We start from the raw sequence: 54613 nt of genomic DNA on the forward strand, positions 1-54613 counted from the left end.
AGGGCTAGCCGCCCGCGCAGCGCCTGGCGTTGCGGTTACTCCACGGCCTTGACCATGTCTTCGAGCACCTTCTTGGCGTCGCCGAAGACCATCATCGTGCGGTCCATGTAGAACAGTTCGTTGTCCAGCCCGGCATAGCCCGAGGCCATGGAGCGCTTGTTCACGATGACCGTGCGCGCCTTGTAGGCCTCGAGGATGGGCATGCCGGCGATGGGTGACTTGGGATCGTTCTTGGCGGCCGGGTTGACCACGTCGTTCGCGCCCAGCACCAGCACAACATCGGTCTGGCCGAACTCGCTGTTGATGTCTTCCATCTCGAAGACCTGGTCGTAAGGCACTTCGGCCTCGGCCAGCAGCACGTTCATGTGGCCGGGCATGCGGCCGGCCACCGGATGGATCGCGTACTTCACGGTCACGCCCCGCGCGGTCAGCTTTTCGGCCAGTTCCTTCAGTGCATGCTGGGCCCGCGCGACAGCCAGGCCGTAGCCCGGCACGATGGTGACGCTTTCGGCGTTGGTCATCAGGAACGCCGCGTCGTCCGGGCTGCCCGACTTGACGCTGCGCTGCTGCGCATCGCCTGCCGCCGCGCCGCCGCCCGCTTGCCCGCCAAAGCCGCCCAGGATCACGTTGAAGAACGACCGGTTCATCGCCTTGCACATGATGTAGGACAGGATGGCGCCCGACGAGCCCACCAGCGAGCCGGCGATGATCAGCATGGGGTTGTTCAGCGAGAAACCGATGCCCGCCGCCGCCCAGCCGGAATAGCTGTTCAGCATCGACACCACCACCGGCATGTCCGCGCCGCCGATCGGGATGATGATCAGCACGCCCAGCACGAAGGCGATGAGCGTCATGATGATGAACGGCGTCCATTCCTGCGTGAGCATGAACCAGAGGCCGCAACCCAGCATCGCCAGCGCCAGCGCCAGATTCAGCATGTGCTGGCCGGGGAACACCACGGGCGCGCCCTGGAACAGCCGGAACTTGTATTTGCCGGACAGCTTGCCGAAGGCGATGACCGAACCCGAGAACGTAATGGCGCCCACGAACGTGCCGATGAAGAGCTCGAAGCGGTTGCCGGTGGGGATGGCCATGCCCGGCGGCGCAATGCCGAAGGCGTGCGGCTCGGCCACGACGGCCACGGCGATCGCGACCGCCGCCAGGCCGATCATGCTGTGCATGAAGGCGACCAGCTCGGGCATCTTGGTCATCTCGACGCGCTTGGCCATCAGCGTACCGATGGAGCCGCCGACCAGCAGCCCCAGCACGACCCAGCCCAGCCCGATCGTGGCCGTGCCGCTGCGCGCCAGCCCGATGATGAGCGCCGCGGTGGTCACCACGGCGATCGCCATGCCGGCCATGCCGAAGGCGTTGCCCAGGCGCGAGGTGGTGGGATGCGACAGGCCCTTGAGCGCCTGGATGAAGCAGACCGAGGCAATCAGGTAGAGCAGGGTGACGAGGTTCAGCGAGATCATTTCGCTTCCTCCTTGCCCGGCTTGCGGTCCTTCTTCTTGAACATTTCAAGCATGCGCCGCGTCACGAGAAAACCGCCAAAGACGTTGACGGCGGCCAGCGCCACCGCGAATACGCCCATGCCGCGCGCCAGTCCGCCTTCAGTCAGCGCGGCGGCCAGCATCGCGCCGACGATGATGATCGCGGAAATGGCATTGGTGACCGCCATGAGCGGCGTGTGCAGCGCGGGCGTGACGTTCCAGACCACGTGGTAGCCGACATAGATGGCCAGCACGAAGATGATGAGATTCATCAGGGTGGGGTTGATCGCTTCCATGGTCACGTCCTCCGCGTCACATTGCCGCCTTCGCACACCAGGCAGGCTGCCACGATTTCATCGTCGCGCTGGATCGCCAGTGCGCCGTCCGCATTGATGATGAGCTTCAGGAAATCCAGGATGTTGCGCGCGTAGAGCGCCGAGGCGTCGGTCGCGACCAGGCCGGGCAGGTTGGTCAGCCCGATGATCGTCACGCCGTGCTTTTCGACGATTTGCCCTTTTTCCGACAGCGGGCAGTTGCCGCCGCGTTCGACGGCAAGATCCACCAGCACCGAGCCGGGCTTCATGGCCGCGACCGTGTCCGCCGAAACCAACGTGGGGGCTGGCCGTCCTGGGATCAGCGCGGTGGTGATGACGATGTCCGCCTGCTTGCAGCGTTCGGACACCAGCGCGGCCTGACGCGCCATCCAGGCGGGCGGCATGGGCCGCGCGTAGCCGCCCGTGCCTTGCGCGATCTCGCGCTCTTCGTCGGTTTCGAACGGCACGTCGATGAACTTGGCGCCCAGCGATTCGACCTGTTCACGGGCGGCGGGCCGCACGTCGGAGGCTTCGACCACTGCGCCCAGCCGCTTGGCGGTGGCGATCGCCTGCAGGCCGGCCACGCCGGTGCCCAGGACGACGGCGCGCGCGGCTTTCAGGGTGCCGGCGGCGGTCATCATCATGGGGATCAGCCGGCCGTAGTGATGGGCCGCAAGCAGCACGGCCTTGTAGCCGGCCAGGTTGGCCTGCGACGACAGCACGTCCAGGCTTTGCGCGCGGGTGATGCGCGGCGCGGCTTCCAGCGCGAAGCCGGTCAGGCCCGCGGCGGCCATTTGCGCCAGACCTTCGGCGTCGAAGGGGTCGAGCATGCCCACGACCACGGCGCCCGGCTTCATGCGGGGCAATTCTTCGGGGGCGGGCGCGCGAACCTTCATGACCAGTTCGGCGCCCAGGGCATCCTGGGCTGAACCGAGCGTGGCGCCCGCTGCGACATAGGCATCATCGAGATAGCGGGCGGCGGCGCCGGCTCCACTTTCCACAACGACGGTGTGCTTGCCGCCCACGTACTTCTTGACGGTCTCCGGTGTTGCTGCGACACGGGTTTCCCCGTCTCGGGTTTCCTTAGGTATCCCGATGTGCATCGACGCCTCTCCTCAGAAGGTTCGCCGTAGTTATACACGGAATGTGCGCTCTCACGCCTCCCCCGTTTTGGCCGCTTGCGCGGGGCCAAAAAAAACCCCATGGCGAACCATGGGGCGGGGGGCTTGCAACCCGGCGTCTGGACGGGCGGCGTTTCTTATGCCGTCTGCGCGCGGGTCCAGGTGATCAGCGCGGCGGTAAGGTCGCGCAGATCGGCCTTCAGCCGGCCGTAGTTGTCGGTCGGACGAAGCGACACTTCGTCCATGTAGAGCTTGCGGTTGATCTCGATCTGCAGGCTGTGGCGGCCTTCTTGCGGGCGGCCGAACGCGCGCACCAGTTCCACGCCCTTGTAGGGATCGTTCACGGTGACGTTGTAGCCGCGCTCGCGCAGCCAGGCGGCGATGAATTCGCGGAAGGCCGGATCGCTGGTGCTGCCGTCGCGGTCGCCCAGCACGAAGTCGGGATGGACCAGGCCCGGGCGATCGGTGGCGAAGGCGCCGGCCACGCTGGGCATCGAGTGGCAGTTGATGTGCCAGACCTTGCCGAACTTGCGGTGGGCGTTGTCCAGCACCTGACCAAGCGCGGCGTGATAGGGCTTCCAGCAGGCATCGATGCGGTGGCGTACTTCGTCCACCGTGAGCTTGCGGTTGTACAGCGGCGTGCCGTCATCGAGCATGCGCCAGATCAGACCCTTGCCCAGCTTGACCTTGGGCGAGGGGTTGATTGCGTCGGGCCATGCCGCGTCCAGCAGCAATTCGTCGATCTCGTCGGCGGCGCGGTTGGCGTCGATATAGGCGCGCGGGAACGCCGCGGCGATCATCGGTACGCCCATCTCGATGGCGTCGCCCCACAGATCGTCAACCCAGGTGTCCTCGGCCGTGCGCAAGGCGCCAAAGTCCACCGCGGCGGCGAAATCGGGGGGGTAGGTCGTGCCGCTGTGCGGGGAATCCAGCACGAGAGGGACCGAGATTTCCGAATCGGGATAGTGCTGCGGGAGGTCGAAGCGGTAGGACAGGGGCTGGGTAAGTCGCATAAGGGGGTACTGCGTTCGTGAATCGGAGGTCCTCGCGCGCCACGGGCACGCGAGGACCGAAGACCGGTTAGTCGATCTTCACGTTGGCTTCTTTGGCGATGCGCTTGTTCTTGGCGATTTCAGCCGAGATCTGCGCGCCGAATTCGGCCGGGGTGTTGGCAGCGGGCGAGGCGCCCAGAGCGGCGAGGCGGCTCTTGACGTCTTCTTCGGCGCTGACCTTCTGGACGGCGGCGTTCAGCTTGGCCAGCACGGGGGCGGGCAGCTTGGCCGGGGCGACCAGGCCGAACCACGAGGCGTCGTTCACGGCCGGCAGGCCGGCTTCGGCGAACGTGGGCACGTTGGGCAGCGAGGCGACGCGCTGCGGCGAGGCGACGGCCATGGCGATCAGGCGGCCGGACTGGACGTGCGGCAGCGTGGAGGGCAGGTTGTCATACATGACGTCGACCTGGCCGGCCAGCGCGTCGTTCAGCGCGGGGCCCACGCCACGGTACGGCACGTGCATCAGGTCGGTGCCCGAGGCCATCTTGAACAGTTCGCCCATCATGTGCGAGACCGAACCGTTGCCGGCCGACGCGTACGTCAGCTTGCCGGGCTGGCTCTTGGCCAGCGTGATGAATTCGGCGATGGTCTTGGCCTGGACCTTCGGGTTGATCGTCATGATGTTCGGCACGGCAGCCAGGTTCGAGACGGGCGTGAAGTCCTTCTCGCCATCGAACGGCAGGTTCGGGTAGATGGCCGGGTTGATGCCGTGCGTGCTGACGGTGGCGATGCCCAGGACGTAGCCGTCCGGCGCGCTGCTGGCGACGAAGGCGCTGCCGATCGAGCCGCCGGCGCCGCCGCGGTTTTCCACGACGACGGTCTGGCCCAGTTCCTTGCCGAGCTTGTCGGCGAACAGGCGGCCGACGATGTCGGTGGTGCCGCCGGGCGGGAAGGGAACGATCAGGCGGATGGGCTTGCTGGGATACGCATCTTCAGCGTGCGCGATACCCGAGGTCAGCGGCGTGGCCAGGGTCGCGGCGGCGACACACAGGCCCAGGACTACATTACGGCGTTGCATGAATTCCCCTACTAATGAGTGAACAGCGGATGCGCAAAGGCAGACGCAAACCCGACGATTCTTTCCTGGCGGGCAGGTTTGCGCAAACGAAAGATTCTCCGTAAGCTATGACTTTTTTTCATACCTCTTTTCGGCAGGCCATCTTGGGCGTTACTTTTCTGTAACATTCGTCGCCCCGTGCCTTTGCCGTCGTCATGCCCGCAGGGCAAGGGAGCCCCACATTCAGTGGGGGCTGCAGATGAGGCGTTTCTGTCCCTCTTTAACGGATCTCCAGGCGTTCGAAGTTGCCGCCCGGCACAGCAGTTTCACGCGCGCCGCGCAGGAATTGTGCGTGACACAGGGGGCCGTGAGTAAACAGGTGAAACATCTGGAAGAGTTCGTCGGCGTTGAACTATTCCTACGAATCAGGCAAGGCCTGGTTCTGACCGAAGCAGGCCGCAGCTATCTGGCCAAGATCCAGGCCGGTCTCGGCCAGATCGAAGCGGCCACCGTCGAGCTGATCGCGCACCAGGGGCGCGGCGGCACGCTCAATCTGACCTGTATGCCGACGTTTGGCGCGCGGTGGCTGATTCCGCGGCTGACGGCCTTCATGCGCCTGCGGCCCGACATCCACGTGGAATTCCTGCCGCATCGCCAGGGCTACGACTTCTCCACACCCGAATTGGACGCCGCCGTGCGCTTCGGCGAGGGGCTGTGGCCCGGCAGCGGCGCGGACTACATCGTGGGCCGCGAGATCCTGCCGGTCTGTAGTCCCCGCCTGATCGCGGGCGGGTGCCAGTCGCCCGAAGACCTGCTGGCATATCCGCTGCTGCACCATACGTCGGCCCTGGAAGGCTGGCGCGACTGGTTCGAGCAGGCTGGCTGCGATACGCGGCGCAGCCTGGAAGGCGCCCGGTTCGATCAGTACGCGCTGCTGTCGCAGGCCGCCGCGGCGGGCTTCGGCGTGGCGCTGATCCCGCGCTGCCTGATCGAGGACGAGCTGCGCGACGGCAAGCTGGCCATCGCGATGCAGTTGCCGATCCGCGCGCGGATGGGCTATTACCTGTGCTACCCCGAGCAGAAGGCCAATCTGCCCACCCTGCAGGCCTTCCGCGCCTGGCTGATGGAAGTGTCGCGCGCCGCCGAACCGCAGCCGCGGGAAGACGCCTTGTCCGATCTAAAATAGCCGCATCATGAGTCAAACATCCACCAAGAAAGGCCGCGTTGTCGTCGGCATGTCCGGCGGGGTCGATTCTTCGGTCACCGCCTGGCTGCTCAAACAGCAAGGCTACGAGGTCGTCGGCCTGTTCATGAAGAACTGGGAAGACGACGACGATTCCGAATACTGCTCCACCCGCCAGGATCTCCTGGACGCCGCCAGCGTCGCGGACCTGGTCGGCGTCGAGTTCGAATACGTCAACTTCGCCGCCGAATACAAGGACCGCGTGTTCGCGGATTTCCTGCGCGAATACTCCGCGGGCCGTACCCCCAACCCCGACGTCCTGTGCAATGCCGAGATCAAGTTCAAGGCGTTCCTCGACCACGCCATGGCGCTGGGCGCGGAACACATCGCGACCGGCCATTACGCCCGCGTGCGCGAAGTGCCCGCTGAGGGCGGCGGCTCGCAGTTCCAGTTGCTGAAGGCGCTGGACGCATCCAAGGACCAGAGCTACTTCCTGCATCGCCTGAACCAGGCGCAGTTGTCGCGCACGCTGTTTCCGCTGGGCGAGATCCACAAGACCGAAGTGCGGCGCATCGCGCACGAGATCGGCCTGCACAACGCCGCCAAGAAGGATTCCACCGGGATCTGCTTCATCGGCGAGCGGCCGTTCCGGGAATTTCTGAACCGTTACCTGCCCACCGAGCCCGGTCCCATCCTGACGCCCGAAGGGCAGAAGGTCGGCCGCCACGAAGGGCTTTCGTTCTACACGCTGGGCCAGCGCAAGGGGCTGGGCGTGGGCGGTGTCAAGGGCCGCCAGCGGGACGACGGCACGGCCGAGGCCTGGTACGTGGCGCGCAAGGATCTGGAACGCAACGTGCTGTACGTCGTGCAGGGGCATGACCATCCTTGGCTGCTGTCCGGCGATCTGAAGGCGCAGGACGCGAGCTGGGTGGCCGGCCACCCGCCGGCAGCGGGCGCCTACGGCGCCAAGACCCGCTATCGGCAAGCCGACGCGGCCTGCCGCCTGGGCGATGCGGCGCCCGAGACGTTTTCGCTGGATTTCACCGAGCCGCAATGGGCGGTGACGCCCGGGCAGTCGGCCGTGCTATACGATGGCGAGGTTTGCCTGGGTGGCGGGATCATTATTTAAGCAGTCCCCGCTGCACGTAACCAAGGCCCCCCGGAGCCATGCCCGCGGGGCCTTGTTCATGACAATAAAACTGAGGAGACGGTTGTGGATGTGACGATGGTGATCTGCCTGCTGGTGTTGGGCGGAGTGGTCGGCTTTGCCGCGGGCCTGCTGGGCATTGGCGGCGGCATGCTGCTGGTTCCCTTTTTGACAATGCTGTTCACCTGGCAGGGCATGCCGGCCGACCTGGTGGTGCACGCCGCGATCGCCACGTCCATGACGTCGATCCTCTTTACCTCCATTTCCAGCGTGCGCGCTCACCAGCAGCGGGGCACCATCAAGTGGCGCATCGTCGCGGCGATGGCGCCGGGCATCATCATCGGCGGGCTGCTGTCGGGCGGCGCGGTGTTCGCCGCGCTGAGCACGCTGTGGCTGTCGCTGTTCTTCGCGTTGTTCGTGGGCTACTCCGGCTGGAGCATGCTGCGCAACAAGAAGCCCAAGCCCACGCGCCAGATGCCGGGCGTGGTCGGCACCAGTGCGGCGGGGGCGGGCATCGGCTTCCTGTCGGGCCTGGTCGGCGCCGGGGGCGGCTTTCTGTCGGTGCCGTTCATGGTCTGGTGCAACGTGGCCCTGCACAATGCGGTGTCGACCTCGGCGGCGCTGGGCTTTCCCATCGCGCTGGCCAACAGCGTGGGTTATATCGTTTCTGGCCTGAACGAAGCCCAGACCTATCCGGGGATGCTCGGCTTCATCTACTGGCCGGCATTGCTGGCGCTGGTCTGCACCAGCGTCCTGACGGCGCCGCTGGGGGCGCGCATGGCCCATCGCCTGCCGGTGCAGACGCTCAAGCGCGTGTTCGCCGCGCTGCTGTTCGCGCTGGCGGCGTACATGCTGTTCAAGGCCTGGCAGACCTGGACGGTTTGATCGATATACAGAAAACCGGCCGCGGAAAGCGGCCGGACGAAAAAACGCCCGGTCGAGCCGGGCGTTTTTGCGGGCATTTCTGGCCGGCCGTCAGGCCGTCTTGGGCACCGTGTCGATGAACGACTGGCGCTGGGACAGCTTGTCGTACAGGCGGGCCAGATTAGGCTGGCCGGTGCGCCAGTCCAGGGTGGCAAAGCGCAGGTCCAGGTAGCCCAGGGCACAGCCGACCGCGATGTCCGCGAGGCTGTAGTTGATGCCCATGCAATGGGCGTTGTCGCCCAGGCTTTTGTTCATGGCGTCCAGGCTGGCGTGGATCTTGCCGTATTGGCGTTCGATCCATTCGGGGCTGCGCTGGGCCTCGGGGCGCTGGTTTTCCTTGACGATGGTCACGCAGGCGTCCAGGACGCCATCGGCGATGGCTTCCCAGCATTTGACGGCTGCGCGATCGCGCCCTTGCTGAGGAATCAGCCGGGCGACGGGAGACAAGGTGTCCACGTATTCGACGATGACGCGCGAATCAAACAGGGCGCCGCCGTCTTCCATCACCAGGCAGGGGACCTTGCCCAGCGGGTTGTACGTTTGGATCTGCGTGTCGGCGGACCAGACGTTTTCGAGTTCAAGCCGGTAGTCCAGCTTTTTCTCGGCCATGACGATACGCACTTTGCGCACGTAGGGACTGGTAAGCGAGCCGATCAGTTTCATGGAGTCACAAGCGGAGTCGGAAAGCGGCCGAAGTATAGCAGGCTGTATGACGGCCGGAATTGTCCGCAGGGCGGAATCTTCGTCAGTTTGCCACAATGTCAGGCGGCCCCGGATGATAAAATCGCCGGGTTTTCCCATCCGTCGCTTTTCCCCACCAGACCATGCAAATCGCCGATCAGCTGAGCCAACTTAATGCCCTTTCGCCACTGGATGGCCGCTACGCTTCCCGGGGCGACGCTCTGCGCGGTCTGCTGTCCGAAGCCGGCTTCATGGCGCACCGCGTCGAAGTCGAGGTCGCCTGGCTGATCGCCTTGTCGGACGCCGGCCTGCCCGAGCTGCCGGCCTTCTCCGAGGCCGCCCGCGCGCGCCTGGCCCAGTTGGTCGCCAACTTCTCCGAGGCGGACGCCGGCCGCATCAAGGATATCGAGCGCGTCACCAACCACGACGTGAAGGCCGTCGAGTACTGGCTGAAAGAAAAGGTCGCCGATGACGCCGAACTGGCCCGCGCCGCAGAATTCATCCACTTCGCCTGCACGTCCGAAGACATCAACAACACCTCGCACGCGCTGATGCTGTCGCGCGCCCGCGACCAGGTCGTGGTGCCGCGCCTGCGCGAAGTCGCCGCCAAGCTGAACGACCTGGCCGTCGCCAACGCCGATCAGCCGCTGCTGTCGCGCACCCACGGCCAGCCCGCCAGCCCGACCACGCTGGGCAAGGAATTCGCCAACGTGGCCGCGCGCCTGAACCGCGCCATCGCCGCCGTTGTGGCCGTCGAGCCCCTGGCCAAGCTGAACGGCGCAACGGGCAACTACAACGCCCACCTGTCCGCCTATCCCGAAATCAACTGGCCCGAGTTCAGCAAGCGCGTGCTGACCGGCCTGGGCCTGACCCAGAACCGCCACACCATCCAGATCGAACCGCATGACTGGATGTCCGCGCTGTTCGACGCGATTACCCGCGCCAACATCATCATCCTGGACCTGGATCGCGACATCTGGGGCTACGTGGCGCTGGGCTACTTCAAGCAGCGCCTGAAGGAAGGCGAGGTCGGTTCGTCGACCATGCCGCACAAGGTCAACCCGATCGACTTCGAAAACTCCGAAGGCAACCTGGGTCTGGCCAACGCCGTGCTGCGCCATCTGGCCGACAAGCTGCCGATCTCCCGCTGGCAGCGCGACCTGACCGATTCCACCGTCCTGCGCAACCTCGGCGTGGGCCTGGGCTACTGCCTGGTGGCGTGGGATGCCTGCATGCGCGGCCTGGGCAAGCTCGAAGTCAACACGGCTGCCATCGACGCCGATATCGACGCCTGCTGGGAAGTGCTGGCCGAGCCGGTGCAGACCGTCATGCGCCGCTATGGCCTGCCGCAGCCGTACGAGCAGCTCAAGGCCTTGACGCGCGGCAAGGGCATCACCGAAGAGGCTCTGCGAGAATTCATCCAGGGCCTGGCGCTGCCTGAAGAGCCCAAGGCCCGCCTCCTGGCGATGACCCCGCGCTCGTACATTGGTCTGGCTGCCGAGCTGGCCCGGGCGGTATAGTCGCCGTGCCGCGCGCGTTACGCGCGCGGCTTTCACGTTGTACCTACGGGAGAAATCAATGAAGAAGTTGTCCACGCTCGCTGCGCTGGCCTGTATGACGGTGGGTCCGCTGCTGGCAACGTCCGCCTCCGCGCAATTCGCCAAGCCCGAAGATGCCGTCAAGTACCGCCAGTCGGCGCTTGCACTGATCGGCTCGCACTTCGGCCGCATGGCGCCGGTGGTCAAGGGCCAGGCGCCCTATGACGCTGCGCAGATCAAGGCCAACGTCGATGTGCTGAAGACGCTGTCTGCGTTGCCGTGGGCGGGTTTCGGCCCGGGTACGGAAGGCGGTGACGCCCGTCCCGAAATCTGGAGCGACGCGGCTGGCTTCAAGCAGAAGCAGCAGGCGTTCCAGGACAACATCGTGAAACTGTCGGCAGCCGCCGATGCCGGCGATCTGGACAAGCTGCGCGCGGCCTTCGGTGACGTCGGCGCCAGCTGCAAAGCCTGCCACGATTCGTACCGCAAGAAGAAATAAGGCATCGGGCCGTTGTCAGATCCGGCCCGTCGTCCTGGCAAGCAAAAAGCCCCGTCAAGGGGCTTTTTTCATGGGCTGTTCGCTTGGGCAGAGTCAGGAGAACGACATGTCGGACACGACCTCGAGCGATCGTATCCACAGCACCAGCCCGGTCACGCAGGCGCCCAGCAACAGCGCGCGCAGCCAGATGGCCAGGCCGTCCTGAGCGGGCGGCGTGCCGGCGGGGACGTCCTTGGCATCGACGTTGCCGGTGATGATGGCGCGCACCAGACGCTTGCGGCGCACCACCACGTACCACGTGACGGCCAGCAGGTGCAGGGCGACCAGGCCGATGATGACCCATTCGTTGAGCTTGTGCCAGGACGTCATGGCGCTGGCGGTGGCTTCGGATACGTGCCCGAACAGCGGACCCTGCGTCATGATGTCGTCGGTGGTGAACAGGCCGCTGACCGCCTGAAAGCCCACGACCAGCAGCAATGCCATGACCGACAGGGCGCCCAGCGGATTGTGGCCGGCGGGCGCGGCGGCGCCCTTCAGGTAGCGGGCCACGGCGCCGGGGCCGCGAACGAAATGCGCGAACCTGGCATAGCGCGGTCCGGCAAAGCCCCACAGCACGCGGAAGATGATGAGGCCCAGCGCCGTACAGCCGAAGCGCACGTGCCAGTCCATGTACAGGCCGCCCAGCTTCACGCTGACGAACGCGCCGACGATGCAGACGACAAGCCCCCAGTGAAAGAGGCGGGTGGGAAGGTCCCAGATGCGGACCGCAAGACGATTGTTCTGCATGGTGAGATCAGCGGGCTGAAGTTGCAGGGAATTTATCACGCACAAAGCAAACCGCCGCGGGGTAAGCGCGGCGGTGTTGGGTCTGCTTAGCGAGCGTTGCGGCGCACCGGTTCGATGCGATGCACGTGTTCGTGGCGGAACCGGATGCGCTGGGCGGGCGTCTTTTGCGCGGGCGCGCCGCACGGCACGACTTCGGTGGTGTAGGTGGTGGTGCCGTTGATCGGCGCGTTGAAGATGACCGTGGCGCGGATCTCGGGGCCGTTTGCCGGCTTCAGGTAGACGATGTCGCCGATGTGGATGGGCATGTCGTCAAGCTGCGTATGGGCCGGGCGGCGGATCAGTTCGGTGGTGGTGAAACGAGTATTCATGTTGTGTTCTCTTTAGGTTCTAGTTATTGGAAAAGCTGCGTCTTGTCATGGTGCGCGCAAGCCGGGCAAATGCAGGGCACTTGGCCGGGCCTTCGCGAAGCGCCTTGTCCGCCGGATGTATTGGACAGGCGTTACATGACACTAACGCATTGCTGCTGCCGTTCTTTTGCGCATTCTCATGTTTTTTGCGCGCCGGGCCGGCGTGGTGATGCCTTCGTCCAGTCCTGGCGGGCATCGGTCGGGCTGCAGGGCGCAGGCGCGCCATACACAGGCATGGTTGCCGGCGCGGTAGCGTGCGCCGATGCAGCCCTGGGTGCGCACAGAGTGGGTTGGCTCTGGCGCTCGCGGTGGTTGGACCGCGGCATGCGTCGCTGCTTCCGGAAAAGCAGCGTGTTGTTTGGGTGTATCTGCTTCAGGCCGATCCGGACTGGCGGATGGGCGAAGGCGTGTGGTTTCCGATGGTGCTCTGGGTTTGCGTATTTTGCGTTGTACTTCGCAAGGACGCAGAGCTTACGGGTAGTGGATCTGGTTGCGGCAGCCGCTTTTTGCGGCCAGCTTGGTGTAAGCAACTTGGGATGGGCAGTTCGTGGCGGACATGGCGTACCGGGGTACGACTGCGCAGATCCAACGGGCGATAATATCGGAGAATACGCGATTATGCAAGCATTTTCGGCCGGATAGGCATCCGGCCGAGCAAATACGCGTTAGTGCGCCGCGGGACGGGCCTGGCGTTGTGCCTCGATGATCAGGCCTTCCAGACGCGGCGACATGCGCAGCGCCACTTGGGCGCTGGTCGTGCCGTCGGGCTGCGGCAAGGTTTCCAGCGCCAGTTCGATGCGCTCGTCGTCAAAGGCCTCGGGCGCCGCCTGAATCTCCACATAGCGTTCCAGCAGCGCGTCCACGGCTTTCTGGGCGTCCGCCAGCGCTTCTTCCGACAGCTTGCCGTGGCCGAGGTACTGGTTGACCACCCGCGCCAGGTCGTTCATGAAAAGGAGCAAGGCGTTCGCGCCGCGGCAATCCGGGAGCGTGAAACCCCAGGGCAGGGGAGAAGCGTTTTGAGTCATCGGGTCAGCCAGTGTGTGTTGCGGGCGGCCGGGCGCCGCCGAATCCCGTGATTTTAGAGGACGCCGCCGCCGGGGGCATGCGCGCCGCTCTCCCTGTGTCAACTCGCTTCGATGGCAACAAATTTCGCCCCATTCGGATCCAAGCTCGGGGCTACCGGATAATCTTCCCGTAATCTGCAGAATCGGAGTGCAAAAGGATGCGCATGGGTTGGGTTCGCGCGTGGGTGGCGGGCATGGCGGCGGTTTCGATGCTGTTGCTGGCGGCCTGCGTCAACAAGGAGCCGCAGGAGCGCGCCGCGTTCATACAGGTTCTGCAAGTCCGCATGAACAACGTGACGCTCGTGCCGATCGGCCTGTTGAGCAACCAGGAAAAGGACGCGATCGGGGATTACGACGACGCCTACGAAGTAATGACGGATTTCCAGGACGCCATGGCCAAGGCGGCCGCGCCGCTGCGCGAAGTGCTGTCCGTGGAGACGATCCGGTCGGTAAGTGAGATCGTGGAGCGCAAGGCCAGCCTGCAGGCGGCGCGCAAGACGCTGGCAGACAGCGCCGCGCAGGTCCAGGCGGCGCGAAGCAAGGCCGACAAGGCGCGCGCGGCCTTGACATTGCCCGCCGATCTGGCGCCCGTGTATGACGGCGTCTACGACGAGGCGGTGACAGCGCCGGCTGCCGACATGATGGAGGCCGCGGCCAGGATGGACTCGGTCGCCCGCGACGCGCTGGGCATTGCGGACTTCGTGGCTGCCAATGGCGCGGACGTCACCTTCGAGGATGGGCAGACGAAGGTGGCGAAACCGACGTTGCAACAGGAACTGAACCTGCGTCTGCAAGCGCTGAATGCGCAGTCCGACGGTCTTGAAGCCGCCCGCGCCACGCTGCTGCAGGCAGCGAGCGCCGGCTCGAAGGCGCCATAGCCGTGGATCAGCCTCGTCCCGATGCAAGCGGCGCCAGGCGGCGCTTTGTACAATGCGGCTCTCGCGGCGCATGCCGTGCCTTGGACACACCATGAGCGAATCTTCAGGCGTGCATTACAGAACCTTCGTGCTTTTGCTGGTGGTGGTCACCATCGCGTTCGGCTGGCTGTTGTGGCCTTTCTATGGGGCCGTGTTCTGGGGCACCATTCTGGCCATTCTTTTCGCGCCCTTGCAGCGCCGCCTGGTGGTGCGCATTGGCGGCCGGCGCAATCTCGCCGCGCTCATCACGCTGCTGCTGGTGCTGCTGCTGGTGATTCTTCCGTTGGTCGTGATCAGCGGCTCGCTGGTGAGCGAAGGCGCGAGCCTCTATCAAAGCATCAAGTCAGGCCAGATCAACTTTGGCGCGTACTTCCAGCAGGCAATGGACGCCTTGCCGCCGTCGGTGCATGCGCTGCTGGCGCGCTTCGACCTGGCCGATATTCCCAGCCTGCAGGACAAGCTGAGCGCCGGCGCGATGCAGGCAAGCCAGTTCCTGGCGACCCAAGCTCTGAACATCGGACAGGACACGTTCCAGTTCGTGGTCAGCTTCGGCATCATGCTGTATCTGCTCTTCTTCCTGCTGCGTGACGGGCCCCAGCTTTCGGCCCGGCTGCGGCGCGCGGTGCCGCTGAGCGACATGCACAAGCAGCACCTGTTCCGCAAATTCACGACCGTCGTGCGCGCCACCGTAAAGGGCAACGTCGCGGTGGCGGCGGCGCAGGGCGCGCTGGGCGGCATCATCTTCTCAATCCTGTCGATCCAGGGCGCGTTGCTGTGGGGCGTGATCATGGCGTTCCTGTCGCTGCTTCCGGCGATTGGCGCGGGACTGATCTGGGCGCCGGTGGCCGTGTACTTCCTGCTGACGGGCTCCGTGGTCAAGGGCGCCGTGCTCATCGCGTTCGGCGTGCTGGTCATCGGCATGGTCGACAACATCCTGCGCCCCATTCTCGTGGGCAAGGATACGAAGATGCCCGACTACGTGATCCTGATCTCCACGCTTGGCGGGATGGCGCTGTTCGGCCTGAACGGCTTTGTCATCGGTCCGCTGATCGCGGCGCTGTTCATGGCAAGCTGGGATCTGTTCTCGCCCGCGGCAAGTGATCCGACGGTCGTCCCCGCAGCGAGCGCGCCGTTGCCGGGCAACCCCGTCGCCGGCACGCCGGCGGCAGCGGGCGGCGCCACTGCCGGTACGCAGGCCGCGCTGGCCCGGGATCGCCAGTCCCGCGACGATTGACCGAGCCGGGCGCCCATGTGCGCCCGGCCGGGTGTATGGTGTAGCAGCGCCGGCCATTGCGGCCGGCCTTTCGTGTCAACTTCGCCAAACAGGAGCGCGTTGGATATGGAATGGAAACTGCATCGGTCGGGCTGGATCGAAGAACGCAACTTTGACATCGAATTTGCCGAAACGCCTGAGGGGTACCACACCCGTGTACGCGTCTTCGGCTTTCCCATCCTGGAAGACACCAAGCACGTGTTCCCCAACGAGGCGCTGGCCGAAAAAGGCGCGCTGACGCTGCTCAAGAGCCAATTTACCGGCACGCCGGATCTGGAAGAGACGTAGGCCGCAAAAGGCGGCAGCGGGCGCGTTCTGCAATAATCTCTGAGTTTCCATCCAGGCCCGGCGGGGGTGCCGGGAGGGCGTACGGGGAGGCGCATGAGCCCACGGGTGTTGTTTAGGTCGAACGTCCGCGCAATGCGGAACCTGAGTGGCGAGGCGCGCCATGTCTGACGGCGAAACGCGTGCGGGCGTGCGCCGCCGCCAGGCGCGCCGCTACTCCATGCGCACGGGTCTGCTGGCCCTTGTCTTTGCCTGTATCACCCCCGCGCTCATCGTGGCGACGGTCGCGGTCTACGAAAGCTACGTCATCCAGAAGGAACGCATCTTTCGCGACACCATCTTTCTGGCGCGCAATCTCACGGCAATCCTCGATCGCGAGCTCACGGGCGTCGAAGCCGGCTTGCAGATGCTGGCGTCATCGCCGGACCTGGTCGAAGGAGACCTTGCCGGTTTTCATCGCCGTGCGCGCGAGTCCGTGCGGTTCCAGATCGTCGACAGCTACGTCCTGACCAACAAGGAAGGGCGCCAGATCATCAACACGCAAGTGCCCTACGGCACGGCGTTACCGTCCACCGGCGCGCCAGATGAGCTGCTTCGCGTCTTCCAAACGCGCATGCCCGTGCTGACGGGGTTGTTCACCGGCGGTCTGACCAAGGATCCCACCATCGCGCTCGGCGTGCCGGTCGTGCGAGGCGGGGAGGTGGTCTACAGCCTGAATGTGGGGCTGTCGCCCGAACGCATCGGCAACGTGTTGGGCCGCCGCGCCTTGCCCGAGGGCTGGGTGGCTGCCGTGCTGGACGACGCCGGAACCATCGTCGCCCGCACCCGCGACACGTCGAAATTCGTTGGCCAGAAGGCGGTGCCCGCGCTGGCCCGCGCCGTGCAGCAGGAAGGCGAGGGGTCGCTCGAAACGATCACCAAGGAAGGCACGCCGGTCTACACCGCGTTCAGCCGGTCGGCACTGTCGGGCTGGACGGTTGCCGCCGGCGCGCCGATGCAATTGCTGACCACGGACCTTTATCGTTCCATTGCGTGGATCGGCATGGGCACGTTGTTCGCGTTCGGCCTGGGGCTGTGGCTGGCGATCAGGCTGGCGAGCCGGCTGACGTCGGCCGTGCAGGGGCTCGTCGCGCCGGCGCTGGCGCTGGGCGAGGGCCGCACCGTGGAACTGCCAGCCACACGCATCAAGGAAGCCCAGGAAGTGGGCGCCGCCATGCTGCAGGCGTCGCGCATGCTGGCGCGCGCGCAGCATCTGGCGCACTACGATCCGCTGACTGGTCTGTGCAACCGGGTGCTGTTCGGCGAACTCGTGCTGCGTGAGCTGGCGGTCGCGCAGCGCAGCGGCGAGGCGTTCTCGATCCTGGCCATCGACCTGGACGGCTTCAAGGCTGTCAACGATATGCATGGTCATGCCGCGGGCGATACGGTGCTGAAAGAGGCCGCTGACCGCATGGCAAGCGCCATCCGGGTTTCCGACGTGGCGGCACGCCTGGGCGGTGACGAGTTTGCCGTGTTGTTGCTGGGCGCCAACCAGGAGAACGCGCGGCTGGTTGCCGAGGCGCTGGTCGAGAGCCTGTCGCTGCCGTATCCCAACGTGCGCGTCGCGGTGTCGGCGAGCATCGGCATCGCCGTGTATCCGCAATCGGGCACGACCATGCTGCAGTTGCTCGAGCGCGCGGACGTGGCGTTGTATCGGGCCAAGGGTCTGGGCAAGCGGCGGGTGGCGCTGGATCAGTAATCCCGCCGCGGGGCCGGGCGAGTCAGGTGTCGTGGCGCGGCGCCAGCGCAGTCAGGACCTCGCCGGATCCCAGACGATACCGCTTGTCGTCCAGCGCGATGACGGCGTCACCTTCGGACGTTCTGAATATGTAGCGCCCGCCGGTTCGCGGCAGGATGCCGGCGCCCGCATCCTCCGCCCGCAAGAACACTTCAATGCGGTAAAGCCGCCCCGAATCCGTGCTTGCCAGCACGTCGCTCATCCTGCGTGTCGAAATAGCCATGCCGCGATTTCTCCGTTCGGTTTTCGCTAAACTTGCCGCCTTGGCGCCGGGCCAGCCCAGCTCTCGTAAAGGCCCGGCGCGCAATCGGAATCGGTAATGCAATTGAATCCTGGCCGGAATGCGGCCACTTCCCTCGGCTTGCTGGCGATCCTGCTATGGGGCACGGTCGTCGGACTGATTCGTGGCGTCAGTGAAAACTTTGGCCCGATCGGCGGCGCCGCGCTCATCTATACGGTGGGTTCGATCTTCCTGGTGTTGTTGCTGGGCTTCCCGAAGCTGCGCACGTTTCCCCGGTCCTATCTCATCGTGGGCAGCATGCTGTTCGTCGCTTACGAGATCTGCCTGTCGCTGTCGCTGGGATTCGCGGCCGATCGGGGGCAAGCCATCGAGTTGGGCATCGTCAACTATCTGTGGCCGTGTCTGACGGTCGTGTTTGCCATGCTCATCAATGGCCAGCGGGCAAGCATCTGGGTAGCGCCGGGCATCTTGTTGTCGGTGTGCGGCATCGTGTGGGTCGTGGGCGGAGCCGGCGGGCTGTCGTATGAACGCACCGTTGCCAATGTGTCGAGCAATCCTCTCAGTTATGGGTTGGCGTTCAGCGGCGCCATCATCTGGGCCGTGTATTGCAACGTGACCAAACGCTTTGCCGACGGCAAGAACGGCGTCGCGCTGTTTTTCGTGCTGACCGCTGCTGTCCTGTGGATCAAATATGCGATCAGCGCGGAACCCGCGCTTGCGTTCACGGCGCCCGCCACGATCGAGCTATGCGTGGCCGGCGGCGCAATGGCCAGCGGCTACGCATTCTGGAACGTGGGGATACTGCGAGGCAACCTGACCTTGCTGGCCACCGCGTCGTACTTCACGCCGGTCTTCTCCACCTTCTTTGCCGCGCTCTGGTTGGCGACGCCGCTCACCCTGTCGTTCTGGCAGGGCGTGGCGATGGTCACCGCCGGTTCATTGTTGTGTTGGGCGGCAACCCGCGGCAGACCGGCCCGCAACGGATAGTCCGGGCCTGGTCTACGGTGGGGGAGACTACTCGACGAGCATCGTCAGGGCCACGGCGAACCCCAACGGGACCAGCATCAGCGATGCAAAGGTGGAACTGACAATCGCCGCCGATATCTTCAGCCAGGGCTCGGGCCCAGCGCTTCGTATCGTTTGAATCACCAACGCGACGATACCCATAACCATCAAACAGCTCATGAAAACTGCCAAGTAAGTCATGTTGTCTCCGTCCTCGCCTGATTTAGGGGATTCGGCGCCGCTTTGCGGTCTTATGTTTGAGACGATTGTGCGCCTGTATTGCAGGACTGCACCCTAGGGTTTTCCTTGCAGGCAGGGCGCTTTGTGGCGGATTAGCCGCGCAGTCTGCAGCATGAAAACCGTGTGCAAGCGCAGCATTTTTCACGCGCCGCGTCCGTCCGTGGCGGGCCCCCGCGATTGCGCTACGATGGCGTCATCGAAACACGGAAGAGGCCGCCAGATGCCGCAAGAACTACGTCCCGGCACGCGCGCCACCTTGCAGGTCCGGCAGCTTGCGCCAGGTGAATTCGCATGGATCATCACGCTGCTTGATCCTGAATCTGGAAATGTGCGCAGCACCAATTACTCGGACAAGCGATACACCAGCCAGGATGAGGCCTCTGCCGCCGGCAAGGCCGCGGTCGTTGCTTTTCTTGCGGGCGAGACGCCCGATCGCGGGGTCGTGCCCGCCGGCAATCGGCGCAAGGACTGACGGCGCTTACGTTTCGCTGATGGTATTGACACCCTGATGGGGGCCGGGCACGTCACTTGCTGATGCTCATCCGAGGCGCATCTTGCGCTGCTTGAAGGAGAGGCAATCATGTCCCAGATCCCGCATCGAGAACCCGGACAGCCGGACGATCTCACGCCGGACGATCCGGCGCTTCCGGGTACCGCCCCTGCGGACGATCCGCGTCCGGACCCGGGTCGTCCCACCGACAATCCCGACGTCATCGACCCCACGCCGCCCGCGCCGGACCCCCGTGCTCCGGGCACCATCGACCTGGCCTGATTGCGGCCGGCGTCACTTCACCCATATCCATTTATCGAAGCAAGGAGGTTTCCATGCGCTCCATCCTGTTGTGGCTGCTTGGCGTGCCCATTCCCATCATCATTCTGCTGGCGCTGTTCTGGCACTGAAGGCCGGTTCGTCATTTCCGCTTTGGCACCCGCGTCCGCGCGGTTGCGTAAGACTCTGGACAAGGATCGATCATGCAAAATACGTCTTCATTGAGCCAACCCTATGCCGATGGCGTGCCTCCACGTGAGTCCTCCATTTCGGCCGTGTCGTGGGCGGCGGTCTTCGCCGGCGCGGTGATTGCCGCCGCGCTTTCGCTCGCATTGTTTGCCGGTGGCACCGGCCTGGGTTTCCTGTCCGTATCGCCGTGGGGCGACGAGGGCGTGTCGGCCCCGACCATCGGTATTGGCATCATTGTCTGGATGCTGCTCACTCAGATCCTCTCGTACGGCATTGGCGGCTATGTCGCTGGACGCCTGCGCACCAAGTGGGTCGACGTGCACTCGGATGAGGTCTACTTCCGCGACACCGCGCATGGCTTTCTGGTCTGGGCGCTGAGCGCTGTGGTCAGCGCCGCGCTGTTGGGGTCGGCCCTGGCGTCCATGGCATCGGGCGTGGCCAAGGCCGGCGCATCGGTGGCAGCCACTGCCGGCACCGCGGCAACTGCGGCCGCCACGGCCGGCGCGGCGGGTGCAGGCAGCAACGGTGGCATGGAACGCGCCACCGACTATCTCACCGACACCCTGATGCGCTCGGAACGTCCCGAGGCCAACACTGACCCGGAAGCGGCACGTGCCGAAGTGGGCCGCATCGTTGCCATGAGCATCACCCGTGGCGAGATGACGCCCGCTGATCGCGATTACGTGGTGAAGGTCGTGGCCGCGCAGGCCGGCGTTGAGCCCGCCGTGGCGCAACGCCGCGTCGACGAGGCGATCCAGAACGCCAAGAAGACCGCGGAAGAAGCCAAGGTAAAGGCCAAGGAGGCCGCGGACGCGGCGCGCAAGGCCGCTGCGGCATTCGCGTTGTGGGGCTTTGCGTCGATGCTGATCGGCGCGTTCGTGGCAAGCCTGGCGGCGACGTGGGGCGGCCGCCGGCGCGATACGGTGTATCGGACTTGATGGGCTGAGGCCTGTATTGTCCGAATGAAAATGGCCCGCACGGTGTGCGGGCCATTTTTTGTTTCACGATTGATTCGGGCTCGTCGAGCATGAGTGAACCCCGCGTCCTTCGTTCCACCCCGCCAACGAAAAAGGCCCGCACAATGTGCGGGCCTTTTGAATTCTTTGGTGGCGCATCCCTGATTCGAACAGGGGACCTGCGGATTATGATTCCGTCGCTCTAACCGGCTGAGCTAATGCGCCATCCCTTTTGCTGAACAGTTTGCGTTGCAATTGCTGCTCAACGAAGAACGAAATTCTAGCACGAAGTTTTTTGGCAGTGCAAGCGAACCGGCGCCAATTTTTTCAGATCCGGCCAATCCGGTGATCCAAACGGCTCGCCAGCGGCGCAAATCCCCTCAATCATCCCGAGCCAGCCGAATCCCTGAGAATTGCCACCGCGCCTCTGGCGGGAAGAAGTTGCGGTAGCTGGGCCGGATGTGATCGCGCGGCGTGGCGCAGGAGCCGCCTCGAAGCACGTACTGGTTGCACATGAATTTGCCGTTGTACTCGCCGACCGCGCCAGCGCTGGGCTTGAAGCCGGGGTAGGCGTCGTAGCCGCTCGACGTCCATTCCCACGCGTCGCCGAACAGCTGCACCGGACCGCGCTGGCCGTTGCGTTCGGGGGCGGGGCGCGTGTCGAGGTGGCCGTTTTCAAGCAGGTTGGCGCGGGCCGAGTAGGTGTCTTCGGACATCTGCCGGGCGGCGTGTTCCCATTCGGCTTCTCGCGGCAGGCGTGCGCCCGCCCATCGCGCATAGGCGTCGGCTTCGAAATAGCTGACGTGCGTGACGGGCGCCTCCAGTTCCAGCGCCTGCATGCCGCGCAATGTGAAGACGCGCCAGCCATCGTCGTCGCTTTCCCAATACAGCGGGGCGCGCCAGCCTTGCGCGCACACCATGTCCCAACCCATGGACAGCCACAGTTCGGGCCGCTCATAGCCGCCGTCGTTGATGAAGTCCAGGAATTCCCGCTGGGTCACGAGACGATCAGAAAGAGAGAAGGGCGTCAGCAGGACGTCGTGAGCGGGGCCTTCGTTGTCGAACGCAAAGCCGCGTCCGTCGTGGCCGATGCGCGTGATGCCGCCCTCGTAGCGGGTCCAGCCGGCGTCCGTGGCGGGCGGCTGTGCGGGTTGGCCGGGCGCCACGTAGGCGGGTTTGAGCGGATTGGCCGACAGCATGTGCTTGAGATCGGTGAGGATCAATTCCTGGTGCTGCTGCTCGTGGTTCAGGCCAAGTTCGAGCAGGGCGTCGAAGTCGGCATCGTTGCTGCCCAGCCGCGAAATCAGCGCGTGCATCGCTTCGTCGACGTATTGGCGGTACCGCAGCACCTCCGCGAGCGGCGGGCGCGACAGGAGGCCGCGCTGCGGCCGCGGATGTTTTGCGCCGACAGCGTTGTAGTAGGAATTGAACAGCATCCGGTATTGCGGATGGAAGGGCGGCGTCGATGTGTCGAAGCGTGCCAGCAGGAACGTCTCGAAGAACCAGGTGGTGTGGGCCAGATGCCATTTGACGGGGCTGCAGTCCGGCATGGATTGGACTTGGCAGTCTTCGGGGCTCAGTGGCGCGGCCAGCGCGGTCGTGGTCGAGCGCACGGCGTCGTAGCGGTCGTGCTGTCCAGCCTGTCCGCTCGCGTAGGGCGCGATGGCGGGATGGGTCAGCAGGCATGCGGGGTCCATGGCGATCCTCCGGGGGGCGTCGTGGGTGGTCCCGCGTCAGGCGCGGGCGCTGAAAACAGAAAACCAGTCTCGGGCATCCGACCAGTGTTCGACATTGCCAAAGCCTGCGCGATGGAGCAGGTCGCTGAAAACCTGTGGCGTGAACTTGTACGAGTTCTCCGTATGGATGCGCTCGCCGCGCTTGAAGTCGCGATGGCCGCCGGGCCAGGTCACGCGCAATGCGCGCTGCGCTTCCAGGTGCATCTCGACCCGCGAGCGTTCGCTATTGAAGATGGCCACATGGCGCCAGTCGTCGACATTGAAATCGCTGCCCAGCACCGCATTAACGTGGCGCAGCAGATTCAGATTGAACGCGGCGGTCAGATGCAACGCGTCGTCGTACGCGGGTTCAAGCACGCTTCTGGGCTTGACGCGGTCAACGCCGATCAGCAGCCCGCCGCCGGGACACGCTTCGCGAATCCTCCGCAGCATGGCGTACGCGCTGTCGGGACCCAGGTTGCCGATGCTGGAGCCCGGATAAAAGAAGAGGCGCTGCTGCGTCGGGATGTCGGCCGGCAACGCAAGTTCATGCGAGAAATCCTGCCCCACGGCCGTGATCCGCATGTCGGGATAGGACAGCTTTAGCCGGCGGACAGCCGCCTGCAGATAGTCGGCAGAAATGTCGACCGGCACATAGTGGCTGGGACGAAGGCTTGAAAACAGCCGCTCGGCCTTGACGCAGTCGCCGGCGCCCAGATCGATCATGGCCTGCACCGGACCGACGTGGCGGGCGATATCCGCGCCATGGCGGCGGAAGATTTCGTCCTCGCAGCGCGTCGGGTAGTACTCGGGCAGCTGCGTGATGGCCGTAAAAAGCGACGAGCCGAGGGCGTCGTACAGAAACTTGGGGTCGATGTGGGCCGGGCTGTCCAACAACCCGTCGTGCAATTCGATCTGCTCGGCGCTTTGATGCTGCGGTTCTTGCGCGACGAATTCAGGAGAAACGGCGGCAAGGAGTGCGGAAGGGGAAACCATGCGTTCAGTTCCTTTTTGGGGCGGTTGAAGCGCATTGCGAAGACCTATTGTGGCGGCCGAGGGGGTTCGGGTGTCAAGCGCCAACCCTCTGAATGCAATGGACTTTTACGAAATCGAAAACGCGTTTGGCCGGAAGCGACAAGGTGTTTGCCTTACCTTGGGCACGGGCCAGACAGCCCCATCAGCAAGTTTCGCGCCGCTGAAATATCGGTTTACGGCTGGTTGCGAAAGCTCGGGCAGTAATGGCCGTTGCTATGGACAATGGGGCTTCGGCCATGCGGAACGATGTGTCCCGCAGTCCTGGCGATGCTGCGTTGCATCAGGCAATGGTGGTGTCGCGGGTACGGTCCAAAAAAAACAAGGAGCTACCATGAATCGAAAGCACCAGCGCGCTGAAATGGCTTTGCATCGTGAACGCGTGAATGACAGCTTCCACGAGCTGCTTGCCGGAACGGAAGACCTCTTGCGTTCGACTGCGTCGTATACGGGCTCCGAAATCGAGTCGGCGCGTGCGCGCCTGAAGCGCCAGCTCGCCGATGCGCGTGAATCCGCGGGCGGCTGGGAAGTCGTCGCGCGCGAACGGGCCCGCCGGGCCACCGCTTACGCGGACGAGTACGTGCATGAGAATGCGTGGAAGTCGGTCGGCGTGGCGGCGCTGGTGGGCGCCGTGCTCGGCTGCATTTTCGTGGCAGGCAACCGACGCTAGAGGCGCATCATGAGCCCATTACCGGCCGAGAGCCGGGGTGGGCCGCACAATACCTTGCACAAACTGACGGTCGACGCGCGCCGATGGGCGCGCGCCGTGCTGTTTGCGTGCGTGGCGTCCGTGCTCGCCGCCTGCGCCAGCGTCCCCGACGCGCAGGAACGACACGCGCGCGCCTCGCAGGCGGGCCTGTCCGCGGATGCCGCGCAGGACAGTTACCGTCGCGGGCAAGGCATTGCTGCGGACCCTCAAACACCGAAGGACGACTTCCTTGCCAGGCACCTGGCAGTGGAACAGGCGGTCAGCGGTGCGCCGCTGGTCAAAGGCAACCGAGTGCGCCTTCTGGCTGATGGTCCCAGCACGTACAAGGCGATGCTGCAGTCCATTGGTCAGGCGCGCCGCTACGTCCACATGGAAACCTACATCTTCGAGGACGACGCCGAAGGCCAGCGCTTTGCCGAGGCGTTGATCGCGGCGCACAACCGCGGCGCCGAGGTCTCGTTGATGGTGGACGCGGTCGGGACGATCAAGACGCCCGCTGCGTTGTTCCAGCGGATGCGCGATGCGGGCGTGCAGGTGGCCGTCTTCAATCCCGTCAATCCGGTCAACGCCCGGGCTGGCTGGTCGCCGAACCAGCGCAATCACCGCAAGGTGCTGGTCGTTGACGGCAAGGTAGGCTACCTGGGCGGCATCAACGTCAGCAGCGTGTACGAGTCGTCGTCGTTCTCCGGCGGGGGCGGCTCGGGCTCGGGCGGCGGCTCGGGGGGCGGCTCCGGCGATAAGGCGGGCGACCCGCCGGAAGACGCCGATTCCGCGCCCTGGCGCGACACGCATCTGCGCATCGAAGGCCCGGCGGTCGCCGAACTGGAGCAGGTGTTGCAGGCGGGTTGGGCGTCGCAGGCGAAGGAGCCCATCAAGGGCGGCGATTCGCAGGTCGCGCCGCCCGTGGGCAACACCACGGTCCGCATCCTGGCCAACCAGCCCGATCGCAGCGACGGCTATACGGTCTATCTGACGCTGATGTCCGCGTTCGAAAGTGCGCAGAAATCCATCCACATCACGATGGCGTACTTCGTGCCGGACCCCGCGTTCATCGAGGTGTTGCAGTCGGCGGCGCGGCGGGGGGTGGACGTGGTGCTGGTGCTGCCGGGATTCAGCGATTCGTCGCTGGTGTTCCACGCGGGGCGGTCTCACTACACCGATCTGCTGCGCGCCGGCGTGAAGATCTACGAACGGCGTGACGCGCTGCTGCACGCGAAGACGGCGGTGGTCGACGGCGTCTGGTCGACCGTCGGTTCCAGCAACATGGATTGGCGCAGCTTTGCGCTGAACTATGAGATCAACGCGGTGGTGCTGGGTCCCGAGTTCGCGGCCGAGATGGAAGCGCTGTTCCAGCGCGATGTGGCCGATGCCGTGCAGATCACGCCCGAGGCCTGGAAGGAGCGCGGCCTGGACGACCGCTTCATGGAGTCGTTTTCGCGCATGTTCGAGCGCTGGCTGTAGCGAACGCGGCAGGCGGGCTTGGCGCGATGTGCTGCGACAGGCCCGGCCGCCGCGCCGCTCAGGAATTGCCGGCTGCGGCGGCCTGGGCGGCGTGCTCGCGCGCGAGCGCGGTGGTGATGTCGTGCGTGGGCTGGAACGACTGCGCCTGCGCCATCGCCCAGCCTGCGCGAAATACCTGATGGCGGAATTCACCGCGCAGCAGTTCGCCGGGCGCCAGTTCCGGAAACAGCGCGGACAGAAGGCGGATCTCGCTGGGCGAGATGCGGCGCGCGATATGGTGCGGACGCAGTTGGCCGGGGTGGGTCAGGCCTGCCGCGGCCAGCAGTTCGGCAAGCGCGTGCAGCGTGTTCTTGTGGAAGTTCGCCACGCGCTGCGCCTTGTCCGGCACGACCAACGCGCGTTGCCGCAACGGATCCTGCGTGGTGACGCCGGTGGGGCACTTGCCGGTGTGGCAGGCCTGGGCCTGGATGCAGCCGATGGCGAACATGAAGCCGCGCGCGGCGTTGCACCAGTCCGCGCCCATCGCCATCACGCGCGCCATGTCGAAGGCGGTGATGATCTTGCCCGACGCGCCGAGTTTGATGCGGTCGCGCAGGTTCACGCCGATCAGCGTGTTGTGCACCAGGCGCAGCGCCTCGCGCAGCGGCGTGCCGACGTGATCCACGAATTCGACGGGCGCCGCGCCCGTGCCGCCTTCCGCGCCGTCCACCACGATGAAATCGGGCGTGATGCCGGTTTCCAGCATGGCCTTGACGATGGCGAACCATTCCCAGGGATGCCCCACGCAGAACTTGAAGCCGACCGGCTTGCCGCCTGAAAGCTCGCGCAGGCGCGCCACGAACTTCATGAGGCCGATGGGGCTGTCGAACGCGGAATGGCTGGCCGGCGAGTTGCAGTCCTGCCAGGGCGCCACGCCGCGCGCTTCGGCGATCTCGATCGTCACCTTGCCCGCCGGCAGGATGCCGCCGTGGCCGGGCTTGGCGCCTTGCGACAGCTTGATCTCGATCATCTTGACCTGCGGCGTACAGGCGTTGCGCACGAAGGCTTCTTCCGAGAACGCGCCGTGCTCGTCGCGGCATCCGAAGTAGCCCGAACCGATGTTCCACACCAGGCTGCCGCCGGGCTGGCGATGGTAGCGGCTGATGCCGCCTTCGCCCGTGTCGTGCGCGAAGTCGCCTTGCCGCGCGCCTTCGTTCAGGGCCAGCACCGCGTTGGCCGACAGCGCGCCAAAGCTCATGGCCGATACGTTGAACACCGACATGGAATAGGGCTGCGTGCAATCAGGCCCGCCGACGGTCACGCGAAAGTCGGTGTCATTGATGTGCGAGGGCGACATGGAATGGTTGATCCATTCGTAGCGGTCGCCGTAGACGTCTTCCTGGGTGCCGAAGGGGCGCTTGTCGATCTCGCGCTTGGCGCGCTGATACACGATGGAGCGTTGCGCGCGCGAGAACGGCGAGGCCTGCGTGTCGTCTTCCAGGAAATACTGGCGGATCTCGGGGCGGATGAATTCGAACAGAAAGCGCAGGTTGCCCAGCACCGGATAGTTGCGGCGAATGGCGTGGCGCGGCTGGATCAGGTCGTACACGCCCAATGCGCCCAGCAGCGCCAGCGGCACTGCTGCGGCAAGCCACCACAAGGACGCGGTGACGGCCAGGACCGCGGTGATCACCGCGCCGGCCAATGTCAGGAAAAAGGCCGTGAAGCGGCCGGCTATCCAGTTCATGTGCATCTCCGTATTTCGGAATGGAGCCACCATACACCAGCGCAGCCGTCTGGCGGATGAACGGCGCGCCCCACATGCGCGCGGTGCCGCGGGTCTCGCGCAGCCATGCGGCGCGCCGAAACCCGCATGGCGGCTGGCGTTACGGCGAGCCAAAAAAAATGGCCTCCTGCATCAGGAGGCCATTGTTGGAACACAGTTTCTCAGCAACTGGACGCTGAGGGCGTCTTCTCGACGGCCAGGCCGAACAGCGGACGCAGGCGCACGCCCAGCGCGCTGCCGGCGAAGGCGGCAGGCAGCCACAGCCAGGCATGCAGGCTGCCCGACAGGATGCCGCTGAAGTAGGCGCCGATGTTGCAGCCGAAGGCCAGGCGCGCACCGTAGCCGAGCAGCAGGCCGCCGATTACCGCACCGGCGAGCGAACGCGCCGGCACCTTCCAGACGGGCGCGAACTTGCCCGCCGCGCTGGCGGCGGCCAGTGCGCCCAGCATGAGGCCGATGTCCATGACGGTCGTGACGTCCTGGCGCAGCGGCGCGGCCAGGGACGGCTGCTTGGCCCAATAGGCCCAGGTGGCGACGTCGCCGCCCACCGCATCCAGCGCCTTGGCGCCCCACAACGCGAATGCCGACGTGATGCCCCACGGACGACCGGCCAGCGCCAGCGTCGCGAAGTTCAGCACGACCAGCGCCACGCCGCCCCAGATGAGCGGCCACGGGCCCTGCAGCAACGAGGCCGGGCGGGCGGTGCGCGATGCAAAGGAAATGACGTGGCCGTGGCGGCGCTTTTCCAGCACGGTGGCGATCCATGCGATCAGGGCAAAGACGGCCAGGTTGGCGAGGATGGCGGGCGCCAGGCCCCAGGTCTTGATGAGCGAGGTGGGCGCCAGTGCGGGCAGGCTGGACCACCAGCTGAAGTTGGCTGTGGCGATGACCGAACCCACGATGAAGAACAGCAGCGTGACCACCATGCGGGTGTTGCCACCGCCCACCGCGAAGAGGGTGCCCGACGCGCAGCCGCCGCCCAATTGCATGCCGATGCCGAACAGGAATGCGCCCAGCACGACCGACACGCCCGGGGGCGACACGAAGCCGTTGACCGGTTGGCCGAACAGCGTGCCGGCGGCCAGGAAGGGGAAGAACAGCAGCACGCCCGCGGCCAGCATCAGCATCTGCGCGCGCAGGCCTGCGCCGCGGCGGTCCGACACGAACACGCGCCAGGCTTGCGTGAAGCCAAACGAAGCGTGGTACAGCGTGACGCCGAGCAGCGCGCCGATCACCCACAGCGCGCCTTGGCGCCAGCTGACGGTCTGGTTGAGATACAGCGCGCCGGCCAGCACCAGCAGCAGCGCGATCCACAGCGGCTTGCGGTTGATCTGGATGGGCGGCAGGGCCGGGGACAGGGGCAGGGAGGAAGCGTTGGCGCTCATGGGCAATCCCGAGGATCAAGACGTAAATGCAAACGGGTGCGTAGTCGCACCCGTGGGAATAGCCGTCAGTCTAGTCCTGTCGTTAAATTTCTCAAACGAAGGAATTGTGCTTTAACGATAACTTCAAGTTATATAAAGTGCTCGCGCGTTCACGAGACGGGATGCGCGCTGATCCACGCCACAAGCAGGCTGACCGTCAGCACCGACGCCACGGTGCTGACGAGAATGGCGCGCGACGTAACGCGGGCATCGCGCCCATACATCTTGGCCAGCATGAAGGGGCCGGTGCCGATAGGCAGCGCGCTCATCAGAACGGCAGTCCAGGCCCACAGCGGCGGCATCGAGAACACGTAGAACGCCAGCACCGCCGTCGCAGCCGGCTGCAGCAGCAGCTTGCCCAGCACCAGGCGCAACACGCCGGGACCGGAACTGGCGGTTTCGGTCTGCGCGAGAAAAAGGCCGATGGTCACCAGCGCGCACGGGCTGGCCGATGCGCCCAGCAAGGCCACATAGCGGTCGACGCCTTCGGGCAGCGCCACGCCGGTGGCGGCCCAGCCAAGACCCAGAACCGGGGCGGCGAGCAGCGGATTGCGTACCAGCGCGCGACCCACCTTGAGCAGCGTCGCGGGGAGATTGGGTGTCTGCTGGCGGTCGAACTCGATCAGCGCGATGGCAAAGCCGAAGAGCACGCTGGCGGTCAGCAAGGTGGTGAACGTGGCGGGCGCCAGGCTGTCGGCGCCCAGCAGCGCAAGGCATAGCGGAATGCCCATGTAGCCGGCGTTGGCGTAGGACGCCGCCAGGCCTTCGATGCTGCGGTCGGTCAGCGACTGCGGTCCGCGCTTGCGCGGCAGAAAGGACACCAGGAACGTGATGGCGACGCCGCCCGCGAACGCGCCAACGAATCCCCAGTGAGCCATGTGCGCCAGATCCACCTGCGTCATGGCGCGAAACAGCAGCGCGGGCAAGGACAGGTACACCACGTAGCGGTTCAGGGCGTCGGTCGCATTGGTGCCCAGGATGCGCCAGCGGGCGGCCAGCCACCCGGTCAATATCAACGCAAAGACCGGCAGGGCGGCGGTGACGACGGCGTTCATGGGCGAGGGCGCGAAGGCGGAAAGGCGCTCATTCTACTTGCCGCCGTCGCCGGTCTTACCCGTTTTGCGCGTGACCAGCAGGATGCCCAGCGCGGCCAGCGCCATGCCGGGCCAGGCCAGCGGCGGGATGGGTTCGCGCAGGATCAGCAGCGCGATGATCGCCGTGCAGGGCGGCACCAGGAAAAACAGCGCGGACACGCGCGATGCTTCGCCGTGGCGGATCATGGCCAGCAGCAAGGTAATGGCGACGAGCGAATTGCCGACCACCAGATATGCCAGCGAACCCAGCAACGGGCCCGTCCAGTCGATGTGCATCGGTTCCAGCCAAAATGCCAGCGGCGCGGACACGGCAAGTCCGACGCCGTACTGGACAAAGTTGGACGCGACCGGATGGATCTGGGCGCCGAAGCGCTTTTCGTAGAGCGTGCCGCCGGTCAGGCAAAGCAAGGCCCCGATCGCGAAAGTCAGTCCCAATGGCGCCAGCACATCGATCGAGGCCTTGGCCACGATCACCAGCGCGGCGCCCGTCACGCCCAGCGCCAATCCGGCCCAGCGCCGCGCGTCGACGCGTTCATGCGCGAGTGCCGGCGCCAGCAGTCCGATCAAAATGGGTTGAAGCGAAGTGATGAGGGCCACCCCGCCCGCCGACATGCCCTGCTTGAGCGACAGGTAGGTAAAGCAGAAGTAGCCGGCCTGCAACAGCAAACCGACCATGGCCAGATGACCCCATGCGCTGGCGCGGGTGGGGAGCGGCGCACGAAGGGCGAGCAGCAGGGGGGTCAGGATCAGCAGCACGCAGGCGTAGCGCAGCGCCAGAAACGTGAGCGGATCGGCGTAGGCCAGGCCCACCTTCAATACGACGAAGCCGCTGGACCACAGCACGAGAAAGAGCGCGGGTGCGGCTTTCAACCAGGCAGGGGGTGCGGCAGGCGTCATGGCGGACCAGGGGCGGCAAGGGCAAGCCGCGATCGTACCCCTTTTCGCGCGTTCTTCATCCCTGCCAAAATGCGGCGTAGGATTCAGTTATTCATTTGCTGCAACGTAGGGGGAAGGACATGTCGGCCAATAGACAAACAACGGTGCGTATCGCGCTGGGGACCTGGGATCGCTTGCGCGACGATGCATATTCGGTGCGCCATGCGGTGTTCGTGGTCGAGCAGAACGTACCGCCGGAAATCGAGATGGACGACGACGATGCCGTGTCCGTGCATGCCGTGGCTTACGGGCCCGATGGCACGCCAATGGGCACGGGGCGTCTGCTGCCCGACGGTCACATCGGCCGGATGGCGGTTCACAAGCGTGCGCGCGGCATGGGGGTGGGCGGACAGTTGCTCGATGCGCTGATCGGCCAGGGCCACGGCGACGGCCATCGCATGCTGGTGCTGCATGCGCAGACGCATGCCGCAGGCTTTTACGAGGCGCATGGCTTCAAGGCCGAAGGCGAGGAATTTGTCGAGGCGGGCATTCCGCACGTGGTGATGACGCGCACGTTGAAGTAGGGCGCTGCACGATCATGCACCGCAGCCGATGGGCTGCGGTGCAGTCCGCGAACAGCGAAAGGCCGCGCCTGCGAAACAACGAACCGCGCCAAAGAACCGTGCCAAAGACCTGCGCACGCAAAACAAAAACGCGCGCACAAAGCAAAAACCCCGAACGCTTTCGCATTCGGGGTTTTTCTTTTGGCGCATCACGACAGGTACCTCGTGATGTAGTAATTGGTGCCCAGGAGAGGACTCGAACCTCCACACCTTGCGGCACACGGACCTGAACCGTGCGCGTCTACCAATTCCGCCACCTGGGCGCTGTTGCTTCACATGTTGCGTCGCTTTCGCTTCGTTTCGTGTTCAGCAGCAGAGGAACGAGATTATGCACACTTTTTTTGATGTGTGCAAGTCGTGCTGCTTTTTTTTCACTTTTTTTTGGGCGGGCCGCGAACAGGCCGCTTTCGATATAGTGTCGCCCATGTCTCGAGCCCTCTGTACGCGCTGCCTGCGCCCACTGTCGCATTGCCTTTGCGCGTTGATTCCATCGTTGTCTTGCCGTACTCGCGTGGTGGTGCTGCAGCATCCCAGCGAAGCGCGCCACGCGTTGAACACGGCGCGTCTTGCGGTGCTGGGTCTGGCGGGGGCGCGCCGTGTGGTGGGCGAGTACTTTTCGGAGTCTGAATGGGCAGTGCCGGGTCATGCGCCGCGCCTGCTGTTTCCCGGAGAGGGCGCCGAGGTGCTGACGCCGGGTTATGGCCAGGACCTGGGCATGCCCGTCCGGCTGATCGTGCCTGACGGCACATGGGGGCATGCGCGCAAGCTGCTGCACATCAATCCGGCGCTTGCCGCGCTGCCTCGCGTGATGCTGCCGCCGGGGTTGACGACACGCTATCGGGTGCGCCACGCCGACGTGGCAGGCGCGCTGTCCACCATCGAAGCGGTGACGCACGCACTGAACGCCATCGAGGCGCCGCGCAACTTTGACGCGCTGCTTGCGCCGTTCGAGGCATTGATCGATGGGCAGATCGACGGCATGGGCGCCGATCTTTATGCGCGTCATCATTTGAATCGCAAGGTGCCCTGGCGATAACCGAAGCGAGGGCGATGCGGCGCTGATATCTGGCGCGCGCAGATTCCGGCAAGCGATCACAGAAAGAAAACACAAAAGCAAAAGCCCCGGAAACCTTTCGATTTCCGGGGCTTTTTAGCCTTATTTCACCAAGCCAGTTGAAAACTGTCTTGATTAGAATTCCGTGGTGCCCAGGAGAGGACTCGAACCTCCACACCTTGCGGCACACGGACCTGAACCGTGCGCGTCTACCAATTCCGCCACCTGGGCACTGAAAGATACTGTCAGAACTATGTGCTACGCTGCGTTCCAGTCACTTGGGTTGGTTTTAAGCGTTGACCTAATCAGCCAGCTTTGAACTAATCCATGCGTCTGAATGCAGTTGGTTTTACAATCGGTTTTTTCAAACCCGGTTTTCTCAAAACCGTTCTGACCATTTCTGCTTCAGTGTTCAGCCTTGGGCGAACCACAGAAGCTGCGCATTATATACGGAAAATTTAGCTTTGGCAAAACGATCGAATAACGAATCCAATAAGAACAGATCAACACCCTTGCCCGAAGCGCCGCCGGACTTCGACCCTGATGTTCCGTCCCGTGAAGCCATCCTGACAGCGCTGCGCGCCGCGGGTTCGCCGTTGTCTCCGGCTGAGCTGGCTGAGCGTATGGGCGTCGAGCGCGAGACGACGTTGGTGGGGTTTGAACGCCGCCTGGGCGCCATGGAGCGCGACGGGCAGTTGCTGCCCAACCGCAAGGGGGTGCTGCTGCTGGCGACCAAGCTCGACTTCGTGGCGGGCAAGGTGCTGGGTCATCGCGACGGCTTCGGTTTCCTGCTGCGCGACGACGGCGGTCCGGATCTGTTCCTGTCCCCTCGCGAAATGCTCAAGGTGCTGCATGGCGACCGCGTGCTGGTCAAGCCGGGCGGCGAATACCGGGGCAAGCCGGAAGGCACCATCGTCGAAGTCATCGAGCGCCGCACCAATAAGCTGGTGGGGCGCTTTCTGCACGAACATGGTCTGTCCATCGTCGTGCCCGAAGATCAGCGCATCAAGCACGACATCCTGATTCCGCCCAGCGACACCAATGGCGCCCAGCACGGGCAGGTGGTCGCGGTGGAAATCATGGCGCAGCCCACGCGCCATACGCAGCCGCTGGGCCGCGTGGCCGAGGTGCTGGGCGAGATCGACGATCCCGGCATGGAAATCGAAATTGCCGTGCGCAAGTTCGATGTGCCGGTCGACTTCACTGATGGCGCCTTGAAGCAGGCCGCGCGCCTGCCGGACACGGTCCGCAAATCCGACCTGAAAGACCGGGTCGATCTGCGCGACGTGCCGCTCATCACCATCGACGGCGAAGACGCCCGCGATTTCGACGACGCGGTGTATTGCGAGCCGGTGGAGCTGGGCACGGGCCAGCGCAAGCGTCCGGGGTGGCGCCTGCTGGTGGCCATTGCCGACGTCAGCCATTACGTCCGTCCGGGCGATGCGCTGGACGACGATGCGATCGAACGCGGCACCAGCGTGTATTTCCCGCGCCGGGTCATTCCGATGCTGCCCGAGTCGCTGTCCAACGGCCTGTGTTCGCTGAATCCGGACGTCGACCGCCTGGTGCTGGTGTGCGACATGGTCATTCCGGCCAGCGGCGCCAAGGCCGGCACGGTCACGGCGTACCAGTTCTACAACGCGGTCATGCACTCGCACGCCCGCACCACCTACACGAACATCTGGGCGGCCCTGCAGCAGCCGGGCGGACCGGCCGCGCATGCGATGCGCAGCGTGATGCCGCAGGTCCAGCATCTGTACGAGCTTTTCCAGCTGCTGTCGCAAGGCCGCAAGAAGCGTGGCGCCATTGATTTCGATACTGTCGAAACCAAGATCGTCTGCAACGAGCTGGGCCGCATCGAACAGATCGTGCCGTCCGTGCGCAACGACGCGCACAAGCTCATCGAAGAGTGCATGTTGGCCGCCAATACCTGCGCGGCGGACTTCATGACGCGCAGCAAGCATCCCGGCCTGTACCGCATCCACGAAGGCCCCACGCCGGAACGCCTGCAGTCGCTGCGCGAATTCCTGCGCACGATGGGGCTGTCGCTGGGCGGGGGCGACACGCCCACCGCCAAGGACTACGGCGATTTCCTGGATTCCGTGCGCGGGCGCCCCGACTACCAGCTGCTGCAGACCATGTGCCTGCGCTCGATGCAGCAGGCGGTGTACAGCCCCGACAACATGGGTCACTTCGGCCTGTCCTATCCGGGCTACAGCCACTTCACCTCGCCGATCCGCCGCTATCCCGACCTGCTCACGCACCGCGTGATCAAGGCGCTGCTGGCGGGGCAGCGGTATGTGCCCAGCCTGGACGACCACGCCGTCGTCATCGGCCGCACGCAGCGCGAACACGAACACGCCATCTGGGAAAAGATGGGTCTGGTGCTGTCCGCCAGCGAGCGCCGCGCCGACGAGGCCTCGCGCGATGTCGAGGCCTGGCTCAAGTGCTGGTTCGTCAAGGAGCGCGTGGGCGAAGACTTCAGCGGCACAGTCACCGGCGTGGCAAGCTTCGGCATCTTCGTCACCCTGGACACGCTGCACGTCGAGGGTCTGGTGCACGTCTCGGAGCTGGGCGGCGAGTACTTCCAGTTCAACGACGCCCTGCACGAACTGCGCGGCGAACGCACCGGCATGCGCTACCGCCTGACGGACAAGGTGCAGGTGCAGGTGTCCCGCGTGGACCTGGAAGCGCGCCGCATCGAGTTTCGGCTGGTGCAGGGCACGAGTTTCGACGCGCTGCGCAAGGCGGCGGCGCGCGGGCCCGATGAGCCCATGCGCCGGGTCAAGAAGGCCGCGTCCCCCAAGCCCGCGGGCCTGAAGGGTCAAACTGCAAAGGAACGGCGCGCCGCGGCCAAAAAGGCCAGCAAGCCGCCCAAGGCCACTCAGCGGGCCGCGCCCGCCAAGAAGGCCACCCGCAAGCGCCACTGAGCGGCGGCGCGGATCCTTATGGCCATGCCGTCGTTTGGCGGTGTGGCTGTAAGGGGTAACATTGCGGTTATTGCCGGTCCTGTCCGGTGGCCCGCCCCCTCTGGGGCGGGTATTCGTTTATCTAAAGGTATTGTTTTATGGCGTCGACCCAAGTCCTGGCCGGGTTTCACGCGGTTGTCGCGCGGCTGCGCCACGCGCCCGAGTCGATCAAGGAAATCTACGTCGAGGCCTCGCGCCGCGACAAGCGCATGCAGACATTCATCGAGCAGGCCGAGCGGGCTGGCTGCCGTCTGCACCCGGTTCCCATGGAGCGCCTGGACGGCCTGTCGCGCGGCACCCGTCACCAGGGCGTCGTGGCGCTGGCCGAAGAGCGCCAGTTGGCGGTGGATGTCGACGAAGTGCTCGACGTGATCGAAGGGCCGCCGCTGCTGCTGATTCTCGATGGCGTGACCGACCCCCACAATCTGGGCGCGTGCCTGCGTACCGCCGACGCGGCGGGCGTGCACGCGGTGATCGCGCCGCGTGATCGCGCGGTTGGACTGAACGCCACCGTGCAGCGCGTTGCGTGCGGCGCGGCGGATACGGTTCCGTATTTGATGGTGACCAACCTGGCGCGCACCATGCGCAGCCTGAAGGATCGCGGCGTGTGGCTCGTCGGCACGGACGATCAGGCCACCGACAGCATGCACAAGATCGACGCGCGCCAGCCGATGGCCTGGGTCATGGGCGCCGAAGGCGAGGGCATGCGCCGCCTCACGCGTGAAACCTGCGACCAGCTCGTCAACATCCCGATGCTGGGTTCGGTGGAAAGCCTGAACGTCAGTGTCGCCAGCGCCGTCTGCCTGTACGAGACCGTGCGCCAGCGCCAATCGTGATCCATCTAATCCTGTAGATACCCTTCTTTCTTGCGTCTGCCCATCATGCACCAGAACGGCTTTACCACCACGATCCTCCATTCCGACCGCAATCAATCCGTCGAGCACGGAGCGGTGCACAAGCCGATGCATCCGTCGTCCGAGTTTGCCTACGACGACGCGCGCGAGCTGGCTGCCGTGTTCCAGGGCAAGGCGGGCTTCACTTATGCGCGCCAGGGCACGCCGACCACGACCGCGCTGGAAGCCAAGATCAGCCAGATGGAAGGCGGCAAGGGCACGGTCAGTTTCTCGACCGGCATGGCTGCGCTGGCCGCCATCTTCACCACGCTGCTGCGCCGGGGCGACCACCTGGTGTCCAGCCAGTTCGTGTTCGGCAACACCAACAGCCTGTTCGGCACACTGCAGGAACTGGGCGTGGAGATCACCTTTGTCGACGCGACGGATTCGTCGCAGGTGCGCGCCGCCATCCAGCCCAATACGCGCATGGTCTTTACCGAGACCATTGCCAACCCGGGCACGCAGGTGGCCGACCTGGCCGTGATCGGCGAGATCTGCCGCGAAAAGGGGCTGGTCTATGTGGTGGACAACACGCTGACCTCGCCGTGGATGTTCCGGCCTGCTTCCGTGGGCGCATCGCTGGTGATGAACTCGCTGTCCAAGTACATCGGCGGTCATGGCAACGCGCTGGGCGGCGCCGTGACCGACACGGGCCTTTATGACTGGGCCGGCAACGAGAATATCTACGAGGCCTATCGCAAGGGGGCGTCGACCGGTTGGGGCCTCACGCAGATCAAGAAAAAGGGCCTGCGCGACATGGGCGGCACGCTGGCCGCCGAGCCGGCGCACCGCATTGCGGTGGGCGCCGAGACGCTGGCGCTGCGCATGGCCAAGCACTGCGCCAATGCACTGGCGCTGGCGCGCTTTCTGGAAGAGCACCCGGGCGTGGCGAAGGTGCATTACCCGGGCCTTGCAAGCCATCCGCAACACGCGCGCGCCGCGGCGCTCTTCGGCTCGCGGTTCGGCGGCCTGCTGGGCGTCGAGTTGGCAGATGGCGTCGATTGCTTCGACTTCCTGAATCGGCTGCGTGTCGTGCTGATGGCGACGCACCTGGGTGACACGCGCAGTCTGGCGCTGCCGGCCGCCCACACCATCTATTACGAGATGGGCGCGGAGCGCCGCCAGCAGATGGGCATTGCGGACAGCCTGATCCGCGTGTCGGTGGGCATCGAAGACGAAGCCGATTTGCTGTTTGATTTCGATCAGGCGCTCAATGGTTGCCTGAAGGGATAATGCTGCAGGCGCGGCTCCCCGCCAGGGCCGCGCCGGCAACGCAATCGGGGTAGGAACCCATGCTTATACAGATCGCAGAAGTCTTCACGCCGCAAGAGGCGGCCGACATCCGCCAGCGGCTGGATGCCGCGGACTGGGTAGACGGCAAGGTCACCGCCGGCCATCAATCGGGGCAGGTCAAGCACAACCGGCAATTGCCCGAACAGCATCCCCTGGCGCAAGAGCTCGGCACGCTGATCCTGCAGCGCCTGTCGGGCAACAATCTCTTCATGTCGGCTGCGTTGCCGCGCAAGATCTTCCCGCCGCTGTTTAATCGCTACGAAGGCGGCGAGGCCTTCGGCTATCACGTCGACAACGCCGTGCGCGGCATCGCGGGTTCACCGGAGCGCGTGCGCACCGACCTGTCCGCGACGCTGTTCTTCTCGGATCCCGACAGCTACGACGGCGGCGAGCTCGTCATCGACGACACCTATGGTCCGCGCGCCGTAAAACTGCCGGCAGGGCATATGGTGCTGTATCCGGGCACCAGCCTGCACAAGGTCAATCCCGTGACGCGCGGCGCGCGCGTCAGTTCGTTCTTCTGGATGCAGAGCCTGGTGCGCGAAGACAGCCAGCGCGCATTGCTGCTGGACATGGACGTGGCTATCCAGCGCTTGAACCAGGATGTGGCGGGGCATGCGTCGATCGTGCAGCTCACCGGCATTTATCACAATCTGCTGCGTCGCTGGGCCGACGTTTGATGAAGCTTAAAGTGTTTATTTGGGGTGTCGTGCAAACCCCGAAATTCGCGTTTTTGTTTATTGCGAAAACGGCTAAAAGCTAGTATTGACGCGGGTTGCGGTCAGGTTTTCTCTTGACAGCCGCTCTACGCCAAGGCCTAATACACCTCTGCGTCGCTGACGGTTTGCAGGCAAAAAGCCAGCAAATCCTAAGCGGCGCAGCAGTTTAAAAGTTGTGCTTTGCAGCGCAAGAAAAAAGTTTATCCACTGTCTGTTCGTCGTTTGCCTGGTCTCGCGTCCATTTGTGGCATCCATCCTGACGGCCATGAACTCCGCCCCCCGGCAGACTCCACACCTTGTGAGGGGTACACCTGCATGAACAAAACCGAACTCATCGATCACATCGCCAGCAAGGCCGATATCTCCAAGGCTGCTGCCGGCCGTTCGCTCGACGCCCTGATCGGTGCCGTGAAGACCACGCTGAAGAAGGGCGGTACGGTCACGCTGGTCGGTTTCGGCACGTTTGCCGTGTCGGCTCGCGCCGCGCGCACTGGCCGTAACCCGCGCACCGGCGAAACCATCAAGATCAAGAAGGCCAAGGTGCCGAAGTTCCGTCCGGGCAAGGCCCTGAAGGACGCCGTCAACTGATTGACGGCAGCGGATCGCAAGGCGCCTGGCGCTGCGATTTGCCCACAAGTACGCGGTCCGGTATACTCCGGCCCGCGTATTGCTTTTGAGTACCCCAAATTGGTAATTCCCGCGTGTTAATCGCGCCGGGCAATTGCACTGAAATGGGTGCTTAGCTCAGTTGGTAGAGCGGCGCCTTTACACGGCGTAGGTCACAGGTTCGACCCCTGTAGCACCCACCAGAAGCACACGATCCCGGTTGGGCAGGCACACCGCGCCTCGTTCCGGATCCGTATCTAACCCGCACACGGCGACGTGGCGGGTTTTTTGTTTTTCCGGTGGGCGTTTTCAGTGCCGCTACGCGCGAGCGTCCGCCTTTTTTCGTAAGCGTTTATTGATTCCGCTTTGATCTCCATCAGCGGTGTTACGCTGTTCCATTCGAAATACAACGTGCGAATCATTCGCATTTAAGATACTATGTCGGGCTTGTACCGGTCAGCCGGCGTCGCCGTTTTGTGCGCGTCATTTCTCTGGCTGGCCGGAAAAGTCAATGCACCCTGGCTGATTCATGCCTAGTCTTCAACCCGGTTGGAATTCTTCTTCGCGGTCTTCTTTTGGTATACGCGCAGGCGCTGGCCTGGCGGTCGTCGCGCTTCATGCAGCGGTGATCGGCGCCATCTTCATGGCGCCGGAAAGTCGTCCTGAATTGGAGGAACCCGAGGCAATCATGGTGAGCGTGGTGGATGCCCCCATCCCCCAGATCGCCAAAGCCGAACCCACTCCCGAAGTGCCGCAGCCGGTGACCGAGACGCCGCCCGAGCCTGAACCCGAGATCGAGCCCGAACCCGAGCCCGAACCCGAGTTGAAGCCCGAGCCGGAGCCGGAACCCGAGCCCGAACCGGTGGTGGAAAAGCCGCCGATGCCGGCGCCCAAGCCGCCTCCGCCTAAACCCAAGCCCAAACCCAAGCCAAAGCCCAAGCAGGAAGTCAAACCCGAGCCCAAGCCCGAAACGCCGCCGCAGCCGACGCCGCCCAGTGGTGCGCCGGAAGGCACGCAGGCGCCGCAGGGCCCGACGCAGGGACCACCTCCCGATCAGCCCGTGCTGGTCTCGAGCATCGAGTTCCAGGGTGCGCGTCCGATGCCCAACTATCCGATGGCGTCGCGCCGCATGCGGGAAGAGGGCCGGGTCGTGGTGCTGGTGGAAATCAATACCCAGGGGTTGGTCGAGCGGGCAACCATCGATGCTTCGTCGGGCTTTCCGCGCCTGGACGAATCGGCGCTGGCAGCCGCCCGCAAAGGCCGCTTCAAGCCGTACACCCGTAATGGCGTGGCTTATCCCGCCAAAGCAAAAATTCCGTTCGATTTCGTAATGAGGAACTGAGATGTCCAACGCACTGCATAGCGCCACTCTGGTGGCGCAGGCGACCACCAGCCCGGCAGCGCCGGCTGCAGGCGCCGCGCCCGCGGCCGCCGCGGCCGCACCCGCAGCCCAGCAAGCCGCCACGACGGGCGGCGATGTAGTCCAGCAGGCTGCTGGCGCCGTTCAGCAATCGGCCGACGCGCTGCACAGCGCCGCGGCGGCGCTGCCGGCCGCGCCTGCGCCCGCGCCCGTCCCCGACATGGGCTTCCTGCACTTCGTCGCCCAGAGCGACTTCGTGGGCAAGAGCCTGTTCGTCATCCTGATCCTCATGTCGCTCGTGACCTGGTATCTCATCCTGGTCAAGGCAGGCAGCAACGTCAGCATGCGCAAGCGTTCGGCAGACTTCCTGAACAAGTTCTGGAATGCCAGCTCGCTGGAACAGGTCGAACACGAAATCAACACGCACGGCGCGCGCGATCCGTTCTCGCATCTGGCCAGCCACGCGATGCACGCGCAGGCGCACCACAACAAATTCGGCGCCACCAAGCTGGAAGAGTCGGGCAGCAATTCGGATTTCGTCACGCGCACCATGCGTAAGGTCATCGACGAAGAAACGGCCAAGCTGGAAAACGGCCTGACCGTGCTGGCCTCGGTGGGTTCGACGGCGCCGTTCGTCGGCCTGTTCGGCACGGTGTGGGGCGTGTATCACGCGCTGGTCGGCATCGGGCTGTCCGATGGCGTGACCATCAACCGCATCGCCGGTCCGGTGGGCGAAGCCCTCATCATGACGGGCCTGGGCCTGGCGGTGGCTATTCCGGCCGTGCTGGCGTACAACACCTTCGTGCGCAACAACCGCGTGTACTTGTCGCGCCTGGATGCCTTTGCACATGACCTGTTTGCGTTCCTGACCACCGGCCAGCAAGTTGCGCTGTCCGACGGCAAGGTGCGCGCGCTGCGTCGCCAGAACGGCCACGCGGCTCAACGCGGGAGCGAATAATGGCCTTTGGCAGCTTTGAGGGTAAAGGGTCCGGAAGCCATGCGGTGTCCGAGATCAACATGGTGCCCCTGATCGACGTCATGCTGGTGCTGCTGGTGATCTTCATCATCACGGCGCCGCTCCTGGCGCACTCGATCAAGATCAACATGCCCCAGGTGGCTGCCGAGCAGATCGAGGAAGAACCCAAGACCGTGGACCTGGCGATCGACGCCGCGGGCGCACTGTTCTGGGACGAGAAGCCGGTCAATATCGACGACCTGCCCAATCGCTTCAAGTCGATCGCCGGCACCAAGCCGCAACCCGAGATCCGCATCCGCGCCGATCAGAACACCCGTTACGAAACGCTGGCCAAGGTTATGGCCTCGGCGCGCCGCTCGGGCATGACACGTATCGGTTTCGTCACGACGCCGCCCTCGGGTGGCGCTACGGCGGCGGGTGCTCCCGCTTCGGGCGCACCTGCCGCGGCTCCGGCCCCGGCACCGTCCGGCCGGTGAACGAATCCAGGAAGGGGGCGCATTTCGCGCCCCTTTTTTTTTGGATCGCGCTAGAATCGCGGCATGCGAGTTCTGGTAATCGAAGACGACACCACCCTGGGCCATGCGCTCCAGGAATTCCTGGCCGACCAGGGTTATGCGGTCGACTGGCTGACCGAGGGCGACCGGGTTCTGGGCGCGCTGGCGGGCCAGCCGTATGACCTCATGCTGCTCGACCTCAATCTTCCCGGCATGAGCGGCCTGGACGTGCTGCGGCAATTGCGGCAGGACGGCAATCAGGTTCCCGTGCTCATCCTCACCGCTCGCGATGGCATCGAAGACCGCGTTGCCGGTCTGGACGCCGGAGCGGACGACTACGTCACCAAACCCTTCGAACTGCCCGAGCTGGCCGCACGTGTGCGCGCCTTCGGCCGCCGTCGTGCCGGCCAGGCCCAGCCGCTCATCGAAGTCGGCCCGCTGGTGTTCGACACCGTCGGCCGCGAAGTCCGCGCCAATGGCCAGCGCCTGTCGCTGTCGGTGCGTGAACTTTCCGTCCTCGAAATGCTGATGGCCCGCGTGGGCCGCGTCGTGACCAAGCGCCAGATCGTCAATTCCCTGTCCGCCTGGGACGCGGATTTCAGCGAGAACGCCGTCGAAGTCTACGTGTACCGCTTGCGCAAGCGCCTGGAAGGCACGGGCGCCAGCATCCAGACGGTACGTGGCTTTGGCTACATGCTGGATGTGGAAACGGCCTGACGGGCCGGCCGCGGCCGGCGATCGCCGTCCGCGCGTTTTCATCCGCCTCATCGAGGGCTTCGCGCCATGACGCAGGAACGCACCCCCCAACCGTCTCCGGCTGCGCGCCCCCCCATGCTTCCCTCCCGATCGCTTGCCCGGCATCTCGTCATCCGGTTGATGCCGCCCATTCTGCTGCTCGTCCTGCTGGATCTGGCGGCAACCTGGGTCATCACCCACAAGATCGACATGTCGCTGTGGATGCTGGAAGACTTCTTCTGGCTGATGGTCGTGGGCCAGGTGGCGTTGATCGCGCTGTTTGCATGGGTGGTGATGCAGGGTGTGCGGTCCGGCCTGCGGTCGGTGAACCATCTGTCTGAAGAAATCCGGCAGCGCTCCATCGACGACATGCAGCCGCTGGAGGTTGCAGGTGTGCCCGTGGAGATCGAACCGCTGGTCACGCACACCAATGATCTGCTGCTGCGGCTGGATGCGTCGCTGGCCGCGCAGCGGCGCTTCATTGGTCACGCCGCGCATCAGTTGCGCACGCCGCTGTCGGGCCTGCGGCTGGAATCCGAACTCATGCTGGCGCGCCCCTTGCCCGACGACGTGCGGGCCCGTGCAGAGCGCATCAAGGCAGTCAGCGACCGCATGATCCGGCTGGGCCAGCAGCTGCTGGTACTGGCCCGCGCCGATCCCAATGCGCGCCCACAGGACAGCTTTGTGCGCATCGACCTGTGCGAGTGGGTGCGGGTGCATGGCGCCGAATGGTTTCCGCGGGTGCGCGAGGCGCACTACGAATTGGATCTGGCCGCGCCCGAAACGCCCATCTGGATCGACGCGGACCCCTTGCTGCTTGCGGAGCTGCTGGGCAACCTGATCGATAACGCGCTGCGCTATGGCAACCCGACGGGGCGCATCACGCTGATCGTGGGCGCCAATCCGCCCTCGCTGACCGTCGAAGACGACGGGCCCGGCATTCCGCCCGAAGAGCGCGACCGCGTGTTCGAGGCGTTCTACCGGTCGCCCACCGCGACGGCCGGCGGTTCGGGCCTGGGACTGGCCATCGTGCGAGAAATCGCGCACGCGCACGGCGCGTGGTGGAAGCTCACCAGCCGGCCCGATTTTTCCGGGACGCGGCTGTCCGTCGTATTTCCCGGCCCTCGCAAGGGGGCTCAACTCACTCGCCAAGAACCCGCATCATGAGCCAAGGCACGGTCAGCGCTGCTTCTTTGCCCCCAGGTCACCCGGGCGGCGCCCACGCCCCATCGTCGCGTGCGGCGCTGGTCCTGGGCGCGCTGGGCGTGGTGTACGGCGACATCGGCACCAGCCCGCTTTACACGCTGCGCGCCTGTCTGACCGGCCTGAGCGTGCATACCGACCTGGAGCCGGCCCATCTGCTGGGCGTGCTGTCCATCCTGTTCTGGATGCTGATGGTGGTGGTGTCCCTGAAATATGTGATGCTGGTGCTGCGCGCGGACAACCGCGGCGAGGGTGGCACGCTGGCGCTGCTGGAACTGGCGGTGCGCGCGCGCGAGGGCAAGCTGCGCTGGGTGCTGATTGTGCTGGGTATCTTCGGCGCGGCGCTGTTCTACGGCGATAGCATGATCACGCCGGCGATTTCGGTGTTGTCGGCGCTGGAAGGCATCGGCATCGTGTCGCATACGCTGGACCACTGGGTGGTGCCGATCGCGCTGGTCGTGCTGATCGCATTGTTTGCGATCCAGTCGCATGGCACGGCCGCCATGGGCAAGCTGTTCGGTCCGGTGATGTTCCTGTGGTTCGCCACGCTGGCGGCCCTGGGCGGCTGGCAGATCTGGCAGACGCCCGAGGTGCTGGCCGCGTTGAACCCGATGTGGGGGCTGCGCTTCATCGTCGAAGCGCCGTGGGTCAGCTTCGTGTTGCTGGGCGCGGTGGTGCTGGCGCTGACCGGGGCCGAGGCCCTGTATGCCGACATGGGCCACTTTGGCCGCCCGGCGATCCGCCGGGCCTGGTTCAGCATGGTGCTGCCGGCGCTGACGCTGTGCTACTTCGGCCAAGGGGCGCTGCTGCTGCGCGATCCCACCGCCATCCGCAATCCGTTCTTCCTGATGGCGCCGGAATGGGGGCTTGCCCCGCTGGTCGCGCTGGCCACCATCGCCACCATCGTGGCGTCGCAGGCCGTGATTTCGGGCGCCTATTCGGTGACGCGCCAGGCAGTGCAGCTGGGCTTCTGGCCCCGCATGCAGATCCTGCACACGTCCGCGATCGAGAAGGGCCAGATCTATCTGCCGCAGGTCAACGCGCTGCTGCTGTGCGCGGTGCTGATCCTGGTGCTGTGGTTCCGCAATTCCGACAACCTGGCCGCGGCCTACGGCTTTGCGGTGACGGGCACGATGTTCACGACGTCGGTGCTGGCGTTTGCGGTGCTGCCGCGCGGCAGCACGGGCATCAAGCGCATGATGTGGTTCCTGGTGCTGGGCCTGTTGCTGCTGCTGGACGTGCTGCTGTTTTCGGCCAACGTCTTCAAGATTCACGAAGGCGGCTGGCTGCCGCTGGTGGTGGCGATCGTGGTGTTCACGCTGATGATGACGTGGCGGCGCGGCCGTCGTCTCTTGTCCGACATGCAGCAGCGCGACCGCCAGCCGCTCAAGGAATTCATGGAGCAGCTCGAGCAGTATCCGCCGTCGCGCGTGCCGGGCACCGCCATCTTCATGACGATGAATTCGGGCAACGTGCCGCCAGCGTTGCTGCACAACCTGAAACACAACAAGGTGCTGCACGACCACGTGCTGTTCCTGTCGATCCAGTCGGCCGACGTGCCGTATATCGCGCCCGAAGAGCGCTTCGAGGTGAACAAGCTCAGCGCATCGAGCTGGGCTGCGACGGTCACCTACGGCTTCAAGGAAGATCCGGACGTGCCGGAGGCGCTGCGCCTGATTGCCGAAGCGTATCCGGAGCTGGACCTGGAGCCGATGCGCACGTCGTTCTTCCTGTCGCGTCAGACGGTGGTGGCGGCCAGGAAGCCCGCCTTGTCGCGGTGGCGGCGCGCGGTGTTCTCGTTCATGGCGCGCAATTCGACCCGCAGCACCAAGTTCTTCAAGATCCCGGCGAACCGGGTCGTGGAGATGGGCATGCAGGTCGAACTGTAGAAGCCGCGCTGCCCGCGTCGCGGCCTCGCCGCGCCGGGCCACAACAGCCAGGCGAAAAAAAACCCTCGGTGTGAACACTGAGGGTTTTTGTTTGGCCTTGAAGAATTACTTCTTCGAGGTCGTGTCCTTCAGTTGGGGCAGCGACGTGCCGCTGGAGGCGAGCAGGCCGGTCTTGACGTACGTGAACAGCTTTTCGCGCGTGTCGACGATGTCGAGGTTGCGCATGGTGAGCTGGCCGATGCGGTCCGCCGGCGTGAAGGGGGCATTTTCCACCTTCTCCATGGACAGACGCTCGGGCGCGTACGTGAGGTTGGGCGACACGGTGTTCAGCAGCGAATAGTCGTTGCCGCGGCGCAGTTCGATGGTGACTTCGCCAGTGACGGCGCGGGCCACCCAGCGCTGGGCGGTTTCGCGCAGCATGATGGCTTGCGGGTCGAACCAGCGGCCCTGGTACAGCAGGCGGCCCAGCTTGCGGCCGTTTTCGCGGTACTGCTCGATCGTGTCTTCGTTGTGGATGCCGGTGACCAGGCGCTCGTAGGCGATGAAGAGCAGGGCCAGGCCCGGGGCTTCGTAGATGCCGCGGCTCTTGGCTTCGATGATGCGGTTTTCGATCTGGTCGCTCATGCCCAGGCCGTGACGGCCGCCGATGCGGTTGGCTTCGAGCAGCAGTTCGACGGGATCAGCGTATTCGACGCCGTTCAGGGCGACGGGCTGGCCTTCTTCGAAGCGGACCGTGACTTCCTCGGCCTTGACGGCGACGTCGTCGCGCCAGAACGCCACGCCCATGATGGGCTTGACGATGCGGATGCCGGAATTCAGGTGTTCCAGGTCCTTGGCTTCGTGCGTGGCGCCGAGCAGGTTGGAGTCGGTGGAGTAGGCCTTTTCAGCCGACATCTTGTAGTCGAAACCGGCTTGGCGCATGTATTCGGACATTTCCGAACGGCCGCCGAGTTCGTCGATGAAGCGCTGGTCGAGCCAGGGCTTGTAGATCTTGAGTTCCGGGTTGGTGAGCAGGCCGTAGCGGTAGAAACGCTCGATGTCGTTGCCCTTGAACGTGCTGCCGTCGCCCCAGATGTTGACGTTGTCTTCCTTCATGGCGGCGACCAGCATCGTGCCGGTGACGGCGCGGCCGATGGGCGTCGTGTTGAAGTACGTGATGCCGGCGGTCGAGATGTGGAACGCGCCCGACTGCAGGGCGGCGATGCCTTCGGCCACGAGCTGCGCGCGGCAGTCGATCAGGCGGGCGTTTTCGGCGCCGTAGGCCAGGGCCTTGCGGGGAATCTCGTCGTAGTCGGATTCGTCGGGCTGGCCCAGGTTGGCGGTGTAGGCGTAGGGGATGGCGCCGTTGTTGCGCATCCAGAGGAGCGCAGCGCTGGTGTCCAGGCCGCCGGAAAAGGCGATGCCGACTTTCTGGCCGGTGGGCAGGTTCGGGAGGATAGTGGTCATTGTTTGAGGTGAGACGCCAACAGGACTTTGACAGCAACGAGCCGCCAAACAAGAAAATAGCCCGCCATTTTAACTCTTTTGAGGGGGGCTGGCCGCCGGGGTTGCGGCGCGGGGGGCGCCTGGCGCGAACAGCTCGGCAAGCCGCAGGCCGCGGATCAGCTCGCCCGTGGCCGCGGCCAGCCGGGTGGCTGGGCGATGGCGGGCGCTGGCCAGCACCAGGTTGTTGGTGATCGTCGGGGAGCCAATGGCGCACAGGGACAGTTCATGTTCGGCGGCCGGACCGCGCGCCGCCGAGCGCGGCAGGATGGCGTAGGCGTCGCCCTGCGCGGCCAGTTCCACGATGGTCTGCACGGCGTCGACCTCGGCCGCGACCTTGAGCCGCACACCCTGCGCACGGCAGACGCTTTCAACGAGGGTGCGGATGGCGTTGGGCAGGCTGGGCAGCACCAGCGGATAGTCGCCCAGCCGCGCGACCGGCACGCGGGCGGGCAGGGGCGGCTGATGGCCCGCGGCCGCGGCCAAGACGAGGTCTTCGCGAAAGAGTGACTCGTAGACCAGTTGCGGGGAAGGGGCGGGATCGTACAGCAAGGCCAGGTCCACCCGGCCGGCGAGCAGCCATTCGCGCACCTGGGCGCTCAGGCCTTCGGCCACCGCGATGGAGGCATCGGGGAAATTCTGGCGGAACGCCTGCACCAGCGGCGGCGTGAGCACGCGCGCGATGCGGGGCGGCAGGCCGATCATGACCTTGCCGGTGGGCGTTTCGCGCAGCGTCTGCAGATCCTCCTTGGCGCGCTCGGCCAACGCCAGCAGGGCGCGGGCGTGCTCGAGAAAGCGCAGTCCCGCTTCCGTGGGCTCGGCGCCGCGCCCGTTGCGGTAGAGCAGATGCTGGCCCAGCTCCAGTTCCAGCAGCCGCACCTGACGGCTGAGTGTGGGCTGCGCGACGTCCAGCATTTCAGCGGCGCGCGAGAAGCTGCGTCGCTCGGCCACGCGCACGAAGTACTCGATCTGCTTGAGATCCATCGGGATATTAGGTTTTTCGATATTAGAAATATACGGTATAGCATTGTTCGCCCTCCGGCATTCCGCGACCATGGCGCTTTCCATGCAGGAAGTCCCCGTGCCCGATTGCCGTCCGCCGCTTGCCTCGCCCTCCCGTCCCCGCCACGCGCTGCCGCCGGGCGCGTGCGACGCGCATTGCCACGTCTTCGGACCGGGCGATGTGTTTCCGTATGCCGAAGGCCGGTCGTACACGCCGCCGGACGCGTCGTTCGCCAGCATGGCGGCGCTGCATGCCCATCTGGGCATCGAGCGCGCGGTCGTGGTGCAGGCCAACTGCCATGGATCGGACCATCGCGCCTTGCTGGACGCGCTGGCGCGCAGCAACGGCAGATATCGCGGCGTGGCGCTGCTGGGGGCGGACGCCACGGCCGCCAGCGTGAAGGCGCTGCACGAAGGCGGCGTGCGGGCTGCGCGGTTCAACTTCGTGCCGCATCTGGGCGGCGCGCCCGAGCCGGCGGTGTTCGACCACGTGGTCAAGCTGATCGCGCCGTTGGGATGGCACCTGTGCCTGCACGTGGGCGGCGCGATGCTGCCCGAACTGCTGCCGCGACTGCTCACGCTGCCGGTGCCGTTCGTCGTGGACCACATGGGCAGGCTGAAGGCGGCCGATGGGCTTGATTCACCGGCGATGCGCGCGTTGCTCAGCCTGGCGGACGTAGGCCAGGCGTGGGTCAAGGTGTCCGGCATCGACCGGATCGCCGCCGGCCGCCGCCCCTTTGCGGAAGGCATTCCCTTCGTGCGCGCGCTGGTTGAGGCCTTGCCGGACCGCACCTTGTGGGGCACGGACTGGCCGCATCCGAATGTGGCCGGCGATATGCCGGACGACGGTGAACTGGTCGACACGTTTTTCGAAGCGTGCCCGGACGCCGGACTGCGCCAGCGCGTGCTGGTGGACAACCCGGCGCGGCTTTACGGATTTCAGTAGCACAGAGAAAGCGGAACGAGGGCCAGGAAGCCCCCGCCGCAAGCACATCCCCATCAACGAGGAGACACCATGTTCAAGAAAATCATCTCGGCCGCCGTGCTGAGCCTGGCCGCCGCTGGCGCGGCCCACGCCGACGGTCCCGTGCGCCTGATCATCGCGTTCCCGCCGGGCGGCCCCGTGGATCTGGTGGGCCGCGTGCTGGCCGAGCAGCTGGGCAAGGAGCTCAAGCAGAACGTCATCGTCGAAAACAAGGCGGGCGCCAACGGCAACATCGCGGCCGCCTACGTGGCCAAGGCGCCGGCCGACGGCTCGGTGCTGTTCCTGACCAGCGTGGGCGCGGTGGCAATCAGCCCGGCGCTGTACAAGGACCTGCCGTATGACCCCGCGCGCGATTTCGCGCCGGTCTCGCGCGTGGTGAACAACGCCACGGTGTTCGTGGTGAATCCGTCCAACCCGGCGAAGGACGCCGCCGACTTCGTGAAGAAGTCGCAGGCCGCGTCGCAGTCCGTGGCCATCGGCTCGTCAGGTATCGGCAGCATTCCGCACCTGACGCTGGAAATGTTTGCCGATTCCAGCAAGGCCAAGGTGCTGCACGTGCCTTACAAGGGCGCGGCGCCCGTCATCAACGACGTGATGGGCAATCAGGTGTCCGGTTTCTTCGGCGACGTGCCCGGCCTGATCGGCCATATCCAGGGCGGCAAGCTCAAGCCGTTGGGCCTGGCCGCGCCGACACGCCATCCGCTGCTGCCCGACGTGAAGACGATGGCCGAGCTGGGCATCCCCGGCGTCGAATCGAACAACTGGTACGGCCTGGTCGCGCCCGCGGCCACGCCCGCCGCTACCGTCGACAAGCTGAACCAGGCCGTGCGCGCCGCGCTGGCCAACGAGGCCGTCCGCGCCCGCCTGGAGAAGTTCGGCGCCGAGGCCGCGCCCAGCACGCCGCAGGAACTGGGCGCGCTGATCGCCGCCGACCGCGAAAAATGGACCGCGCTGATCCAGCGCAAGAACATCCGTCCGGAGTAAGCATGAGCGCCCGCCGAATCGAACCCGTGGTGCCGGGCACCCGCCCGGAGCTGGCCGTGCTGGAGGCGCGCATCGCCGCCGCGCGCGGCCGCATCTCGCCGCTGTACCAGGTGCTGCTGAACAGCCCGGCGGTGGTCGAGGGCTGGGAAGCCATGCTGACCGCGATCCGGCAGAAGACGTCGCTGGCGCCGCGGTTGCGCGAGCTGATCATCCTGCGCGTTGCGACGCTGAACAATGCGCCGTACGAGTTCGAGGCGCACGTGCCGCACGCGCTGGCGGGCGGCATGCCGCAGACCGTCATCGACGTGCTGCGCGGCAACCCCGCGCCGGATCAGGTGCAGGGCCTGGAACCGGGAGAGGCCGAGGTGCTGGCGCTGACCGACGCCATGACCCGTGACATCGAGGTGCCGGACGCGGTGTTCGCGCCCCTGCGCGAACGCTACGATGATGCGCAACTGGTGGAACTGACCGCAACGGTGGGCGCCTACAACATGGTGTCGCGCTTCCTGGTCGCCTTGCGCGTCGGACATTGAAGGAGAGGGCTGTGCAGGAAACGATGTTGCTGGTGTCGCTGGGCGAACGGTTTGACGAGGCGCGCGCCCGTGATCTGGCCGAGCGCCTTGCGGACGGGCTGGCGGATGTGAAGATCAGCGCCTTTGCCGCGCTGGAAGCCGAGGAGACCTACGTAACCGTGCGCGGGGCCCGTACATTCCCGGAGATCCAGGCTCGTCTGAACGAACTGGCGCCCGGCTCCCATGCGCGGGTGCTGCACCAGACGCTGGATCTGCCTGGCGCGTCGGCGGGGCAGGAGGCGCCGTGGCATTACATCGTCGAAACCGACGTGTTGCCCGAGGCCGAGGCCGACCTGAACGCCTGGTACGACCAGGAGCATCTGCCAGGGCTGGCGTCGGTGCCCGGCACGGTGCGCGCGCAGCGTTGGGAATGCCGCGACGAATCGCCGCGCTACCTGGCCTGCTACGACCTGCATACGCAGGAGACCTTTGGCAGCCCGCCGTGGCTGGCGGTGCGTGCGACTGACTGGAGCAGCCGGGTGCGGCCGTCGTTCCGCAACACGCGGCGCACGATGTTCAGGAAGATCCTGTAGCACCAAGCGGTCTAGAAAGCAGAAGGGCCCGGACATCGCAGGATGCCCGGGCCCTTCTCATGTATGCAGGACAGGTTTAGTCGACCTGACCCAGCAGCAGGAATTCCATCAGCGCCTTCTGCACGTGCAGGCGGTTTTCGGCTTCGTCCCAGACCACGCTCTGCGGTCCGTCGATGACTTCGCCGGTGACTTCCTCGCCGCGGTGGGCGGGCAGGCAGTGCATGAAGACGGCCTGCGGGTCGGCCGCCGCCATCATCTCGGCGTCCACGCACCAGTCGGCGAACGCGGCGCGGCGCTCTTCGTTTTCGGCCTCGTAGCCCATGCTGGTCCACACGTCGGTGGTGACCAGGTGCGCGCCCTTGCAGGCTTCCATGGGGTCCTTGAACTGGCGCAGCACCTTGTCGGACGGCGTGCCGATGCGCGAGGCTTCGAGTTCGTAGCCGGCCGGCGTGGACACATGCAGCGTGAAGCCCAGCATTTCGGCCGCGTGCAGCCACGTGTAGGCCATGTTGTTGGCATCGCCCACCCAGGCGACCGTCTTGCCGGCGATGGGGCCGCGGTGCTCGATGTAGGTGAAGATGTCCGCCAGGATCTGGCAGGGGTGGAATTCATTGGTCAGGCCGTTGATCACGGGCACGCGCGAATGCGACGCGAAGCGCTCGATGCGGGTCTGCTCGAACGTGCGGATCATGACGATGTCGACCATGCGCGAGATCACGCGCGCGGTGTCCTCGATGGGCTCGGAGCGGCCGAGCTGCGAGTCGTTGGACGTCAGGTTGATGACCGAGCCGCCCATCTGGTACATGCCGGCCTCGAATGACACGCGGGTGCGCGTGCTGGCCTTTTCGAACACCATTGCCAGCGTGCGGTCGTGCAGCGGCATGTGGGGCTCATAGCGTTTGAACTTTTCCTTGATCAGGCGCGCGCGGTCCAGCACGTAGGCGATCTCGGCGGACGAGAAGTCCTTGAACTGCAGAAAGTGCCGCAGCGGGCCGTTTTGAGTCGTGGGAGGAGTCATGTTGATGTCGCAGGTCATTGTGCCCCGCCAGGCTCGTGGCCCGGCAGGGACGTTGATTATGGTTTTTCGGCCAGGAACTGTTGAATGAGCGGCACCAGCAGGGCGACGATCTGGTCGGCCTCCTGGCGCGTCAGGATCAGCGGCGGCAGCATGCGGATGACGCGGTCGCGCGTGACGTTGATGAGCAGGCCTGCTTCCAGGGCGCGCAGCGCAAGGACGCCGCAGGGGCGGGCCAGCTCGATGCCCAGCATGAGGCCGCGGCCGCGGATGTCGGTCACGCCGGGCGTGCCGGCCAGCGCGCTGGCCAGGCGGTCTTTCAGGTATTCGCCCACGTCATGGGCGTTTTCAAGCAGGTTTTCGGATTCCAGCGCATCGAGCACTGCAAGGCCTGCCGCGCACACGAGCGGCCCGCCGCCGAACGTGGTGCCATGGCTGCCCGGCGTAAACACACCTGCGGCCGGGCCCGCGGCCAGCATCGCGCCGATGGGCACACCGCCCGCCAGGCCCTTGGCCAGCGTCATGACGTCGGGGCGGATGTCGGCCCATTGGTGCGCGAACCATTTGCCGGTGCGGCCGATGCCGGACTGCACTTCGTCGATCATCAGCAGCCAGCCGCGCTCGGTGCACAGTTGGCGCAGCGCCTGCAGGTAGGCGATGTCGGACGGGCGGATGCCGCCTTCGCCCTGCAGGACTTCCAGCAGCACGGCGATGGTGCGCGGCTCGGCGTCGCCGGCGGCACGCACCGCGTCCAGGTTGTTGTACGGCACCTGGATGAAGCCGCTGGGCAGGGGCTCGAAGCCTTTGCGCGCCTTGTCGCTGCCGGTAGCCGCCAGCGTGGCCAGCGTGCGGCCATGCCAGGACGAATCCATGGTGATGATGTGGGCGTGCTTGTTGCCGCGCTGATAGGCGTAGTAGCGGGCGAGCTTGATGGCCGCTTCGTTGGCCTCGGAGCCGCTGTTGTTGAACGCGACTTCCTGCATGCCGGACAGCGCCGTCAGCCGGGCGGCAAGCTCGGTCTGCTGCGGGATGTCGTAGATGTTGGAGGTATGGATGACGCGGGCCGCCTGCTCGGCGATGGCGGCGACCAGCTTCGGATGGGCATGGCCCAGGCACGAAACGCCGATGCCGGCCAGGGCATCCAGGTACTTGCGGCCGCCTGCGTCCCACAGCCAGACACCCTGGCCGTGCGTGAACGATACCGGCAGCCGGGCATAGATATTGGCCAGAGGCGAGCTCATCGCGGATCCTCCTGGGGGAATGGCATCGACAGCATGCCCGCTTGCTAGGGCGAATCAGGGGCGAATCGCGGTTCGAAAGAGGGCAAAGGATCAATCATATACAATTCGCGGCGCGGCACGCATGTTTGATCACGCCGAAGATCCGGCTTTCGTGAAAGGCGTCCCGCAGTGAAGAACACATGGCAACTCGCGTCAGACAATTCGTAATTCATGGCGTTACCGAAAGCGGTAGCCGCTTCCGCCCCAGCGATTGGGCGGAACGGCTCGCCGGCGTAATGGCACAGTTCCGGCCCGCCGGCTGTGCTGGTAACCACCTCACTTATTCGCCTTATGTGCTGCCCGTCGTGATCGATGGCGTGCGCGGGATCGTTGTCGACCTGCGCCTGCGCGACCTGGAGCCGCTGGCCTACAAGTTCGTGGTGGATTTCGCCCGCGACAACAACCTCAAGACGGAAGAACGCGAAATCTAGGCCCCCAGAACGAAAAAGCGCCCCAACCGGGCGCTTTTCTCATTCTGCGATCCCTGCACGCCGGTCAGGCGGGCCGGGCGCTACCCGCCGCACGGACGATTGCCCGCGCGGCGGCGATGCACATCACTTCGCGTACACCAGGTCGCGCAGCCCCAGCGACAGCCCGGGCCAGTACGTGATGACCATCAGGCACAGGATCACCACGCCGACGAAGGGCACCAGGGGTTTAATCAGGCGCTCGAGCGGCAGCTTGGCCACCGCGCACGCGGCAAACAGGTTCACCCCGAACGGCGGCGTGATCATGCCCAGCGCCAGGTTGACCACCATGATGATGCCGAAGTGCACCGGGTCGACACCGAACTGCAGCGCCACCGGCAGCAGCAAGGGGGCCAGCACGACGATCGACGCCGAGGTCTCGATGAACATGCCGATCACGAACAGCGCGGCGTTCACGCCCATCAGGAAGCCGAACTTGGTGTCGAAGATCTGGGCGAGCCACGTGCCCAGCGCGTCCGGAATGCCGGCGCGGTTGAGCAGGAAGCTGAAGATGCCCGCGTTGGCGATCACGAACATGATGACTG

At 65.3% G+C, this 54613-nt stretch carries 56 protein-coding genes and 4 tRNA genes (2 of these 60 only partly in view); 35 read left to right on the top strand and 25 right to left on the bottom strand.

The window, feature by feature from the left end; all coding sequences use genetic code 11:
* Window positions 1–8, top strand: partial view of a glycolate oxidase subunit GlcF gene (gene glcF / locus AB3147_RS08175; RefSeq protein ID WP_175138769.1) — the final stretch only. The gene continues 1228 nt to the left of window position 1, outside the view; 8 of the gene's 1236 nt are visible here — the last part of the coding sequence; its start codon lies beyond the left edge, outside the window; its stop codon occupies window positions 6–8.
* 27 nt (window positions 9–35) lie between these two features.
* Here glcF and AB3147_RS08180 read toward each other — a convergent pair whose 3' ends face one another.
* The 5 genes from AB3147_RS08180 to AB3147_RS08200 form a co-directional block, all read right to left on the bottom strand.
* Window positions 36–1475 (bottom strand): NAD(P)(+) transhydrogenase (Re/Si-specific) subunit beta, encoded by a 1440-nt coding sequence (locus tag AB3147_RS08180; RefSeq protein WP_175138768.1) that lies wholly within the window; start codon window positions 1473–1475, stop codon window positions 36–38.
* Window positions 1472–1789 (bottom strand): NAD(P) transhydrogenase subunit alpha, encoded by a 318-nt coding sequence (locus AB3147_RS08185; protein WP_006224972.1) that lies wholly within the window; start codon window positions 1787–1789, stop codon window positions 1472–1474. Before AB3147_RS08185 ends, AB3147_RS08180 begins: the two co-directional genes overlap by 4 nt.
* Window positions 1790–1791: 2 nt before the next feature.
* The gene (locus AB3147_RS08190) at window positions 1792–2910 is read right to left on the bottom strand and encodes a Re/Si-specific NAD(P)(+) transhydrogenase subunit alpha (RefSeq protein WP_191576555.1); all 1119 of its coding nucleotides are present in this window, start codon (window positions 2908–2910) and stop codon (window positions 1792–1794) included.
* A gap of 155 nt (window positions 2911–3065) precedes the next feature.
* Window positions 3066–3941, bottom strand: a complete 876-nt coding sequence (locus AB3147_RS08195) for an N-formylglutamate amidohydrolase (protein ID WP_175138766.1) — start codon at window positions 3939–3941, stop codon at window positions 3066–3068.
* A 67-nt stretch (window positions 3942–4008) separates the two neighbouring features.
* Window positions 4009–4998 (bottom strand): Bug family tripartite tricarboxylate transporter substrate binding protein, encoded by a 990-nt coding sequence (locus AB3147_RS08200; RefSeq protein WP_175124614.1) that lies wholly within the window; start codon window positions 4996–4998, stop codon window positions 4009–4011.
* 238 nt (window positions 4999–5236) lie between these two features.
* Here AB3147_RS08200 and gcvA point away from each other — a divergent pair, with 238 nt between their 5' ends.
* From gcvA to AB3147_RS08215, 3 genes are all read left to right on the top strand, one after another.
* A complete protein-coding gene (gene gcvA / locus AB3147_RS08205) occupies window positions 5237–6163 on the top strand; it encodes a transcriptional regulator GcvA (protein WP_175124613.1) in 927 nt (308 codons plus the stop codon).
* 7 nt (window positions 6164–6170) lie between these two features.
* Window positions 6171–7289: a tRNA 2-thiouridine(34) synthase MnmA gene (mnmA, locus tag AB3147_RS08210; protein WP_175124612.1), complete on the top strand. Its 1119-nt coding sequence runs from the start codon at window positions 6171–6173 to the stop codon at window positions 7287–7289.
* An 84-nt stretch (window positions 7290–7373) separates the two neighbouring features.
* Window positions 7374–8192: a sulfite exporter TauE/SafE family protein gene (locus tag AB3147_RS08215; protein ID WP_175124611.1), complete on the top strand. Its 819-nt coding sequence runs from the start codon at window positions 7374–7376 to the stop codon at window positions 8190–8192.
* Between the two features lie 90 nt (window positions 8193–8282).
* Here the strand turns inward: AB3147_RS08215 and AB3147_RS08220 are convergent, their stop codons facing one another.
* Window positions 8283–8894 (bottom strand): glutathione S-transferase, encoded by a 612-nt coding sequence (locus AB3147_RS08220; RefSeq protein ID WP_175124610.1) that lies wholly within the window; start codon window positions 8892–8894, stop codon window positions 8283–8285.
* A 161-nt stretch (window positions 8895–9055) separates the two neighbouring features.
* Here AB3147_RS08220 and purB point away from each other — a divergent pair, with 161 nt between their 5' ends.
* Together purB and AB3147_RS08230 are read left to right on the top strand one after the other, a co-directional pair.
* Window positions 9056–10432, top strand: coding sequence for an adenylosuccinate lyase (purB, locus tag AB3147_RS08225; protein WP_175124609.1), 1377 nt, complete (start codon window positions 9056–9058; stop codon window positions 10430–10432).
* Window positions 10433–10490: 58 nt separating this feature from the next.
* On the top strand, window positions 10491–10949 hold the full coding sequence (locus AB3147_RS08230) for a c-type cytochrome (protein ID WP_175124608.1): 459 nt from the start codon (window positions 10491–10493) through the stop codon (window positions 10947–10949).
* A 93-nt stretch (window positions 10950–11042) separates the two neighbouring features.
* Here the strand turns inward: AB3147_RS08230 and AB3147_RS08235 are convergent, their stop codons facing one another.
* The 3 genes from AB3147_RS08235 to AB3147_RS08245 form a co-directional block, all read right to left on the bottom strand.
* Window positions 11043–11735 (bottom strand): cytochrome b/b6 domain-containing protein, encoded by a 693-nt coding sequence (locus AB3147_RS08235; RefSeq protein ID WP_175138765.1) that lies wholly within the window; start codon window positions 11733–11735, stop codon window positions 11043–11045.
* 86 nt (window positions 11736–11821) lie between these two features.
* A complete protein-coding gene (locus AB3147_RS08240; RefSeq protein ID WP_175124606.1) occupies window positions 11822–12103 on the bottom strand; it encodes a hypothetical protein in 282 nt (93 codons plus the stop codon).
* Between the two features lie 704 nt (window positions 12104–12807).
* The gene (locus tag AB3147_RS08245; RefSeq protein ID WP_175138763.1) at window positions 12808–13167 is read right to left on the bottom strand and encodes a hypothetical protein; all 360 of its coding nucleotides are present in this window, start codon (window positions 13165–13167) and stop codon (window positions 12808–12810) included.
* A gap of 203 nt (window positions 13168–13370) precedes the next feature.
* On the opposite strand from AB3147_RS08245, the gene AB3147_RS08250 reads away from it, so the two are divergent.
* From AB3147_RS08250 to AB3147_RS08265, 4 genes are all read left to right on the top strand, one after another.
* Window positions 13371–14084: a DUF3053 family protein gene (locus tag AB3147_RS08250; RefSeq protein WP_367351704.1), complete on the top strand. Its 714-nt coding sequence runs from the start codon at window positions 13371–13373 to the stop codon at window positions 14082–14084.
* 91 nt (window positions 14085–14175) lie between these two features.
* Entirely contained in the window at window positions 14176–15357 is a 1182-nt protein-coding gene (locus AB3147_RS08255; RefSeq protein ID WP_246282972.1) for an AI-2E family transporter, read from the top strand.
* Between the two features lie 105 nt (window positions 15358–15462).
* Window positions 15463–15684 carry a hypothetical protein gene (locus tag AB3147_RS08260; RefSeq protein ID WP_191576547.1) on the top strand — a complete coding sequence of 74 codons (222 nt, stop codon included), beginning with the start codon at window positions 15463–15465 and terminating at the stop codon, window positions 15682–15684.
* A gap of 160 nt (window positions 15685–15844) precedes the next feature.
* Entirely contained in the window at window positions 15845–17419 is a 1575-nt protein-coding gene (locus tag AB3147_RS08265) for a sensor domain-containing diguanylate cyclase (protein ID WP_367351705.1), read from the top strand.
* Window positions 17420–17441: 22 nt separating this feature from the next.
* Here AB3147_RS08265 and AB3147_RS08270 read toward each other — a convergent pair whose 3' ends face one another.
* Complete coding sequence (locus AB3147_RS08270) at window positions 17442–17681, bottom strand: 6-phosphofructokinase (RefSeq protein WP_175124601.1); 240 nt, start codon at window positions 17679–17681, stop codon at window positions 17442–17444.
* 96 nt (window positions 17682–17777) lie between these two features.
* Between AB3147_RS08270 and yddG the strand changes: the two genes are divergently transcribed.
* Window positions 17778–18686 (top strand): aromatic amino acid DMT transporter YddG, encoded by a 909-nt coding sequence (gene yddG, locus AB3147_RS08275; RefSeq protein ID WP_175138761.1) that lies wholly within the window; start codon window positions 17778–17780, stop codon window positions 18684–18686.
* A 27-nt stretch (window positions 18687–18713) separates the two neighbouring features.
* Here yddG and AB3147_RS08280 read toward each other — a convergent pair whose 3' ends face one another.
* The gene (locus tag AB3147_RS08280; RefSeq protein ID WP_175124599.1) at window positions 18714–18905 is read right to left on the bottom strand and encodes a hypothetical protein; all 192 of its coding nucleotides are present in this window, start codon (window positions 18903–18905) and stop codon (window positions 18714–18716) included.
* A gap of 259 nt (window positions 18906–19164) precedes the next feature.
* Here AB3147_RS08280 and AB3147_RS08285 point away from each other — a divergent pair, with 259 nt between their 5' ends.
* The 3 genes from AB3147_RS08285 to AB3147_RS08295 all read left to right on the top strand — a co-directional run bounded on the left by AB3147_RS08285 (window position 19165) and on the right by AB3147_RS08295 (window position 20840).
* Window positions 19165–19416, top strand: a complete 252-nt coding sequence (locus AB3147_RS08285; RefSeq protein ID WP_343737669.1) for a hypothetical protein — start codon at window positions 19165–19167, stop codon at window positions 19414–19416.
* Between the two features lie 108 nt (window positions 19417–19524).
* Window positions 19525–19716, top strand: coding sequence for a hypothetical protein (locus tag AB3147_RS08290; protein WP_175124598.1), 192 nt, complete (start codon window positions 19525–19527; stop codon window positions 19714–19716).
* Window positions 19717–19916: 200 nt separating this feature from the next.
* Window positions 19917–20840, top strand: a complete 924-nt coding sequence (locus tag AB3147_RS08295; protein ID WP_367351706.1) for a hypothetical protein — start codon at window positions 19917–19919, stop codon at window positions 20838–20840.
* A 166-nt stretch (window positions 20841–21006) separates the two neighbouring features.
* On the opposite strand, the gene AB3147_RS08300 is transcribed toward AB3147_RS08295, so the two are convergent.
* The 3 genes from AB3147_RS08300 to egtD all read right to left on the bottom strand — a co-directional run bounded on the left by AB3147_RS08300 (window position 21007) and on the right by egtD (window position 23569).
* Window positions 21007–21083 (bottom strand) — tRNA-Met (locus tag AB3147_RS08300).
* A gap of 155 nt (window positions 21084–21238) precedes the next feature.
* On the bottom strand, window positions 21239–22555 hold the full coding sequence (egtB, locus tag AB3147_RS08305; protein ID WP_367351707.1) for an ergothioneine biosynthesis protein EgtB: 1317 nt from the start codon (window positions 22553–22555) through the stop codon (window positions 21239–21241).
* A gap of 36 nt (window positions 22556–22591) precedes the next feature.
* A complete protein-coding gene (egtD, locus tag AB3147_RS08310) occupies window positions 22592–23569 on the bottom strand; it encodes an L-histidine N(alpha)-methyltransferase (protein ID WP_367351708.1) in 978 nt (325 codons plus the stop codon).
* Window positions 23570–23939: 370 nt separating this feature from the next.
* Here egtD and AB3147_RS08315 point away from each other — a divergent pair, with 370 nt between their 5' ends.
* Complete coding sequence (locus AB3147_RS08315) at window positions 23940–24275, top strand: DUF883 family protein (protein ID WP_175124592.1); 336 nt, start codon at window positions 23940–23942, stop codon at window positions 24273–24275.
* A gap of 9 nt (window positions 24276–24284) precedes the next feature.
* The gene (locus AB3147_RS08320; RefSeq protein WP_367351709.1) at window positions 24285–25775 is read left to right on the top strand and encodes a phospholipase D-like domain-containing protein; all 1491 of its coding nucleotides are present in this window, start codon (window positions 24285–24287) and stop codon (window positions 25773–25775) included.
* A gap of 58 nt (window positions 25776–25833) precedes the next feature.
* On the opposite strand, the gene AB3147_RS08325 is transcribed toward AB3147_RS08320, so the two are convergent.
* From AB3147_RS08325 to AB3147_RS08340, 4 genes are all read right to left on the bottom strand, one after another.
* Window positions 25834–27501: an FMN-binding glutamate synthase family protein gene (locus AB3147_RS08325; RefSeq protein WP_218345079.1), complete on the bottom strand. Its 1668-nt coding sequence runs from the start codon at window positions 27499–27501 to the stop codon at window positions 25834–25836.
* A gap of 200 nt (window positions 27502–27701) precedes the next feature.
* Window positions 27702–28925: a YeeE/YedE family protein gene (locus AB3147_RS08330; protein WP_218345078.1), complete on the bottom strand. Its 1224-nt coding sequence runs from the start codon at window positions 28923–28925 to the stop codon at window positions 27702–27704.
* Between the two features lie 149 nt (window positions 28926–29074).
* The gene (locus AB3147_RS08335) at window positions 29075–30019 is read right to left on the bottom strand and encodes an AEC family transporter (protein ID WP_218345077.1); all 945 of its coding nucleotides are present in this window, start codon (window positions 30017–30019) and stop codon (window positions 29075–29077) included.
* A gap of 33 nt (window positions 30020–30052) precedes the next feature.
* Window positions 30053–30955, bottom strand: coding sequence for a DMT family transporter (locus tag AB3147_RS08340; RefSeq protein WP_367351710.1), 903 nt, complete (start codon window positions 30953–30955; stop codon window positions 30053–30055).
* A gap of 119 nt (window positions 30956–31074) precedes the next feature.
* On the opposite strand from AB3147_RS08340, the gene AB3147_RS08345 reads away from it, so the two are divergent.
* Window positions 31075–31518 (top strand): GNAT family N-acetyltransferase, encoded by a 444-nt coding sequence (locus AB3147_RS08345; protein WP_175124586.1) that lies wholly within the window; start codon window positions 31075–31077, stop codon window positions 31516–31518.
* A 217-nt stretch (window positions 31519–31735) separates the two neighbouring features.
* Here AB3147_RS08345 and AB3147_RS08350 read toward each other — a convergent pair.
* Window positions 31736–31820: transfer RNA gene (locus AB3147_RS08350), tRNA-Leu, on the bottom strand.
* A gap of 161 nt (window positions 31821–31981) precedes the next feature.
* Between AB3147_RS08350 and AB3147_RS08355 the strand changes: the two genes are divergently transcribed.
* Window positions 31982–32593: a tRNA-uridine aminocarboxypropyltransferase gene (locus AB3147_RS08355; RefSeq protein ID WP_218345076.1), complete on the top strand. Its 612-nt coding sequence runs from the start codon at window positions 31982–31984 to the stop codon at window positions 32591–32593.
* 164 nt (window positions 32594–32757) lie between these two features.
* On the opposite strand, the gene AB3147_RS08360 is transcribed toward AB3147_RS08355, so the two are convergent.
* Window positions 32758–32842: transfer RNA gene (locus tag AB3147_RS08360), tRNA-Leu, on the bottom strand.
* Between the two features lie 233 nt (window positions 32843–33075).
* Here AB3147_RS08360 and rnr point away from each other — a divergent pair.
* The 12 genes from rnr (at window position 33076) to AB3147_RS08420 (ending at window position 45748) form a co-directional block, all read left to right on the top strand.
* Window positions 33076–35541 carry a ribonuclease R gene (gene rnr, locus AB3147_RS08365; protein ID WP_367351711.1) on the top strand — a complete coding sequence of 822 codons (2466 nt, stop codon included), beginning with the start codon at window positions 33076–33078 and terminating at the stop codon, window positions 35539–35541.
* 137 nt (window positions 35542–35678) lie between these two features.
* On the top strand, window positions 35679–36416 hold the full coding sequence (rlmB, locus tag AB3147_RS08370) for a 23S rRNA (guanosine(2251)-2'-O)-methyltransferase RlmB (protein ID WP_239212115.1): 738 nt from the start codon (window positions 35679–35681) through the stop codon (window positions 36414–36416).
* A gap of 45 nt (window positions 36417–36461) precedes the next feature.
* On the top strand, window positions 36462–37706 hold the full coding sequence (locus tag AB3147_RS08375) for a cystathionine gamma-synthase family protein (protein ID WP_175124727.1): 1245 nt from the start codon (window positions 36462–36464) through the stop codon (window positions 37704–37706).
* A 59-nt stretch (window positions 37707–37765) separates the two neighbouring features.
* A complete protein-coding gene (locus AB3147_RS08380; RefSeq protein WP_175138754.1) occupies window positions 37766–38446 on the top strand; it encodes a Fe2+-dependent dioxygenase in 681 nt (226 codons plus the stop codon).
* Between the two features lie 354 nt (window positions 38447–38800).
* Complete coding sequence (locus AB3147_RS08385; RefSeq protein WP_003812968.1) at window positions 38801–39073, top strand: HU family DNA-binding protein; 273 nt, start codon at window positions 38801–38803, stop codon at window positions 39071–39073.
* A gap of 145 nt (window positions 39074–39218) precedes the next feature.
* A tRNA-Val gene (locus AB3147_RS08390) sits at window positions 39219–39294 on the top strand.
* Window positions 39295–39620: 326 nt separating this feature from the next.
* On the top strand, window positions 39621–40433 hold the full coding sequence (locus AB3147_RS08395; protein ID WP_175124581.1) for an energy transducer TonB: 813 nt from the start codon (window positions 39621–39623) through the stop codon (window positions 40431–40433).
* A gap of 1 nt (window position 40434) precedes the next feature.
* The gene (locus tag AB3147_RS08400) at window positions 40435–41409 is read left to right on the top strand and encodes a MotA/TolQ/ExbB proton channel family protein (protein ID WP_175138753.1); all 975 of its coding nucleotides are present in this window, start codon (window positions 40435–40437) and stop codon (window positions 41407–41409) included.
* Complete coding sequence (locus AB3147_RS08405; protein WP_286892299.1) at window positions 41409–41903, top strand: ExbD/TolR family protein; 495 nt, start codon at window positions 41409–41411, stop codon at window positions 41901–41903. The genes AB3147_RS08400 and AB3147_RS08405 overlap by 1 nt, the downstream gene beginning before the upstream one ends.
* Window positions 41904–41966: 63 nt before the next feature.
* Window positions 41967–42638 (top strand): response regulator transcription factor, encoded by a 672-nt coding sequence (locus AB3147_RS08410; protein WP_006218435.1) that lies wholly within the window; start codon window positions 41967–41969, stop codon window positions 42636–42638.
* A gap of 114 nt (window positions 42639–42752) precedes the next feature.
* Window positions 42753–43823 (top strand): sensor histidine kinase, encoded by a 1071-nt coding sequence (locus AB3147_RS08415; protein WP_063952906.1) that lies wholly within the window; start codon window positions 42753–42755, stop codon window positions 43821–43823.
* Complete coding sequence (locus tag AB3147_RS08420; protein ID WP_175125770.1) at window positions 43820–45748, top strand: potassium transporter Kup; 1929 nt, start codon at window positions 43820–43822, stop codon at window positions 45746–45748. The genes AB3147_RS08415 and AB3147_RS08420 overlap by 4 nt, the downstream gene beginning before the upstream one ends.
* A 105-nt stretch (window positions 45749–45853) precedes the next feature.
* On the opposite strand, the gene argG is transcribed toward AB3147_RS08420, so the two are convergent.
* Window positions 45854–47194 carry an argininosuccinate synthase gene (argG, locus tag AB3147_RS08425; protein ID WP_175125769.1) on the bottom strand — a complete coding sequence of 447 codons (1341 nt, stop codon included), beginning with the start codon at window positions 47192–47194 and terminating at the stop codon, window positions 45854–45856.
* Window positions 47195–47263: 69 nt separating this feature from the next.
* Entirely contained in the window at window positions 47264–48214 is a 951-nt protein-coding gene (locus tag AB3147_RS08430) for a LysR family transcriptional regulator (protein ID WP_175125768.1), read from the bottom strand.
* A gap of 97 nt (window positions 48215–48311) precedes the next feature.
* Between AB3147_RS08430 and AB3147_RS08435 the strand changes: the two genes are divergently transcribed.
* The 4 genes from AB3147_RS08435 to AB3147_RS08450 all read left to right on the top strand — a co-directional run bounded on the left by AB3147_RS08435 (window position 48312) and on the right by AB3147_RS08450 (window position 51306).
* Window positions 48312–49178 carry an amidohydrolase family protein gene (locus tag AB3147_RS08435; protein WP_367353524.1) on the top strand — a complete coding sequence of 289 codons (867 nt, stop codon included), beginning with the start codon at window positions 48312–48314 and terminating at the stop codon, window positions 49176–49178.
* 69 nt (window positions 49179–49247) lie between these two features.
* The gene (locus tag AB3147_RS08440; protein ID WP_367351712.1) at window positions 49248–50201 is read left to right on the top strand and encodes a Bug family tripartite tricarboxylate transporter substrate binding protein; all 954 of its coding nucleotides are present in this window, start codon (window positions 49248–49250) and stop codon (window positions 50199–50201) included.
* A gap of 2 nt (window positions 50202–50203) precedes the next feature.
* Window positions 50204–50734 (top strand): carboxymuconolactone decarboxylase family protein, encoded by a 531-nt coding sequence (locus AB3147_RS08445; RefSeq protein WP_175138751.1) that lies wholly within the window; start codon window positions 50204–50206, stop codon window positions 50732–50734.
* Window positions 50735–50745: 11 nt separating this feature from the next.
* The gene (locus tag AB3147_RS08450; protein WP_343736984.1) at window positions 50746–51306 is read left to right on the top strand and encodes a hypothetical protein; all 561 of its coding nucleotides are present in this window, start codon (window positions 50746–50748) and stop codon (window positions 51304–51306) included.
* Window positions 51307–51382: 76 nt separating this feature from the next.
* On the opposite strand, the gene argF is transcribed toward AB3147_RS08450, so the two are convergent.
* Both argF and AB3147_RS08460 read right to left on the bottom strand, forming a co-directional pair.
* Window positions 51383–52324 carry an ornithine carbamoyltransferase gene (gene argF / locus AB3147_RS08455; RefSeq protein ID WP_175138749.1) on the bottom strand — a complete coding sequence of 314 codons (942 nt, stop codon included), beginning with the start codon at window positions 52322–52324 and terminating at the stop codon, window positions 51383–51385.
* Between the two features lie 56 nt (window positions 52325–52380).
* A complete protein-coding gene (locus AB3147_RS08460; RefSeq protein WP_367351713.1) occupies window positions 52381–53562 on the bottom strand; it encodes an aspartate aminotransferase family protein in 1182 nt (393 codons plus the stop codon).
* Window positions 53563–53741: 179 nt separating this feature from the next.
* Here AB3147_RS08460 and AB3147_RS08465 point away from each other — a divergent pair, with 179 nt between their 5' ends.
* On the top strand, window positions 53742–54032 hold the full coding sequence (locus AB3147_RS08465; RefSeq protein ID WP_013392635.1) for a DUF3579 domain-containing protein: 291 nt from the start codon (window positions 53742–53744) through the stop codon (window positions 54030–54032).
* 123 nt (window positions 54033–54155) lie between these two features.
* Here AB3147_RS08465 and AB3147_RS08470 read toward each other — a convergent pair whose 3' ends face one another.
* A protein-coding gene (locus AB3147_RS08470; RefSeq protein WP_175125758.1) for a TRAP transporter large permease crosses the window boundary here: on the bottom strand, window positions 54156–54613 show its final stretch. 820 nt of this gene lie beyond the right edge of the window; only the last 458 of its 1278 coding nucleotides appear in the window; its start codon lies beyond the right edge, outside the window; it ends in the stop codon at window positions 54156–54158.

Origin of the sequence: Achromobacter animicus, assembly GCF_040775605.1 — a bacterium.
Classification (GTDB): Bacteria; Pseudomonadota; Gammaproteobacteria; order Burkholderiales; family Burkholderiaceae_B; genus Achromobacter; species Achromobacter animicus.

Excerpts from the sequence above, each read along its gene's own strand:
- AB3147_RS08345 (WP_175124586.1), top strand. The coding sequence starts at position 31,075 with ATGTCGGCCAATAGACAAACAACGGTGCGTATCGCGCTGGGGACCTGG.
- AB3147_RS08340 (WP_367351710.1), bottom strand. The coding sequence starts at position 30,955 with ATGACGCCTGCCGCACCCCCTGCCTGGTTGAAAGCCGCACCCGCGCTC.
- AB3147_RS08460 (WP_367351713.1), bottom strand. The coding sequence starts at position 53,562 with ATGAGCTCGCCTCTGGCCAATATCTATGCCCGGCTGCCGGTATCGTTC.
- AB3147_RS08415 (WP_063952906.1), top strand. The coding sequence starts at position 42,753 with ATGCTTCCCTCCCGATCGCTTGCCCGGCATCTCGTCATCCGGTTGATG.
- AB3147_RS08240 (WP_175124606.1), bottom strand. The coding sequence starts at position 12,103 with ATGAATACTCGTTTCACCACCACCGAACTGATCCGCCGCCCGGCCCAT.
- gcvA (WP_175124613.1), top strand. The coding sequence starts at position 5,237 with ATGAGGCGTTTCTGTCCCTCTTTAACGGATCTCCAGGCGTTCGAAGTT.
- AB3147_RS08260 (WP_191576547.1), top strand. The coding sequence starts at position 15,463 with ATGGAATGGAAACTGCATCGGTCGGGCTGGATCGAAGAACGCAACTTT.
- AB3147_RS08335 (WP_218345077.1), bottom strand. The coding sequence starts at position 30,019 with ATGAACGCCGTCGTCACCGCCGCCCTGCCGGTCTTTGCGTTGATATTG.
- mnmA (WP_175124612.1), top strand. The coding sequence starts at position 6,171 with ATGAGTCAAACATCCACCAAGAAAGGCCGCGTTGTCGTCGGCATGTCC.
- AB3147_RS08355 (WP_218345076.1), top strand. The coding sequence starts at position 31,982 with ATGTCTCGAGCCCTCTGTACGCGCTGCCTGCGCCCACTGTCGCATTGC.
- AB3147_RS08400 (WP_175138753.1), top strand. The coding sequence starts at position 40,435 with ATGTCCAACGCACTGCATAGCGCCACTCTGGTGGCGCAGGCGACCACC.
- AB3147_RS08410 (WP_006218435.1), top strand. The coding sequence starts at position 41,967 with ATGCGAGTTCTGGTAATCGAAGACGACACCACCCTGGGCCATGCGCTC.
- AB3147_RS08190 (WP_191576555.1), bottom strand. The coding sequence starts at position 2,910 with ATGCACATCGGGATACCTAAGGAAACCCGAGACGGGGAAACCCGTGTC.
- egtB (WP_367351707.1), bottom strand. The coding sequence starts at position 22,555 with ATGGACCCCGCATGCCTGCTGACCCATCCCGCCATCGCGCCCTACGCG.
- AB3147_RS08220 (WP_175124610.1), bottom strand. The coding sequence starts at position 8,894 with ATGAAACTGATCGGCTCGCTTACCAGTCCCTACGTGCGCAAAGTGCGT.
- AB3147_RS08430 (WP_175125768.1), bottom strand. The coding sequence starts at position 48,214 with ATGGATCTCAAGCAGATCGAGTACTTCGTGCGCGTGGCCGAGCGACGC.
- AB3147_RS08180 (WP_175138768.1), bottom strand. The coding sequence starts at position 1,475 with ATGATCTCGCTGAACCTCGTCACCCTGCTCTACCTGATTGCCTCGGTC.
- AB3147_RS08285 (WP_343737669.1), top strand. The coding sequence starts at position 19,165 with ATGCCGCAAGAACTACGTCCCGGCACGCGCGCCACCTTGCAGGTCCGG.
- AB3147_RS08230 (WP_175124608.1), top strand. The coding sequence starts at position 10,491 with ATGAAGAAGTTGTCCACGCTCGCTGCGCTGGCCTGTATGACGGTGGGT.
- AB3147_RS08315 (WP_175124592.1), top strand. The coding sequence starts at position 23,940 with ATGAATCGAAAGCACCAGCGCGCTGAAATGGCTTTGCATCGTGAACGC.
- AB3147_RS08330 (WP_218345078.1), bottom strand. The coding sequence starts at position 28,925 with ATGAGCGCCAACGCTTCCTCCCTGCCCCTGTCCCCGGCCCTGCCGCCC.
- AB3147_RS08440 (WP_367351712.1), top strand. The coding sequence starts at position 49,248 with ATGTTCAAGAAAATCATCTCGGCCGCCGTGCTGAGCCTGGCCGCCGCT.
- AB3147_RS08265 (WP_367351705.1), top strand. The coding sequence starts at position 15,845 with ATGTCTGACGGCGAAACGCGTGCGGGCGTGCGCCGCCGCCAGGCGCGC.
- AB3147_RS08255 (WP_246282972.1), top strand. The coding sequence starts at position 14,176 with ATGAGCGAATCTTCAGGCGTGCATTACAGAACCTTCGTGCTTTTGCTG.
- AB3147_RS08395 (WP_175124581.1), top strand. The coding sequence starts at position 39,621 with ATGCCTAGTCTTCAACCCGGTTGGAATTCTTCTTCGCGGTCTTCTTTT.
- AB3147_RS08380 (WP_175138754.1), top strand. The coding sequence starts at position 37,766 with ATGCTTATACAGATCGCAGAAGTCTTCACGCCGCAAGAGGCGGCCGAC.
- AB3147_RS08320 (WP_367351709.1), top strand. The coding sequence starts at position 24,285 with ATGAGCCCATTACCGGCCGAGAGCCGGGGTGGGCCGCACAATACCTTG.
- AB3147_RS08185 (WP_006224972.1), bottom strand. The coding sequence starts at position 1,789 with ATGGAAGCGATCAACCCCACCCTGATGAATCTCATCATCTTCGTGCTG.
- AB3147_RS08270 (WP_175124601.1), bottom strand. The coding sequence starts at position 17,681 with ATGGCTATTTCGACACGCAGGATGAGCGACGTGCTGGCAAGCACGGAT.
- AB3147_RS08405 (WP_286892299.1), top strand. The coding sequence starts at position 41,409 with ATGGCCTTTGGCAGCTTTGAGGGTAAAGGGTCCGGAAGCCATGCGGTG.
- AB3147_RS08280 (WP_175124599.1), bottom strand. The coding sequence starts at position 18,905 with ATGACTTACTTGGCAGTTTTCATGAGCTGTTTGATGGTTATGGGTATC.
- AB3147_RS08250 (WP_367351704.1), top strand. The coding sequence starts at position 13,371 with ATGGGTTGGGTTCGCGCGTGGGTGGCGGGCATGGCGGCGGTTTCGATG.
- AB3147_RS08235 (WP_175138765.1), bottom strand. The coding sequence starts at position 11,735 with ATGCAGAACAATCGTCTTGCGGTCCGCATCTGGGACCTTCCCACCCGC.
- AB3147_RS08325 (WP_218345079.1), bottom strand. The coding sequence starts at position 27,501 with ATGAACTGGATAGCCGGCCGCTTCACGGCCTTTTTCCTGACATTGGCC.
- AB3147_RS08385 (WP_003812968.1), top strand. The coding sequence starts at position 38,801 with ATGAACAAAACCGAACTCATCGATCACATCGCCAGCAAGGCCGATATC.
- egtD (WP_367351708.1), bottom strand. The coding sequence starts at position 23,569 with ATGGTTTCCCCTTCCGCACTCCTTGCCGCCGTTTCTCCTGAATTCGTC.
- argF (WP_175138749.1), bottom strand. The coding sequence starts at position 52,324 with ATGACTCCTCCCACGACTCAAAACGGCCCGCTGCGGCACTTTCTGCAG.
- AB3147_RS08200 (WP_175124614.1), bottom strand. The coding sequence starts at position 4,998 with ATGCAACGCCGTAATGTAGTCCTGGGCCTGTGTGTCGCCGCCGCGACC.
- purB (WP_175124609.1), top strand. The coding sequence starts at position 9,056 with ATGCAAATCGCCGATCAGCTGAGCCAACTTAATGCCCTTTCGCCACTG.
- AB3147_RS08245 (WP_175138763.1), bottom strand. The coding sequence starts at position 13,167 with ATGACTCAAAACGCTTCTCCCCTGCCCTGGGGTTTCACGCTCCCGGAT.
- argG (WP_175125769.1), bottom strand. The coding sequence starts at position 47,194 with ATGACCACTATCCTCCCGAACCTGCCCACCGGCCAGAAAGTCGGCATC.
- AB3147_RS08375 (WP_175124727.1), top strand. The coding sequence starts at position 36,462 with ATGCACCAGAACGGCTTTACCACCACGATCCTCCATTCCGACCGCAAT.
- yddG (WP_175138761.1), top strand. The coding sequence starts at position 17,778 with ATGCAATTGAATCCTGGCCGGAATGCGGCCACTTCCCTCGGCTTGCTG.
- rlmB (WP_239212115.1), top strand. The coding sequence starts at position 35,679 with ATGGCGTCGACCCAAGTCCTGGCCGGGTTTCACGCGGTTGTCGCGCGG.
- AB3147_RS08295 (WP_367351706.1), top strand. The coding sequence starts at position 19,917 with ATGCAAAATACGTCTTCATTGAGCCAACCCTATGCCGATGGCGTGCCT.
- AB3147_RS08445 (WP_175138751.1), top strand. The coding sequence starts at position 50,204 with ATGAGCGCCCGCCGAATCGAACCCGTGGTGCCGGGCACCCGCCCGGAG.
- AB3147_RS08290 (WP_175124598.1), top strand. The coding sequence starts at position 19,525 with ATGTCCCAGATCCCGCATCGAGAACCCGGACAGCCGGACGATCTCACG.
- AB3147_RS08465 (WP_013392635.1), top strand. The coding sequence starts at position 53,742 with ATGGCAACTCGCGTCAGACAATTCGTAATTCATGGCGTTACCGAAAGC.
- AB3147_RS08420 (WP_175125770.1), top strand. The coding sequence starts at position 43,820 with ATGAGCCAAGGCACGGTCAGCGCTGCTTCTTTGCCCCCAGGTCACCCG.
- AB3147_RS08195 (WP_175138766.1), bottom strand. The coding sequence starts at position 3,941 with ATGCGACTTACCCAGCCCCTGTCCTACCGCTTCGACCTCCCGCAGCAC.